Here is a 54,538-nt window from a genome sequence, read left to right as displayed (position 1 = left end):
AACTGCTGCGGTGGTGGGGTCCCGAAGGTATGCATGTTCCCGAACATGATCTGGATTTCTCACGGTTGGGGCCGTGGTATTCTGTCATGCAAAACAGCGAAGGCCAGAGATACAAGGTTTCGGGCCAAGTGACTCATATAGACCCGCCCAACTCTGTCGGGTTCACTTGGGCTTGGCACGACGATCAGGATCAACGCGGCCCGGAAAGCCATGTGACCTTCTCGGTCCAAGCCACCAATGAGGGTGCGCGGCTGGTTCTGGATCACCGTGAACTGGCCGATGCCGACGCAGTAGCCAACCACACCAAAGGCTGGACATCTTCGCTGCGCAAGCTCGAAGCGCAGTGCCAATAGATTTCATCAGGGAGGAGCGATATGCCCCAATATTTATTTGTCTACCACGGCGGCGCGGCGCCACAGAGCCAAGCCGAGATCGATGCCACCATGGCCGCATGGGGCGCTTGGTTCCAGGGCATGGGCGACGCGGTCAAAATCCCGGGTAACCCGGTCGGGCAGTCCTATACTGTCAGTTCGAACGGCGTCGAAGACAATGGCGGGGCTAACCCGGCATCCGGTTTCAGCGTGGTCATGGCCAACTCGATCGACGACGCCAATGACATGGCGAAAGGCTGCCCCATGGTTGTGAATGGATCAGGCTCGGTTGAGGTGGCCGAGATCCACGAGTTCTAGGCCGGGTTGGGAAAGCCCGGCGCGGGCCGGATGATTCCGCTTTCCAGGCCACGGCGGCTGAATTGAGTGGCATTCATGAATTTTCTCGTGGCCGGGTGATCGGCCTCGAGCACACCAAGGCTCACCAATATTGCTGCAATGGCACATTCGCTGGCGCGGGTGGTGCCATCGGTGATCTTCAGCGCCACGCCCATCCGCTTTTCCGGGATAATGGCGACAAACACAGCCTCGGCCCCGGTCTTGATAGCGGCACGCCCGTCCATGGCGCGCATCAGCTCGGTGCAGGCTCGGGTCTCACCGGCCACAAGCTCGGGGTGTTTCACCATGGCTGCGGTCAATTGCTGTGCCGCATCGCTTGCCCGGTCAGAGCGATCAGCGGCCGATGCAAACCAGGCCATCGACCGTGCCAGTCCCAGAACCGAGGTGGCGAAATTGGGGGCCGAACAGCCGTCAATCCCGTAGCCTGGGCTTGTCTCGCCTGTGGTCTCTTCGACAGCGGACAGGCAGGCCTGTTGAACCGGGTGGTCGATCTCAAGGTATTCCGGCCCGGCCCCCATATGCTGAGCGAGCGTCAGAAACCCGCAGTGTTTGCCCGAGCAATTGTTGTGGATCTGACAAGGTGTGTCATCCGCCAGGATCAGCCGGTCGCGGGCGGCCTTGTCGGCAGGCTCTTGCGGACCGCAGCGCAAATCCGTTTCGCCCAGCCCCAAATGGTCGAGCCATGATGTCACGCGGTCGGTGTGTATCGCCGCGCCGTTATGCGACGCACAGGCCAAGGCCAGGTGTTCCGAATTCAATCCATATTTCGACGCCGCCCCAGAGGTGATCAGCGGAAGTGCCTGGATCATCTTTGCCGATGACCGGGGAAAGATCACCGCATTTGGATCGCCCCAGCTTTGTACGATCTGTCCGGTGTCATCGCAGATCACGGCGTGGCCGAGATGATAGCTTTCAAGCAATGGTCCGCGCCAAAGCTCGGTCATGGGTACTGGCTGCGTCATCTGGCCTCTCATTATTTGCGCAAAAATCTGCCAACCGCCCTTTCGCCTGTGGCGAAACCTGCGTTAGTGTGTGTATGTCGGCAATCATCGGAATGCGCAATGATCATAGACGAACCGGCAGGGTTCGCAGCCGTTCACGATGGGATTGAGGTATAGGTCGAGCTAGGAGGCTGGACACATGGGATTGAAACGCGCCCGCGTCATTGCAGGCTTGTTGATGGCAGGCTTGGCGACAACGGCCAATGCACAGCAGACAGACAGCACCAACCGCGTTGCGGTAAACACGGATTGGAGCGTTTTTGTCGAAGATGACCCGACCGAATGCTGGAGCGTGGCGACCCCCGATGAAACCGTAAACACGCGCGGTGGTCGCGTCGTTTCGGTTCGTCGCAGCGATATTCTGTTGTTTGTCGTTTTCCGCCCCAGCGAAAATGTGAATGGGCAGGTGTCATTTACCGGCGGTTACCCTTTTGCCTCGGGCTCGACAGTCAACGTCAGCATTGACGGTGAGCAGTTTGAGTTCATCACTGAAGGCGAATGGGCCTGGCCGGCAACTGAAGGGCAGGAACCCAATGTGATCGCGGCGATGAAACGCGGTACCGAAGCTGTCCTGACTGCCCGGTCCGAGCGCGGCACACAGACTAAAGACACGTTTTCCCTGCTGGGGTTCACGGCTGCTTTGGAAGATGCCGAAAAGCGCTGTGCCAACTGATCGAGTATAGCCAGGGCCGCAAACGGTTGCGGTCCTAATTTCGTACTTAGTTTCCAGATATTCAGGAAACTTGATCCGTATCAAGGCGACCTATTCGAATTTCTGAACTTAGTAGTTCAGAAATGAATAGGAGCTTTGCTGATGATTGATAAAACCCTGATCGCTTTGATGTTTGCGTCTGCCTTCGTTCTGACCGCATGTGAAAAAGAAGCGGATACCTATCCGGTGTCTGGTGAGCAATGCGGCCCGGAAGATCCGGTGAAACAGCTGGATGCGGATGACTGTTTTGTCCCACCGGCCGGGATCTAACGCCACCCGTCGGGCAACCCAGTCGCAGTGGTTCGAGATCAGATCCCGCGTTAGAGTTCCAAAGTCAGGTGCCTCAGAGCGCCTGGCTTTGGGAGTCGGAGGTTTAAACATGCGCTTTTTTCTGGCCGCTTTATTTGTTCCGTTCGCGGCATCGGCTGATCCAACGCTTGAATGCTCAGACGCAAGCTCTCAGGTCGAAATAGGCGCTTGCGTCCGTGATATGGAGCTTGCTGTGAACGACGCGGTTGAGGCCGCCCTTGGGATTGCGCAATCTTCGGCTCAGGAATTGGACGAGGTTACCGGGCGAGTGGTTGCATTGCCTGCATTGGTGGCGTCACAGACCGCCTGGATCACCTATCGTGACGCGCAGTGCGAAGCGGTGGGTGCGTCGTTCGGAGGTGGGTCTGGCACCGGAATCGGGATCACTGCGTGTCGGGTAGAACTTGGCCGCACCCGTGTGGACGAATTGTTGCAGTTTGCGAACTGAGCCGCACGATTCCTTTTGATCTTTCGGCGCGGTCCTATATAGAGGCGCATCCCAAGCCAGAATCCACCGAGATACGCCAATGTCGCCCAAAGCGCCGATCACTCAAGATGTCATGACCATCCCCCGCAAACTGCCTGAGGGGAAGATCAACCTTGTTGGCTTGACCCGCGATCAACTGCGCAGGGCGCTGATCGAACATGGCACGCCCGAAAGGCAGGCCAAGATGCGCACAGGCCAGATTTGGCAGTGGATTTACCAATGGGGCGTGCGCGATTTTGCTGAGATGACCAATCTGGCGAAAGCCTACCGCGCGCAATTGGCCGAAAGCTTTGTGATCGAAATCCCCGAAGTGGTCACGCGTCAGGTGTCTGAGGATGGCACCCGCAAGTATCTCTGCCGCATTGCGGGCGGGCATGAGGTCGAGGTGGTCTATATCCCCGAAGAAGATCGCGGAACGCTTTGCATCTCGTCTCAGGTGGGTTGCGCGCTGACCTGTTCCTTCTGTCACACGGGCACGCAGAAACTGGTGCGCAACCTGACCGCAGCCGAGATCGTGGGTCAGGTGATGATGGCCCGCGACGATCTGGACGAATGGCCAACCCCTGGCGCGCCCAAGGACGAAACGCGCCTGCTGTCCAACATCGTGCTGATGGGCATGGGCGAGCCGCTTTACAACTTCGAAAACGTCCGCGACGCGATGAAAATCGCGATGGACCCCGAGGGGATTTCCCTGTCGCGCCGCCGGATCACCCTGTCGACCTCAGGCGTGGTGCCCGAGATTGCGCGCACGGCTGAAGAAATCGGCTGCCTGCTTGCGATCTCGTTTCACGCCACCACGGATGAAACCCGGGATGTGTTGGTGCCGATCAACAAGCGCTGGAATATTGAAGAGCTGTTGCAAGCACTGGCCAGCTATCCCAAAGCCTCCAATTCCGAGCGCATCACATTTGAATATGTGATGCTGGACGGGGTGAATGACAGCGACGAAGATGCGCACCGCCTGATCGATCATATCAAGCGCCACAAGATCCCGGCCAAGATCAACCTGATCCCCTTCAACGAATGGCCCGGTGCGCCGTACAAGCGCAGCTCGAACAACCGTATCCGCGCTTTCGCCAATATCATCTACCAGGCGGGATACGCCTCACCCATCCGCAAGACGCGGGGCGAGGATATCATGGCGGCCTGCGGTCAGTTGAAATCGGCCACCGAACGCGCCCGCAAGTCGCGCAAGCAGATCGAATCCGAGGCGGGATTGGGCTGACTCAGCGGCCCGAACATTGAATTCGATTGTTTTAATGTGAATCGGGTTTTTTCGCGCGGTCTGTTTTGTTAACCTTCTTACAGTCAAGAAACAGGGTGTTCACCAATGTGCACAACCCGGTGAGGCACATGGACGAGGTCATGGAAAGATCTCATTCCATACCTAACCTTGATGCGAGCAGATCTGAAAACAGGCGAACCGATTGTTCGGATGGGCCCAGACATGATTGCAGATTATTCAAAACCCTTGACCGTCGCTGGTGTGCTTGGCGCGCTGGTCATTGGAATTTCCATTGCCGATGCGCAGACTTCTGAACAAGACGCGCATTTGACACTTGAGAATCCGGCAGATTTGACCAAGGACGAGGCGAACGCGCATTACCGGTCGATGTCGCGCAGATTGTCCCGGGGTTATGCAGCCTCGCAGATGGATCTGATCCGCAATTACCAAAGCTGGCCGCTGTTCAATGACGCACCCTATATTTCGGCCACCCATGGTCAGCGCTATGTGAACAGCTATGCCAACCGTGTCGCCGAGAACTATGGCACCATGCAGGATGGCGACGTTTTGCCGGTCGGGTCGGTCCTGGCCAAGGACAGCCTGACAGTGACGGATGAAGGCAATGTTCACCCCGGCGCGCTTTTTGTGATGGAGAAACTGCCCGCAGGCACAAACCCGGATACGGCGGACTGGCGCTATATCATGGTAATGCCCGATGGGTCGCTCTTTGGGGACACGATGGGCAATCGGGCATCTGCGGTGGCCTATTGCCATGATTGCCACGAAGCGGTCGCCGAACGGGACTATACCTTTTACGTGCCCGAAGAGTACCAGGTTGGAAACTGACCTTTAGGGACGATCCGATTCCGTCGGCGTGGTCACCCGCGCCGAAAGCGCGCCGTTTCGATAACTTCAACCAATTGTTTGCGCACCGGTTCCGGTTGCGCCTCGACCGCGTTCAATACCTCGCGCAGCTCCGCGCGCAATCCATGCATTTGATCGATCAGGGACATCATCATCGATAGGGCATCGGCCTCCATGTCATATTGCTCATGCAATTCGCAGGCCAGTTCCAGCCGGGCAACATCGATGCGTTGATAGACCAACCCTTGATCAGATTGCGCGGGGATCACAATCTCGGCGGCCAGATATTCGCTGAGACGGTCAGAGGTCAGACGGGTGACGGTTTCGATCAGTTCCTTCTCGGTCAGGGTCATGAGGGCATACCTTTCCGTGGATCATAGCGATGAGTCTCGCGCCAGTTCTCCATGAACTGCTTCAGCTCGTCATCGATCTTTTCGGGCATGGCGACGGTCAGTTCAATCAACTGATCCCCGCGATCAGTCGTGCCGCGTTTCTTGACCCCTTTGCCGCGCAACCGCAGGGTTTTGCCGCTGCTGGTGCCCGCCGGGATGCTGACATTCACGCCGCCGTCAATAGTTGGGGCCTGGACCTTACCGCCAAGAATCGCTTCATCAATGGTGATCGGCAATGTGATGTGGATGTCGTCCCCTTGTCGATCAAACACAGCGTGTTTTGCGACCGATACGGTGACCAGAGCATCCCCCGCAGGGCCGTTGCCATAACCCGGAGCGCCCTTGCCGCGCAGGCGGATGGTCTGTCCGTCGGTGATCCCGGCGGGGATTTTCACTTCGATCCGGTCGCCATCTGGCAAGGTCAGCTTTTGGCTGGCGCCAAACACAGCGTCCAGAAAACTGATCTGCAGGGAATAGTTCAGGTTGTGCCCGGGCGCATGGAACTCTTGGTGGCCCTGGCCACCAAACCCGCCGCGCCCGCGCATGAACTCGGCGAAGATGTCGGACATATCGTCTGGGTCGGCCTGACGCCCGCGATAGGGATTTCCGGCGGCTTCGGCATAGTCGCGGTAATACTGTTGCTGAGCCCGTTCCTGTCCAGAGGCGTCAATCTCGCCGTTGTCATACCGTGCGCGGGTTTCAGGGTCCTTCAACAGGTCATAGGCAGCGGCAGCGGCCTTGAACTTTGCCTCGGCTTCGGCATCGCCGGGTTTGAGGTCTGGATGACAGTCTTTGGCGATACGCCGATAGGCTTTCTTGATCTCGGCAGCGCTTGCGTCTTTTGCAACGCCGAGAACGGAATAGGGATCGTCGCTCATCTCACCTCTCGTCTATGTGGGTGGGGCTGATCTTGATGAAGGTGTTTTATCATGTGATTTCAACAGGTCAAAATGGCAGAGACACCGAATTGCCTCGCAAAATGGAATTGCCCTGCTAATATCTGCATATTTCGAATTGTCTACTGACGGAGATCGCCCCATGTCGCGCAGAATAAAATCCGCATTGGCCCTTTTGGTCGGGAACGCCATCGGGTTGTTGCTCGCTTCGCTGCTGCTGGCAGGCTTTGCGATCAAGCCGATATCTTTCATCGTTGTGGTGCTTGTCTTCACCGTGGTTCAGGTCGTGGCCGAGCCGTTGATCCTGAAGCTGGGTGAAAAGAAAGCGCCCGCGCTGAAAGGCGGGATCGCTTTGATCGTGACCTTTGTCGGGCTGTTGGTGACCGATCTGATTACGGCGGGGCTGACTGTTGGTGGCGTTTCCAACCTGTTGGCCGCGACCCTGCTGGTCTGGCTGGGGGCGCTGATCGCCAGCATCGTGCTGCCGATCTATCTGTTCCCAGAACTGCGCGAAGCTAAGAAAAAGTCATAAAGCGTTCAGGCTGGCTTCGATCGCTTGCCACAGTTCTTCGACGGGCTCACACCCAACCGAAAGACGAATGAAGGCTGGATCCACATCGTCGCCCCAGCGCGCGCGGCGTTCGGCGGAACTGTGGACGCCTCCGAAGGATGTGGCCGGGCGAAGCAGGGGGCAGGCGTTGATGAACCTCTCGGCCTGGTCCTCGCTGTTCAGCGTCAGTGACAGAAGAAACCCGAACCGTTGTGTTTGTCGTTGTGCCAGCGCAAAGGACGGATCATCCGGCAGGCCGGGATAGCGGAGCTGCTTGACCGCCGGATGCGCGGCCAGCCGTTCCGCCAGAACCTGGGCCGAGCTGCACATACGGTCGAACCGAACATCCAGCGTTTCCAGTCCGCGATGCAGCAGCCATGCCTCATGCGGGCCGGGAATCGCACCCGAGACGCGCCGCCATTCCTCGACCCGCTCCATGATCTGGTCATTGCGGCTGGCGACGTGCCCCATCAACAGGTCGGAATGCCCACCCATCGCCTTGGTGTCTGACGACACGACGATGTCGATCCCCAGATCCAGAGGGCGCTGGCCCAGCGGGGTCAGCGTGGTGTTGTCTGCGATGGTCATACCGCCAGCGGCGCGGACCTGTTCGGCAACGGCACACAGATCGATCATGTCCAATCCGGGATTCGACGGACTTTCGACAAAGACCACGTCGAATCGGTCAAATCCACCATCTGCAAAAGCGGTGGTCGGCCGTTCTTCGACCACGACCCCCAAGCCAGACAGGAACCGATCCGCCAGCAGGCGGGTGACATAGTACCCGTCGGACGGGATCAGCAAGCGCGACCCGGCCCGGACGGTGGCAAACAGCGCGGCCGAAATGGCGCCCATACCAGAGGGGAATGTCAGGCACGGCGCGTCCTCGAGATGCGATAGGACATGTTCCAGATGCTCCCAGGTCGGGTTATCGACCCGGCCATAACTGGCCTGTCCTTCGGGTAACCCGGGCAGGTGATACATGCTGCTTTGGGTCAGAGGCAGCGCGACGGGCTCGCCCTTGTTCAGCGCATTGCCGCGAAGGTGCAGCATCTCTCCGGTCTTGGGGGCCATGGCTTAACGTCCCGGTATTGCGTCGCGGGGTGGAGCGGGCTCCCAATTCTCGATGATGTCGACCGCTTGTTGCGCGGTGTCGACAAAGCGGAACAGGTCCAGATCCTCGTCCGAGATCGTGCCGGCATCTGCCAGCGCGGCCCAGTTGATCACCTTCTCCCAGAACGCGCGGCCAAACAGCAGAAAGGGCACGCGTTCCATCCGGCCGGTCTGGATCAGGGTCAGGGATTCAAAAAGCTCATCCAGCGTACCAAACCCGCCTGGGAAGATGGTGATGGCACGGGCTCGCATCAGAAAATGCATCTTGCGAATGGCGAAATAATGGAAGTTGAAGCTTAGCTCGGGCGTCACATAAAGGTTTGGCGCCTGTTCATGCGGCAGCACGATATTCAACCCGATAGAAGAGCCGCCTGCATCCAGCGCGCCGCGGTTTCCGGCCTCCATCACACCGGGGCCACCCCCGGTGACGATGACGTTTTCGCGTCCGCCGGTTTCATTCGATTTCTCTGTCATCAAACGGGCGAACTCGCGCGCCTCGTCGTAATACTCAGACAGAGCCGCCAACGTTTCTGTCCGCGCCGTGTGCTTTTGCGACGGTTCGGGAATGCGCGCCCCGCCAAACATCACGATGGTCGAGCTGATTTCACGCTCGGTCATTATCATTTCGGGCTTGAGCAGTTCCAATTGCAGGCGCACCGGACGCAGCTCGTCGCGGCACAGGAACTCATCATCAGCAAAGGCAAGGCGATAGGCGGGTGAGCGCGTCTGCGGCGTGTCCGGAACCTCGCTCGCGGTCGAACGGTCGGTTTGCGCGTCGCGGAACGGGCTGTGACGGTCTTCTTTCATAGGTAGTCGATCCCTGCTTGCGTGTTCACAAAACAGCTATAGGGTTCGCGGGCAGAGTGCCAGTCACGGAAAGACAAGAATGGATTGGAAAACCGAAATATTGAAGGCGCGTGAACGAATTGCGGGCTATGCGCAGGTCACGCCGGTGATGGAGAGCCGCCTTTTGGGCGATCCTATCGAGATGAAGCTGGAGCAGATGCAGCATACGGGCAGCTTCAAAGCGCGGGGCGCTTTCAACACCTTGCTCAGTTCGGATGTGCCGCAGGCGGGCGTTGTGGCTGCGTCAGGTGGAAACCATGGGGCTGCGGCGGCCTATGCCGCGAAAACGCTTGGCTATCCGGCCAAGATTTTTGTCCCGGAACTTGCAGGCCCATCCAAGATCGCGCTGATCAAGCAAACCGGTGCCGATCTTAGCGTTGTGCCCGGGGAATACGCCAACGCGCTGACAGCGGCTCAGGCTCATGAGGCCGAAACGGGGGCCATGCAGATCCACGCCTATGATGCACCGGCAACCGTGGCCGGGCAGGGCACCTGTTTTGCCGAATGGGACGCGCAGGATCTGCAAGCTGACACGGTTCTGATCGCCGTGGGCGGCGGCGGGCTGATCGCAGGGGCTTTGGCCTGGTGGCAAGGTGCGCGCAAGGTTGTCGCGGTCGAGCCGGAAACATCCTGCGCGCTGCATACGGCCTTGCAGTCGGGTGCGCCGGTGGATGTCTCGGTCTCGGGCATCGCGGCCAATGCGCTGGGTGCAAGGCGGATCGGGTCGATCTGTTTTGAGTTGGCGCAAGGCATGACCTCTGTTTTGGTATCAGATAATGCGATTGCCGAGGCGCAAAAACTGCTATGGCAGGCACATCGCATTCTGGTGGAGCCAGCGGGGGCCGCCGCTTTGGCAGCCCTTTTGTCCGGTGCGTATCAGCCCCAGCCGGGCGAGCGTGTGGCCGTGTTGGTCTGTGGTGGCAACATCTCACCGGATCCGTTGGCTGCGTGAGCCGCGCGATCAGCCGAACTCTGCGTCGCATTGCGGCCGCTTCGCCGCATGCTTATACGCACACCCAACGTGAACAGATTCTGCAAGGAGCCCGCATATGTCGAATGCGCAACTGGAAGCCGCCATCGAAGCCGCCTGGGAGGCGCGCGACACCATCACGCCCGCAACCACGGGCGAGCAGCGCGAAGCCATCGAAGATACGCTGAATGCGCTGGACAGCGGCTCGCTGCGGGTGGCTGAAAAGCTCGGCAGCGGTGATTGGCACGTAAACCAATGGGCCAAGAAGGCGGTACTGCTGGGCTTTCGCATCAAGGATATGGAAATTCAGACGGGTGGTCCGCAGGACAGCGGCTGGTGGGACAAGGTCGACAGCAAGTTCGCCGGTTGGGGTGAAAACCAGTGGCGCGCTGCCGGGTTCCGCGCCGTGCCGAACTGCGTCGTGCGCAAGTCGGCCTATATCGCGCCGGGCGTCGTGCTGATGCCATCCTTCGTCAATCTGGGCGCCTACGTGGATGAAGGTACGATGGTCGATACCTGGGCCACTGTTGGCTCCTGCGCGCAGATCGGCAAAAACGTGCACCTGTCGGGCGGCGTTGGTATCGGCGGTGTGCTGGAGCCGATGCAAGCTGGGCCTACCATCATTGAAGACAACTGCTTTATCGGCGCTCGTTCCGAGGTGGTCGAGGGCTGCATAGTACGCGAAGGCTCGGTTCTGGGCATGGGCGTGTTCATCGGCAAATCCACAAAGATCGTGGATCGCGAAACCGGTGAAGTCATGTATGGCGAGGTTCCGCCCTATTCAGTTGTGGTTGCGGGCTCGATGCCTTCCAAGAACAACGTCAACCTGTACTGCGCGGTGATCGTGAAGCGTGTGGATGAGCAGACGCGTTCAAAAACCGGGATCAACGAACTGCTGCGCGATTGAGCCAGCTATCTGACTCAGAAAGGCCGGTGCGTTCTTGCACCGGCCTTTCTTTCTTGCATTTACAAAAACAGCAAGTACCTCACTGTTTTCTCAGGAAAGCGTTTGAATTAGCGGTCCTCGCCCGGGCGTTCTACTTCTTCTTTTTCTTCCTCGTATTCTTCCTCGGACCTTTCGCTTTCTTCTTCTTCGCTTTCTGACTCTTCCTCAGACTCAGGAGCTTCTTCTCTTACCTCTTCTGCGCGTTCCTCTTCACGCTCTTCTGAGCGTTCTTCCTCACGCTCCTCCTCGCGCTCTTCCTTTGGAGCTTCCTCACGTTCTTCTTTTGGAGCTTCCTCACGTTCTTCTTTTGGAGCTTCCTCACGTTCTTCTTTTGGAGCTTCTTCACGCTCTTCTTTCGGAGCTTCTTCGTATTCTTTTTCGACTTCTTCTTCGCGTTCTTCTTCACGCTCTTCTTCACGCTCTTCTGCGTACTCTTTTTCTACCTCTTCTTCGCGCTCTTCCTCACGCTCTTCTTCCCGAGCTTCTTCGCGTGCTTCTTCCCTGCGCTCGCTCTGCTCACGCTCTTCGCTGTCACCTTCAGCATAGGCAGCTGTTGCCGAGAAAAGTGACAAAGCACCAACGGCTGGCGTCAATGAAAGAGCGATCAGGCTTGCGGTGGTTGTCAGCAATTTAGAGAGAGTAGTCATCTTAAGGTCCCTTCAGAAAAAAGTTTTATTTAATAGTAGGATTGAGCGTAATTTTCAGTCGGTCAGATGAAGTAACTGCACCGCGCATTCGCTGTGATATGAGCTATTTGTTGCACAACAAGGTTGGCCTGATCGGCGAAAAACCGCCGTTTTCAACCTCGCGGATTCTCTGCCTCAAAATGGACAATTTCTTGGAGAGAGCCGAATTGTTTCCCGAGTCGAGTCGATTCTAAGAGGTGGCTGATCTCTTCTAGCCACTCCGACAATATCCAATTTAGGAACGCGCAAAGATCCTGACACCCAAAGAAAAGTTGACCGCCCAGATCTGCGAACGTAAGGCAAGCGGCATGGAAAAGAAAAAGAAGCCTTCGCGCCAGCAGGTGTACACTTTGTTGGTTCAGATCGGTCGCAAGGACGGTGACGGTTTGCCCGATCACGCGACGGGTGCCGCGTTGATCTGTTACGCCAGCGGTGTCGACGAGGCCGAAGCGGTACGTGAAACCGTGGCGATCCTAAAGCAAGCCGATACGGCGCCACTGGACGTTACGGGCTATGGCACTTTGGCAGAACGTGAAGCTCAGGGGCACGAGATCGAACCTGATGAGCGCGCTTTGATGCAGCGCGCGTTGGACGAGAATGCCGTTATTGTCGCGCAGATGACACCGTTCTTCGACGACCAGCCGCAAGCCTAGTTCCGGCTACCGAACCATTTTCTGTAGATGTCGTCGTAGGTGCCGTCTTCTCGCAGGGCCAATAGTGCCTGGTTGACCTCTTCGACCAGGGGCGAGCCGGTTGGGAAGGCGATCCCATAGTTTTCGCGCAGGAACACGCCGCCTGTGGTGGTGGCAATGCGTCGACCTTCATGGGTGGCATAATAGGACAGGATTGGCGCATCAAAAATCACCGCATCCAAGTCCTTGGCCTCGAAAGCTGCGATCAGTTCAGTCAAACCTTCGTAACCGGTGAACTCGATCTCGCGGCGGTTCAGAAAGCTCGCGGCTGTCGACCCATTGATGGTGCCAACTTGCTTGCCATAGAGGTCGTTGACCGAGTTCACACTCCCGCTGATAGCCTCGACCGTCATGACCGAGGTGATGCGCGCGGTAAACACGGACACGATGAACAAGGACGATACCACAAGCACGACACCCAGCATCCGCCCAAACGCCGTGCGCGGCATGCGCTCTTCAAATCCGCCATTCACAACTAGGTTGAGCGCCCACCAGAACGAAGGAAACCAGGCTTCGTTCAGCTTGCGATCAAAATAGGGCTGAGCACGCCGTTCAAAGCCCCACATGAGCATCCCGCCACCCAACAGAATGGCAAAGGCCAAGCCAATCGCGATAAAGAGTTCGACCGATAACAAAGCCTGCAGCAGTGACGGGCTGCGAGCGGCTTCGGACGGGATCATGATTTGCAGCCCGGATTCAAAGATCGGCTGGCTGAAATCCATCTGTGTTTCGCGCGTGGCTGTAATCGAAATATTTGCAATCGCCAGATCGGCAGTGCCGTTCTGAACGGTTTCCAACATATCACCGAAGCCTTCGACGCGGTTGATCTCGTAGTCCCAGCTCAACGACTCGGCCAAAGCAGCCAGCAGGTCCATCGAAAAACCAACTTGGGCCCCGTCTTCCACATAGGAAAACGGAGGTCGGGTCACTGTGGTGACCGTAAGAGTCTGGGCCTGGCTTTGCTCGGCGAGAAGCATGAACGTCAGGCTGAGCAAAGCGAAAAAGAGTCGTTTCATCGTAGGCTTATCTGTTTGGCGGCGCTGTAGCGCAATTTGGCGGGGTACGGCAAGTACATCGCCGCGTAAGTTAATGCGTTTTTTAATGTATCCACTAATGCGCGAATATGCGTCTTACACGTAAATTCCCCTGTTGGGCTTGGCATTCCGTACAATTCATTGAATCTGTGCGTGAACTCGAAGCTGATTCACGAATACGAGGCGTTTGATGACTGATCCCGTCCGGTTGACCGCAGAGCTGGTCCGTTGCCCTTCCGTCACACCTGAGGAAGGCGGTGCGCTGGTCCTGCTGGAAGAGCAACTGACGGATGCGGGTTTTGAATGCACCCGCGTCGATCGAGGCGGCATCGCAAACCTGTTTGCGCGCTGGGGTGAACAGGGTCATGTACAGACCTTTGGCTTTAACGGTCACACGGATGTGGTACCCGTGGGAGATGCGGCCGCGTGGACAAAGCCTCCGTTTGGGGCCGAGATACATGATGGTATTCTCTATGGCCGCGGTGCGACCGATATGAAATCCGGTGTGGCTGCCTTTGCTGCGGCGGCGATTGATTTCGTGCGGGATACGCCGCCAGACGGGGCTGTCATTCTGGCCATAACTGGCGATGAAGAGGCTGACGCGCTGGATGGCACCACCGCACTGCTTGATTATATGGACCAGGCCAACGAGCGCATGAGCGTTTGTCTGGTGGGCGAGCCGACCTGCCCCAACCATATGGGTGAGATGATCAAGATCGGTCGCCGGGGATCGATGACCGCCTGGTTCACGATCACGGGCGTGCAGGGGCATTCGGCCTATCCGCATCGCGCTAAGAACCCCCTGCCCGCAATGGCGCGTCTGATGGATCGCTTGGCCAGTCACGAGTTGGATCAGGGCACCGATCATTTTGATGCTTCGACCCTTGCGGTTGTCACTATTGATGCAAGCAATCCGGCGACCAATGTGATCCCGGCGCAGTGCAGCGCGACGGTCAATATTCGGTTCAACGACACCCACACGGGCGCCAGCCTCAGCGACTGGTTGCGGTCCGAGGCCGCGCGGGTGGCAGAAGAGTTCGACGTTGAGGCGGATGTCAGGATCAAAATCTCGGGTGAGAGCTTTTTGACCCCGCCCGGTGCGCTGTCGGATTTGGTGGCAAAAGCTGTCGAGGCCGAAACCGGTGTGTCGCCCGAGCTTTCGACCACCGGTGGCACCTCGGACGCGCGGTTCATCAAGTCGCACTGCCCTGTGGTCGAGTTCGGCCTGGTCGGACGCACTATGCACCAAGTGGATGAAAGCGTTGAGGTTGCTCAGATCGAACAACTCAAAGCGATCTACATGCGTATTCTGGCGGATTATTTCGCCTAATCCATGCAGCGCACTCTTGTCATCATGGTCAAGGAACCGCGCCCGGGGCGGGTCAAAACGCGGTTGGGTCGCGATATCGGCATGGTCGGAGCCTCGTGGTGGTTTCGGCACCAGACCCGGACGCTGATCCGCCGGTTGCGTGACCCTCGTTGGCAGATCGTCTTGGCCGTGTCCCCGGATCGAGAGGGGTTGATCAGTCGCGTCTGGCCCGCTGATTTACCGCGCGCCGCACAAGGGCGGGGCGATCTGGGTCAAAGGATGGGGCGTATGTTGCGCTCGATGCCAAAAGGGGCGGTTTGCCTGATTGGTGCGGATATTCCGGGCATTACCCCAAGCCATATTGCGCGGGCGTTCAAGGCATTGGGGCAGGCCCAGATGGTGTTTGGACCAGCCCCGGATGGAGGTTATTGGCTGGTTGGCGCGCAACGCTATGCCGCTTTGCCGCGCGGTGTGTTTGATAATGTCCGGTGGTCAACCGAATATGCTCTGGCAGATACATTGGCCTCGGTTCCCGGCTGCCGTGTGGCCTTGCTGGATCACTTGCGGGATGTCGACACAGTGGCCGATCTGAAAGCCTGACAGTTTTTGGTCATGACGCGGTCGCAAACGCATGATACGCCGGGGACATGAGTCGTATTCCCACGAAGCAGGAGGTCCTCGACTGGATCTCGGCGAACCCTACCCTGACCTCGAAACGCGATATCGCCAAGGCCTTTGGCATCAAGGGCGCGGATCGGATTGATCTTAAGCGTATCCTGAAAGAGCTGGAGGCCGAAGGCCATCTGGAAAAGCGCAAACGCAGCTATCGCGACCCTGATCGTCTGCCACTGGTCAGCGTGTTGCAGGTCAAGGCTCCGAACGCGGATGGCGACCTGTTCGCGCGCCCGCTGGAATGGCATGGCGAAGGGGTTGAGCCTGTTGTTCTGATCATTGCACGCGCCAGTGATCCCGCGCTGGGCGAGGGCGACCGGATTCTGGCACGGCTGACCGTGGTGCATGAGGAAGACCATAATTACGAGGCCCGGCTGATCCGTCGTATCGGGACCAACCCGCGCAAGATCGTCGGCATCTTTCGCAAAGGGGCCGAGGGCGGGCGGATTGTGCCCATCGACAAAGCCGGATCAACCGAGTGGCTGGTGCCTGAGGGCGCTGTGCTGGGTGCGAAGGATGGCGAATTGGTCGAAGCCGAACAGGCCGGACCCAAAAACCGTATGGGATTGCCCCGCGCCCGCATTGTAGAACGGTTAGGCGATCCGGCAGCCCCCAAGGCTGTGTCGCTTATTGCGATCCATCAGCACGGTATCCCCGATGATTTCCCCGACAAGGTGATTGCCGAGGCAGACGCCGCCAAGCCTGCTGGCCTGAAGGGGCGCGAAGATCTGCGCGATATGCCACTGCTGACCATCGACCCGTCAGATGCGCGCGATCACGATGACGCTTGTTACGCTCATGCCGATGACGACCCGAAAAACCTCGGCGGGCATGTGATCTGGGTCGCTATTGCTGACGTTGCCGCTTATGTCACGCCCGGCACCGCGCTGGATCGTGAGGCGCGCAAGCGTGGCAATTCCAGCTATTTTCCCGACCGGGTGGTGCCGATGCTGCCGGACCGGCTGTCTGGCGATCTGTGTTCCCTGCACGAAGGTGTCCCGCGCGCCTGTATCGCGGTGCGGATGCAGATCGATGCGGATGGCAACAAGATCGGCCACCGGTTCGTGCGCGGCCTGATGCGCTCGGTTGCGTCGTTGCATTATGCCGAGGTGCAAGAGGCAATCGACGGCTCCCCCAATGACCGTACCGGGCCGTTGCTGGAAACGGTGTTGAAGCCGCTTTATGCCGCTTATGCGGCGTTGAAAAAGGCGCGGGCAGAGCGGCAGCCCTTGGAACTGGACCTGCCGGAACGCAAGATCGTGTTGAGCGATACGGGCGAAGTGACCAGCGTGGCGTTCCGCGACCGGCTGGATGCGCATAAGCTGATAGAAGAGTTCATGATCCTCGCCAATGTCGCCGCGGCTGAGACTCTGATCGCCAAGCGCCGCCCATTGCTGTACCGCGTGCATGAAGAACCCGCGCCTGAAAAGCTGGAAAGCCTACGGGAAACGGCGCAAGCGGCAGGCTTGAATCTGGCCAAAGGGCAGGTGCTGCAAACCCGCCACCTGAACGCGCTGCTGAACGCCGCTGCCGGAACCGAAGATGCCGAGCTGATCAACCTGACCACGCTGCGGTCCATGGCGCAGGCCTATTACAACCCCGAGAATTTCGGCCATTTCGGCTTGGCGCTGCGCAATTATGCGCATTTTACCTCGCCGATCCGACGGTATGCTGACCTGATCGTGCACCGCTCGCTGATCTCGGCCCATGGCTGGGGCAAGGATGGGTTGACCGAGGACGAAATCACACGGCTGGACGAAACGGCAACCCATATCTCGGACACGGAACGCCGCTCGATGATGGCCGAGCGTGATACCACGGATCGCTATCTGGCGGCCTATCTCAGCGAGCGGGTGGGCAATGAGTTTTCGGGCCGGATCAGCGGCATCGCCCGGTTCGGGGCCTTTGTGAAGATGGACGAAACCGGAGCGGACGGACTGGTGCCTGTGCGGTCGCTGGGGCGGGAATTCTTTCACTTTGATCGTGAGGCGGGGACCTTGATGGGTGCTGATACCGGGCTGATCATCGCCATTGGTCAGCGTGTGACCGTGCGCCTGACCGAAGCCACACCCGTGACCGGCGGGCTGGAACTGGAGTTGTTGTCCATCGATGACAAGGCCCTGCCTCGCGGTCGCAGTCCTGCCGGGCGGTCTACACGTCGCAAGGCGGTCAGCACAAAGCGCAAGAAAGACAAGACCAAACGCAAGGTCGAACGCAAACGCCGTCAGAGATGATAGGTGAGCGCACGTGCAATCAACCAGCCGTGACGGGTCGGGTCGATTTGCGCGGGATCGTCGAACAACACAGCCCGGTTGCCATCGATCCGGTCATCGCCGGGAAAGGCTGTGGTGAAATCCCCCATCAACCGACTCTGGCAATGCACGAACAGGGCGAATGATGCGGATTTGTGGCTGCCCAGCCGGATCGTAGATCCTTTGGGCGCAAGATAGGCGGGCTGACCCCAACGCAGAGCCTCTTGCAGGGGTTGCGCAGCGGGTAGGGACGCGGCTGTCTCGAAAACAAGCGCGCGCAGGGCCATGGCACCCGCGCGCGTGTCTTCGGGCAGCGCTTTGAAGGCATTTGCCACTTTGGGGTCGTCAAAGGGCGTCATAGCGGTATCGCCTGCTCCATCCGGTCCACATAACTGTTCAACAGGTTATCCTGTTTGATCCGTCGCGTCAGCGGCGTGTCTGCGGGTGTGGCGCGCATTGCAGCCAGCATTGGGCCAACGCTCATGTCGGCGGCGGTCGGTGTGGCGCCCATCAGGTAAGGCGATTGCCACAGATAGGCAGAAATCGCCTCGAGATCATGTTCCAAGCGGTCTTGCCTTTCGGCCTGGGAAAACCGCCCGATCCCTTGCGCCCGTGTGCCTTTCAGAACCGATCTGCGGATCGCATTCGAAACAGGCCTGCGGATCAGAGAGGGAATCTCGGTGAAAAAGGTCTCACGCAGGATCGGCCACACCTCATCATTGCCCCAGCGATCCAGAACGATGTGGAAATACAGATGTTCTTCTGCAAGCCGTATCAACCCGCGCGATTGGGCTTTCTGCACGTCGGTGAGCCCCGCATCGAAATCCACACCTTGAGCCTCTAGCCAGTCACGGATCGAGTCGCTGTCGGGCACCAGGCGTTCAGGTGTGCGCAGCACCGGGAGTTTCTGATGCGGCATCTGGCGGGGATCCAGCATGTCAAAGCGTCGCCAATGCTGGCCTGCAAACTGCAGCATCAGCGCGGTCTTTACGCAGAACGGGCTGGCACTGTACTGGCCAAAGGCGGACGGGAAGGTAAGTAGGGTCAACATCGTCAGCTCCATCTTGAGATGTGATATGAATATGTTTGCCTGATGACAGAAAGTGTCATCAAGACTAAGGTACGTTCTGATATGTCCCGTACCGCCCGTCTCTTCCAATTGATGCAAGCCCTTCGATCTGGGCCCTCGCCGAAAACCTCGGTTCAACTCTCGCAGGATCTGGGGGTCTCGGCCCGGACCATCCACCGAGATATCGACGCGTTGCGCGGGCTGGGTGCGGTGATCGACGGAGAAGCCGGATTTGGTTTCACCCTTATCGAAGACGCGACCTTGCCGCCTTTGGGGTTCACAGATGATGAGCTTGAAGCGTTGGTGCTGGGTTTGCGTGAAGTTCAGGCGATTGGCGATCCGGGCCTGGCCGACGCAGCTGGTGCCGCTTTGCGCAAGTTGCAGGGGCGATTGCCACCAAGACAGTCGCACCGCTTGAGCCATGCAGTGTTGGCAGCGACGCGATTTTCCCGCCCCGCGAAACCGACAGTTGATGTCAGCGCCTTACGTCAAGCCACCTGGGATGAGCGCGTCATAGCATTTTCATATGCTGATGCCAAAGGCGACGAGACAGAACGCAAGGTCAATCCTCTGAGTATCGTATACATGGATCGCGCCAGCGTGTTGTTATCCTGGTGTCACCTGCGGCAGGATTTTCGTGTCTTCCGCTTGGACCGGATGCAGGCAATGTCCGTTCTGGATGAAAGCTTTCGGCCCAATCGGATACCACTGCTGCGCAAGGCTTTGGCGCGCTTGCGGGCCGAGCGCGAAGCAAGATCCTGCGAGGCGGATGTCTGAACGCTTTGTCCGATTCAACTTTTGCGCTATTCTTGAGATGAGCAGTAATCAGGAAAATCGGAATGCGAAAATGCATAAGCGGCGTTATGACCGCTGCATTATGGGCATCCATAGTGCAGGCGGATCTTCCCAATTCATCCCTTCGGCCTCAGGTGCGGATCACCGACGAGACCGCCCGATTGGCCTCGGCCGATCTGACCGCGTCGATCAGGCCGGTATTGCGACCTTCGGCTGAGGTTCGGCGGGTGTCAGTTGAAAGCAATGCCAGGTTTCAGGCCTGGGTCAGCGCCTTTCGCGGTCGCGCAAGCGCGCAGGGGATATCACAGGCTACTCTGGATGCAGCACTGGCGGGTATCACCTATGACAAAGACGTCATAGAGCGCGACCGCAATCAGGCCGAATTCTCGAAGCCGATCTGGGACTATCTGGGCTCGGCGGTGTCAGACCAACGGATCGCAAATGGCCGCGCGGCGTTGGAGCAGCACCGACGCGTTCTGAACCAGATTGAACGCCGATATGGCGTCGAGAAAGAGGTTGTGACGGCGATCTGGGGCCTTGAGACGTCGTTCGGCAGTTTCCGTGGCAACAACCAAACGATCCAGTCCCTGGCAACGCTGGCTTTCGATGCCCGGCGGGCGTCTTTCTTTGAAACGCAGTTGGTGGCTGCCCTTCAGATCTTGCAGTCCGGGGACACAACACCGGCCAACATGCGCGGCAGTTGGGCCGGTGCGATGGGGCATACGCAGTTCATGCCGACCTCGTATCTTGAGCACGCGGTTGACTTTGATCGCGACGGGCGGCGCGACATATGGTCGGATGATCCCACTGATGCGCTGGCCTCGGCTGCGTCATACCTGGCCCGGCATGGTTGGACCAAGGGCCAGCCCTGGGCCGTTGAAGTGCGCCTGCCACAGGGGTTCGACTATGCCACGGCGCGGCGGGATTTCACTTTGTTACCGTCCGATTGGGCCGCGCGGGGAGTGCTTGCCAAAACCGGCCAACCGGTGCCGGATCACGGCGAGGCCGCGATTCTGCTGCCAGCGGGCGGACGCGGGGTCGCGCTGATGATCTTTGACAATTTCGGGGTCATTGAGCGGTATAATGGCGCAGACGCCTATGTGATCGGGATCGGCCATCTATCCGACCGATTGCGCGGAGCGCCCCCGTTTCAGGGCGCTTGGCCAAAAGGGGATCGGATCCTGAGTTTCTCGGAACGCAAAGAGCTGCAGCAGCGCCTGACGGAAGCTGGTTTCGACACCAAAGGCGTCGACGGGCGAACCGGTCCGAACACCATCGATGCCGTACGGGCATATCAACTCGCGCAAGGCCTATTACCCGATGGTTACGCGTCGTTCACCCTGTTGGAACGATTGCGATAAGGGGAAGGGGGGCATTGCCGCCGTCGCCTCACCGCGCCCCGCCCCGTGGTATTTTTGGCCAGATGATGCTGTGCGGATTAAGACGCCGCCTGCATCAAACCTTGTGCGATGATCTCGGCGTGTGCTTCGTCCAGCGATTTGTGGATGCGGACGAACATTTCGTCGATATCGGCAGGTGTCAGGATCAGCGGTGGTGAGATGATCATACGGTCGCCCACATGGCGCATGATCAGGTTGTTGGCAAAGCAGCGGTCGCGGCAGATGTACCCGATAGTCCCCGGTGCGGATGCGAATTTGGCGCGGCTGGCCTTGACCGGTGTCAGCGCGATTGACGCCATCATGCCGACGATCTTTGCTTCACCCACCAGCGGGTGGTCAGCCAGCGCCTCCCATTTCTCTTTCAAATAGGGCGCTGCCACGTCGCGAACGTGCTCGACGATCTTTTCCTCTTCGAGGATACGCAGGTTCTCCAACGCGACAGCCGCAGCGACCGGGTGGCCGGAATATGTATAGCCGTGATTGAACTCGGTGCCGCCGATTACCTCAGCAATCTCGTCATTGACGATCGAGCCACCGATAGGCGCGTAGCCCGAGCTGAGGCCCTTGGCGATGGTCATGATATGGGGCTTGATGCCGACGGTTTGTGATCCGAACCAGTTGCCGGTGCGACCAAATCCGCAGATCACCTCATCCGCGATCAGCAGGATGTCATACTTATCGCAAATGCGCTGGATTTCCGGCCAATAGGTGTCGGGGGCGACGATTACACCGCCTGCGCCCTGCACAGGCTCGGCGATGAAGGCAGCAACGCGGTCTTCGCCCAGCTCCAAAATCGCCTCTTCCAACTCGCGCGCGCGGGCCAGGCCGAAGTCTTCGGGTGACATGTCGCCACCTTCGGCCCACCAGTTGGGCTGATTGATGTGATGGATGTTTGGGATCGGGATGCCGCCCTGGGCATGCATACCAACCATGCCGCCCAGTGAAGCAGAGCCCACGGACGAGCCGTGATAGGCGTTCTTGCGGCTGATGATGATATTTTTGTCGGGCTGGCCCTTTTCTGCCCAATAGGTGCGAACCAGACGGATGTTGGTGTCGTTTGCCTCGGACCCGCCCGCGGCGAAGAAAACGTGGTTCAAATCACCCGGAGCCAGCTCGGCGATTTTTGCGGCCAAAGCGATGGCGGGCACATGGGTCGTTTTGAAAAACGTGTTGTAATATGGCAGCTCGCGCATCTGGCGCGCGGCGACGTCGGCCAGCTCATCCCGACCATATCCGATATTGACGCACCACAGACCTGCCATCGCGTCTAGAATCTCTTCGCCTTCGCTGTCCGTCAGATAGACACCTTTGGCCCGTGTGATGACGCGGGCGCCTTCTTGCCCCAGCGCGCCATTGGCCGAAAACGGGTGCATGTGATGGGCCGCGTCCAAGGCCTGCAGTTCGGCGGTGGGCATGTGGTTGGTGATGGGTGTCATTGGTTTGGTTCCCGCGAAAGAGGTTTGTCGCAAGAATATGATCAAATTTTTGAGTGTCAAACAAATCGTGCTTTGGTCACGATCCGCTGAAGGTGCCGACCATCAATTCCATACCCTGCCGTATATCATCAGCCGTGGCCTTGGCTGCGGCTTCGACATCCCGGGCGCGCAGGGCCGTCAGGATTTCCTTGTGCCGGTCCGGCAGGCTTTGCGTGCCAAAACGGCCACAAACAACGCGCATGGACGGTCCAAATCGCAACCAGAGCCGACCCGCCAGGTCCGCAAGAATCGGCGCTTCCGCCGCAGCGTACAAAGACTCGTGGAACGCGTGGTTCAGGCGCAAGTAGCTGCTGACATCTCCCGCAGTGATCGCGGCATCAAGTTGCTGGTCGATTTCCTCCAGCCGGTCGATCTCGACCTTTGGGATTTGCACGGCGGCGCGGCGGGAAATCTCTGATTCTATTGATATTCTTGCAAATATGATCTGTTCGACTGCAGAATCGTCCAGTTCGGGAACGCTGACCCTTCGGTTTCCCTTGAAGATCAGTGCCCCGTCCGAGATCAGACGGCGAATGGCCTCGCGCACAGGGGTCATCCCGGCGCCGAGTGATTCGGTCAGACCTTGAATGGTAATGGCCTGACCGGGCACGATGTCACCGAACAGAATCTGCGATTTCAGTTCTTCATATACAATTGTGTGCGCGGGCAGGTTTTCGTCACGCGTTGTGCCCTCGCCTGCCTTTTTTTTGATCAAATTCAACGGGTGTGTCCCAATTCATGTTGTCCTGTCTTGCCAGGAATTCGGCCTCGTGAAAGCATAGCTTCCGTGGGCGGTAAAAGCAAAACTTGATCAAATCATACAAACTGTGACAAGTTTCCGCAAAATTAATGGGGAGAAGAAGATGAAGAAGACTACGCTGATGTTGACAGCGATCGCTGCATTGGGGACTTCGGCGGCTTTGGCCGAAGAGGTGCGCGTTTACAATTGGTCGGACTATATCGACGAAGATCTGCTGACCAAGTTCGAAGAAGAGACGGGCCTGACCCTGATCTATGATGTGTTCGACAGCAACGAAGTATTGGAAACCAAAATGCTGGCCGGTGGATCCGGCTATGATGTTGTGGTTCCCTCGGGCACATTCTTACAGCGTCAAATCTCGGCCGGTGCGTTCCAACCACTCGACAACGCACAACTGTCGAATGCAGGCAACCTTTGGGATGTGATCCAAGACCGTACGGCAGGCTATGACCCGGACAACGCGTATTCGATCAACTATATGTGGGGCACCACCGGAATCGGTGTGAACGTTGGCAAGGTTCAAGAGGTTTTGGGAGCCGATGCCCCGCTGAACAGCATGGAACTGGTGCTCAATCCTGAGAATATGGAAAAGCTGGCCTCTTGCGGGGTGCATTTCCTGGATGCTCCGTCCGAGATCATTCCTATGGTCCTGCAATATCTGGGTGAAGACCCCGACAGCCACGATACAGACGTGATCAGCAAGACCGAAGAGGTACTGACTGCGGTTCGCCCGCATATTCAGAAATTCCATAGTTCTGAGTACATCAACGCGCTGGCAAATGGTGACATCTGTGTGGCTGTTGGCTGGTCGGGGGATATCCTGCAAGCACGCGACCGCGCGGCAGAGGCTGAGAATGGTGTCGAGATTGAATACCATCCCTTCGCCGAAGGCTCGTTGATGTGGTTCGACCAGATGGCCATACCGGTCGATGCTCCGAACCCGGAAGGGGCGCATAAGTTCCTGAACTTCATTCTGGATGCCAACAATATGGCGGCGGCGTCGAACTATGTGTACTACGCCAACGGCAACAAGGCCTCGCAAGAGTTTCTGGAAGAAGACGTGATCGGCGATCCGGCGATTTACCCGGATGATGCGACGATGCAGAACCTCTATATCACCACGCCCTATCCGCAGAAGACTCAGCGTGTGGTGACCCGTCTGTGGACCAAGATCAAATCGGGTACCTGATCCGGTTTCTCTGCGCAAGGCGATCCGCTCGCCTTGCGCGTTTTTCGTTCTGATCGACAAACGGGGGCTGATTTGAGCGCAACTGTCTTTGCACCGTGGGATGACCCGCAAGCTGAACCGTTGATCCAGTTTCAGAACGTATCCAAGCGTTTTGGCGATTTCACGGCAATCGACAACCTGTCGCTGGACATTTTCGAACGAGAGTTCTTTGCCCTGCTTGGCCCATCAGGCTGCGGCAAGACCACCATGATGCGGATGCTGGCCGGGTTCGAAAAGCCGACTGATGGCCACATTCTGCTGGGCGGACGCGATATCGACCCGGTGCCACCGAACAAACGCGCTGTGAACATGATGTTCCAGTCCTACGCGTTGTTCCCGCATCTTAGCATCTGGGAAAACATTGCCTTTGGTCTGCGCCGGGACAACATGCCCAAGCACGATCTGGAAGAGCGCGTCGAAGAGATGCTGCGCCTGACCCGGCTTGAGAAATTTGCCCGCCGCAAACCGCATCAAATCTCAGGCGGTCAACGGCAGAGGGTTGCTTTGGCCCGCTCATTGGCAAAGGCGCCCAAGCTGCTTTTGTTGGACGAACCCCTTGGGGCGTTGGACAAGAAACTGCGACAGGATACGCAGTTTGAATTGATGGATATTCAGGAAAAGACCGGTACCACTTTTGTGATCGTGACCCACGATCAGGAAGAGGCCATGACCGTTGCCAGCCGTGTCGCCGTTATGGATCAGGGCCAATTGATGCAGGTGGCGACACCGGACCGGATATATGAAACCCCGGCTTCGGTTTATGTGGCTGACTTTATTGGGGACGTGAACATTATTCAGGGCCGCGCGACGGCTCAGGGCGACGAAAGCTATCAGGTCGACTGGGCCGAGGGCCAGCCGGCCTTGCTGGCCAAGTCGGCGACCGCGTTTGACACGGGCCAGACCTGTCATTTGGCCATCCGCCCGGAAAAGGTGGCGATCTCGGCCGACCGTCCAACGGATGCCGTCAACGCTGTGCAGGGTAAGGTCCATGACATCGCGTATCTGGGCAATCTGTCGACCTATCATGTGCAACTGGCCGACGGCACGATCATCAAGGCGCAGACGGCTAACACCCGCCGCATCTCGCGCCGGTCCTTTACCTGGGAAGACCCGGTCTGGCTGTCCTGGACAGCGACGGCAGCGGTCTTATTGGCCAACTGATGCGCCGGGCCCTGCTGATCGCGCTGCCCTATGTCTGGTTGCTGGTGCTGTTTCTGGTGCCGTTCCTCATCGTCCTGAAGATCTCGCTGTCAGACACTGAACTGGCCATTCCGCCCTATACGCCGACCCTGGATCTGACCCAGGGATGGGCCGGGATAAAGGATTTCTTCAGCCAGCTGGATTTTGAAAATTTCGTCTGGTTGACCGAGGACGACCTCTATTGGAAAGCCTATCTCTCCAGCGTCAAGATCGCCGTGATCTCGACCTTCTTTACGCTGTTGGTGGGTTATCCGATTGCCTATGGCATGGCGCGCGCGCCCGAGGAATGGCGCCCGACCCTGATGATGCTGGTGATCCTGCCTTTCTGGACCTCGTTCCTGATCCGCGTCTATGCGTGGATGGGCATCCTGTCGAATGAAGGTTATCTGAACCAGCTCTTACTCTGGACGGGCATAATTTCGACCCCATTGACCATTCTGAACACGCAAACGGCAGTCTATATCGGCATCGTTTACACCTATCTGCCGTTCATGATCCTGCCGATCTATTCCGCGTTGGAACGCATGGACGGATCGCTGATCGAAGCCGCCGAAGATCTGGGCTGTTCGCGTGCGCAAGCCTTTTGGCTGGTGACTGTACCCTTGTCGCGCCCCGGTATCATCGCAGGCTGTTTCCTGGTCATGATCCCGGTGATTGGTGAGTTCGTGATCCCCTCGCTACTGGGCGGCTCAGGCACGTTGATGATCGGCAAGGTTCTGTGGGAGGAGTTCTTCTCGAACCGAGACTGGCCCGTGGCCAGCGCCGTGGCGGTGGTGCTGCTGCTGATCCTGATCATCCCCATCGTTCTGTTCCAGCGCAACCAGCAAAAACAGACGGAGGCCGATCAATGAACAGGCTCAGCTGGTTCAACGCTGTCTCTCTGACGCTGGGATTTGCCTTCCTCTATATCCCGATGATCATCCTGATCATCTTCAGCTTTAACGAAAGCAAACTGGTTACGGTCTGGGCCGGGTTCTCGACGAAATGGTACGGCGAACTGGTCCAGAACGAGGCGTTTCTGGATGCGGCCTGGGTCACGATCCGCGTGGCGGTCTTTTCCTCGACGCTGGCCACCATTCTGGGCACGGCCGCGGCCTATGTTCTGGTGCGCGGTGGGCGATTCTTCGGTCGAACACTGTTTTCCGGAATGATCTATGCGCCACTGGTGATGCCCGAAGTGATCACCGGCCTGTCGTTGCTGTTGCTGTTCATCGGCATCGGGCTGGATCGCGGCATCCTGACCATTGTTCTGGCCCATACGACCTTTTCGATGTGCTTTGTCTCGGTTGTGGTCTCATCCCGTTTGGTCACGTTTGACCGGTCACTGGAAGAGGCCGCGCTGGATTTGGGGTGTTCGCCGGCACAGGCATTCCGGTTGGTGACCTTGCCGATCATTGCACCTGCGGTGATTTCGGGCTGGTTGTTGGCCTTCACCCTGTCGCTGGACGATCTGGTGATCGCGTCTTTCACTTCGGGGCCGTCAGCAACAACCTTGCCGATCAAGATATTCTCGGCTGTGCGCCTTGGGGTCAGCCCCGAGATCAATGCGCTGTCGACCTTGATGATCGCAGCAGTGACGATCGGAGTGATCACAGCTTCATTGGTCACCAAACGCGCCATGATGCGGCAAAAACAGGATGAATTGGCCGCCGCGCGCACCGAATGAAACGGATATTTCCACCTTTTGCCTATGGCCCGAAACCACGTGCCGGGTGTTGGTGGGATGAAACCATCGCTGCCCCGGACTGGCCGTGCCTAAAGGGCGATCTGAACACCGATGTTGCGATTGTCGGGGCCGGGTTTACCGGAGTATCGGCTGCGTTGCACTTGGCACAGGTTGGGGCCCGCGTCGTGGTGCTCGAGGCCGGAAGCCCGGGATGGGGGGCGTCGGGACGCAATGGCGGGTTTTGTTGTTTGGGTGGGTCCAAACTTGGCCACGCATCGATGGCACGTCGCTATGGGCCTTCGGCGGCGGATGCCTACGCAGAAGCCGAAGCTCAGGCCGTCAATCTGGTCGCGGATTTTTTGGCGAAACACCAAATCGAAGCCGACACGCATTCCAAGGGAGAAACTCAGCTGGCCCACACACCCCGCGCGATGGAGCGATTGCGGCGCTCGGCAGCGGACGGGGGGGTTTTGCACGAACGCACGGATTTACCTCACCTGGGTCTCGGGGGCAGGTTCTTTGGCGGATATACGCTTCAGACTGGCTTTGGCCTGAACCCCCGAAAATATCTGTTTGGTTTGGCAAAGGCGGCACAAGTCCAAGGCGCTGCTTTTTACCATAACAGCGCAGTACTCGACATTGGAAAGCAGCGAGGCGGCTTTGACCTGACTACGCCGCAAGGCAAATTGCGCGCTGGGCAGGTGTTGATCTGCACCAATGGGTATTCCAGCGAGGATATCCCATCATGGATGGCTGGGCGTTATATGCCGGTGCAATCGTCGATCATGGTCACCCGCCCTTTGACCGAGCAAGAGTTGCAGGATCAAGGTTGGACAAGTGATCAGATGTGCTACGACACGCGACATCTGTTGCACTATTTTCGTTTGATGCCAGATCGTCGATTTCTGTTTGGTATGCGCGGAGGTCTTCGGGCGTCTCCGAGGGCCGAAGCAGGAACGATGCGCAAACTGCGATCAGACTTCGCAACCATGTTCCCCAAATGGGCTCAGGTTGACGCGACCCATAGCTGGTCAGGCTTTGTTTGTATGTCGCGCGATCTGGTCCCTTATGTTGGGCCCGTGCCCGGCCAACCCGGGATGTTCGCAGGCTTTGCCTATCACGGAAATGGCGTGGCGATGGGGACCTATTGCGGGCGCGCTCTGGCGCGGCTGGCCTTGGGGCAACAGACGGACCTGCCCGCGCCTTTGGCTCAAGTACCCAAACGGTTTCCGCTTGGCCGATGGCGACGGGCGTTGATGCCAATCGCCTATGCGGCGCTTACCTTAGCCGACCTCTGAGTTGCGCAGTGCCTCGAGTTCCAGCTCAAACCCTTGTTGGTAGTCCGGTGCTCCGGTCTCAATTCGCCACAGACAATAGGCGGCCATACGCCACGCATACCACGGCTTTAGGGCTTTATAGCGAGCAATGATGTGCGGGTCGGCGTAGGCCGTAAGGAACCGCGCCACCTCGACTTGCGTCAAAGCTGCGCCACGATAAAGATGCTGCATCGCCGGGGACAGAAACAGAGCCAAATCTTCGGACGGGTCCCCAAGGCTGGGGCATTGCCAGTCGATCAGTGTCAATCCGGCTGGGGCGACGAGGATGTTGCCCGGAACCGGATCTCCGTGGATAAGCACAGGGAGGGGCGTCGGGGCGATTTCGCCTTTTGGTTCTTGTCGCGCAATGTGTGTGGACTGCTCAGACCGACACAAACGAAGGATCGCGCGCGTTTGAGCTGCCAGCGCTGCGCTGCCATTGCGGCCCTTGGGGGCGGCGACCTTTGGTGACAAGTTATGCAGCTTTTGCAGAAGCTCGGCTACAGGTTCCGGATCTTGCTCCCATGGTGTGCCTGCGGCGTGATCATAGTAGACCCAATTGTCATTTTCGAACCGCCCTGTGGCGCGCAACTCGGGCACGAAACCCGAAGTGCTCAACGCCTGAAGGCAGGCTGCTTCAAGCTGCGCATCATTGCGAAACATCGGGTTCTGGAAATCCGTTTTGTAAAGTTTCAAAACGGTGTCTGACCCTTTGCCCAGGACCTTCCAAACCTGATTGGTGCGCCCGCCATAGAACATTTCAAAGCGGACGCCCTCGTCAACCAATCCACGCGCACGCAGTTGGGGTACGAGGCCCGGGGGCGGAGCAAGAGGGTCGGTCAGGGCGGCCACCAACAGCTAGGGTCGACTTTTGTTTTGCCACGTTCTGACCTGCCATTCGCTTTAGATCAAGCGCTTGCGCGCACGCCCGAGATTGAATCGGCCGCAATCGTTGCGCCGCTGTCCAAGGTAAGCACGACCGACCCACCCTCGACCTGCGCCTCGACTACGCGGCTATATGAGGCCACCGGGCTGGTTGAGATGATCTCACCGTTCTCATAGCTTTCCAACGTTGCGGAGTAGGACCCCGCCGAAAAGGGCGCGCCGCTGGAATCAACTCCGGCCCATTGGAATTCGTTTTGGTCTGGCGCAATGGCCGCCGTGTCGACCACTTCGCCAGATGCGTCGCGGATTACCAGTTTGACCTGATCTGCACTTGCATCGGCGGCTGCGGTCAGGGTGATGGGTTCATCGGTGAACTGGAACGCAGCTGTCGAGCGGACATCAACTCCGACCCAGTTCCCAAGCTCTTCCAGATTGATGCTGCCCAAAGCCAAGGCCAGTTCTGACAGAAGATCATTGGTCTGCACCTGCTGTTCAACCATCGAGAACTGCGCCAATTGCGAAGCGTATTCCGACGAATCCAACGGTTCAAGCGGGTCCTGATTTCGGGCTTGTGTGGTTAGCATAAGCAGGAAGGTTTCGAAATCCGAGGTCAGCGCCGAGCTGTGCGCATTGTTGGCCGGCGACTGCCCGGTGTTGGATTGCGTCGTCGCGCTTGTCTCAGAGATCATCGGTCAAAGCCTCATATCAAGGCCCCGATCGGGGCCGGTTTTAGGGGGAGGCGCAGTCGTTTCGGCCTCGTCAAGTTGAAGAGCCTCGCTGGTTGCGGCGTCCTGAGCAGTGCTGTCACCGCCCTTTCCGGTGTTATTCGACATGCCAAGATCAAAACTCAGATCGCTGTAGCCCAGCTTTTGAAATTCCGAGGACAGGACAGCCAAATGTCGGCGCATCAGGTCCAGTGCTTCGGGTCTTTCGGCTGCGATTGTCAGTTGAAACCCGTCCTCGCGCCCGTTCAGTATGATCGAGACGCGGCCCAGTTCTTCGGGGTTGAGCGCAATCTCGATCGCCCCGGAGCCAGGCTTGGCCGAAATCGCCGCAGCCATTTGCCCTGCGATAGCCCGCGCGGTATCAGCGCGGGCCGTGTTCATCATCTGAGACGCAGAGAGATCGCGCGCAACTTGGGTGTTCAAGGTCTCTTTGGCCGAGGCGGCCCATTCTCCCTCAGAACTTTGCATCGGGTCCGCGCGGAGTTCAAACATCTCGACTGATCGCGCCATAGTGGGCGCCACAGGTTTTTGAACTTGCGGCATTTCAGGCTTGATCGGCTCAATCGGTTGCGAAATTCTTCGGATAAGCTCGACGGGTGGGGCCTCAACCGGCTTGGTTGTCTTCGCGGTTGGTCTTGCCATGTGGTTATTGGCCAACGCAGTCTGAGCGTTGCTCAGCCCGAACGCAAATTCGAAGATCTGCGGGTTTTGCGGTTTGTTGGGGGTCGTTTCGAATTCGGATCGATCGACTGGTCGAGTTTGGGGTGAATCAGCGGGTGTTGCTGCGTTTTCTGACCGTAAAGCAATGGCGGTTTGAGCGACCGCAGGCTTGTCTGAACTTTCTGTTTCCAGTCCCGTCAGATCATTATGTTCATGTGGCTCACCAAAAGGTTCTGTTGGCCCGGTTGCGATGGCTGCAATCTGGATCTGCGGTTCATCGGTATCTGTTGCAGCAGGTTCGAGAGCCGCAAGATCGTCGGATGGTTCCTCTTCTGTTTCGGGCGAAATTGGCGTGATCGTTTGCGCGACATCCCGTTCTTCGATCAAACCGACTTTTTCCAACACATCCGAAAAGGCCGGATGCGTAAGCGCATCGTCAGTCTGATGCTTAGGGCCCCCAGAATTGGAGGCTGCGGAAAGCGTAGTCAGCATGGCTGTCAGAGGGTTGGGCATTTTGCTCCGGCTCCGTTGGTCTGACGGGGAAGATGACCGCAGGAAGTTACGTTTATTTTAACCGCTTTCCTCTTTGATCAAGAAAGTTCGAAGCAATTTTCGGAGAACCCGATGAAAATTCCGATGACCATTCAGGCTCACCAGCATTCGGCAACGCAGTCCCCTCTTCAGCAGGCCGTGGTCGAGCTTGAGGCCACGTTCCTGGCCGAAATGTTGAAATCCGCTGGGCTTGGAACAGCCCCTGAAAGCTTTGGTGGTGGCGCGGGCGAGGACCAGTTTGCCTCGCTATTGGTCCAGCATCAGGCGCGGCAGCTTGCGCAATCTGGCGGCATTGGTCTGTCGGAGGTTCTGTTTGAAGCAATGAAAGAGAAACACGATGTCGAATGATCTTATCAAAGCCTTGGAGGAGGTGTTGGACCTTGAACGCTCGGCTCTTGTTCAGGGTGACCTGGACCGCCTGGGGAATATGGTGCCTGAAAGAGAGAAACTGATCGGGGCTATTAATGAGTTGCAAGTGCTCGATAGTGACGAGTTGATCCGGGTGCAAAAGAAAGTGGCGCGCAATCAGGCTCTGTTGAACAGTGCAGCAGACGGGATTCGCGCAGTGGCAAACCGAATGTCAGAATTGCGCCGCGTGCGTCAGGAATTCAGCGCCTATGATGCCACCGGCCAGCGCAGCGATTTTGCGCTGCGCCAGAAGGCAAAGCTGGAAAAGCGCGCTTAGTGACTGAGTTGAATAAAATCCGAGATTTGAGGCGGGTGCATCTTAGCACTCCGTTAGGGGATCAAGGGCAATGGTGTCGCTGCACCTGAAGACAAGGTGGCGCGCATGCCAATCGGCTCGACGCAGAGGTCAGAACGACAGAATGCCTGCCGCTGAGGTGGGGTTAGCATCGGCGCGAAACGCGCCTGAACTTAAAAAGGATAACAAATATGTCCAGCATTCTGACGAACAACGGCGCAATGGTTGCGCTGCAAACGCTGAAGTCGGTCAACAAGAACCTGGCTGATACCCAAAGCGCTATCTCGACCGGTAAGGAAGTTGCCACAGCCAAGGACAATTCAGCCGTCTGGGCGATTTCCAAGGTTATGGAATCGGATGTCAAAGGCTTCAGCGCCATCAAAGACAGCCTGGCACTGGGTGAATCGACCGTTGCGGTTGCACGAAACGCATCCGAAACCGTGACCGACCTGCTGACCCAGATGAAGGAAAAGATCGTAGCGGCGCAGGAAGACAACGTTGATCGCAGCAAGATCAATGCCGACGTGACCGCGTTGCGCGATCAGATTGCATCGGTTGTCGGTGCGGCGCAATTCAACGGCCTTAACCTGGTTGATGGCAGCGCCGGCACTGTTTCGGTTCTGTCTTCGCTGGATCGTGACGCGGCCGGTGGCGTGAATGCGTCGTCGATCTCGGTTGCCAGCCAGGATCTGTCCATCGGTGGCTGTACCGCCAAGGGCGTTCTTGCGGGGTCCGACAACGCGACAACCGACAACGATGTTGCCGGGTTCACATTGAACCGCGCTACAGACACCGGTGACATTGTTATCGACAGCTCGACCGACAATTTCGAGGTCGGTGACAGCGTTTCGATCCGCGTGGGTGATCAGGAGGTGTCCTATACAATCCAGGCAAGCGATCTGGATCCGTCGGGTACTTATGATGAAAACTACACCGACGCTTTGGTTGCTGTGGGGCTGAAAAACCAGATTGATGCGCTGGGCATCACCGGTCTGGCGGCTGACTACGACTCGTCTGGTGCGCCCAATACTATTGCGTTCGCGACGGGTACTGCGGCTGCTGGCGCTGACGCAGATCAGGATATTTCGATCACAGCGCAGTTCACCAATGCGGGCTCTGGTGGCCTCGGTGCGCTCAGCTCGATCGACGTGTCAACTGGTACCGGTGCAACGGCTGCGCTTGGTACAATTGAATCCCTGATCGACGCCTCGATTGATGCAGCAGCGGCCTTTGGTTCGGTGCAGGGTCGGATTGAGACGCAGCAGGAATTTGTGTCCAAACTGACCGACTCGTTCAAATCGGGTATCGGGTCGCTGGTTGATGCCGACATGGAAGAGACCTCTGCTCGTCTGCAGGCCCTGCAGGTTCAGCAGCAGTTGGCGACTCAGTCGCTGTCGATTGCCAACCAGGCGCCACAGTCCATCCTGTCACTGTTCCGCTAAGTTTGGAACTGAACCGGGGCGCGCCCGTCGCGCCCCGGATTTGAACACCCCCAGATGGACGATTGGAAGGATTTCAAGTGACTCTGCACGCCTATGCTCAGACAGCCTATGCGCAAGCTGCGGCTCCGACCCGCACCCCTCGTGATACGGAATACGAGGCGATTTCGAAAATTACGCATCGGTTGAAGGCTGCGACTGCGCTCAGACAAAAGAACTACGCTGCCTTTGTTCAGGCTGTGCATGAAAACAGACGGCTTTGGACTGTGCTGGCAAGCGGGGTCATGGACACGGGCAATGCGCTGCCAAATGATCTTCGCGCACGCATTTTTTTTCTGGCCGAATTCACCGAGCAGCACAGCAGTCAAATCCTGAGGAACGCGGCCTCGGTCGAGCCACTGCTCGATATCAACATGGCGGTTCTGCGTGGCTTGCGTCAAAGAGGAGCAACGGGATGAGTGGACTGGTTTTGAAATTGGCCCCGAAAGAACGGGTTTTGATCAACGGGGTCGTCATCGAAAATGGCGATCGTCGCAGCCGGTTTTCGATCATGACCCCGCAGGCCAATGTGCTGCGTCTCAGGGATGCCATCCATCCCGAAGAGGTCAACACCCCTGTGCGCCGTGTCTGCTATGCGGCTCAACTGGTTCTGTCGGGCGACACAGATCCCAAAGATGCGCGCCAGCAGTTGTTGCGACGGGTTGAGGAGCTGAGCCAGGTGTTCACGGATGCCGACAGTCGTCGTGTCCTTAGCGAAGCGACCGAGGCACTGGTGGCCGAGCACTACTATAAATGCCTCAAGTCTCTGCGGTCTCTTCTGCCGAGAGAAGAGCGTTTGATGGCCTATCACCAATGACCTTTCAACCGGTCATACCCACGGGCGGGATTGTCGGTTGGCGCTTTCTGCAACGGACCTATGATGCGCAGTACGATTGCTTTTCGGCATCTGCAGTGAACCAGCGGGATACGAAGTATTTTCTGGAGAATATTAGCAAGGTTCAATCGGCAGAAGATCTGGTGTCAGATCGACGGCTGTTGCAGGTCGCTCTGGGCGCTTTTGGTCTGCAAGACGATCTCAACAACCGGTTTTTCATCCAAAAGATTCTTTCTGATGGCACCAGCGCAGATGATGCGCTTGCCAATCGGCTGGCCGATAGCCGTTATCGCGATTTTGCCGATGCGTTTGGCTTTGGGCCTGGTGACATGCTCAAGACCGGGCTGATCACCAATATGGAAAAGATTGCACAAGACAATCTAACCACGCGCTTTGAAGTTGCCGTCGGGCAATCGAATGACACAATGCGGGTTGCGCTTTATGCGCAGCACACTTTGGCCGACCTCGCTTCAGAGCCCGGCAGCGACGATCAGAAATGGTTTTCAGTCATGGGCTTGCCAGCTATCAGATCGATGATGGAAACCGCGCTGGGGCTGCCATCCTCATTTGCTCAGCTGGACTTGGATAAACAGCTTGAGGTGTTCCGCGACCGCTTGTCTCGCACAACCGGGTCCAGCGAGATATCTCAGTTCACCGACCCTGAAGCTATTTCTGACTTGACGGATACCTATCTTGCGCGCGCCCAAATTGCAGAGGTACAGGCCAGCATTTCACCGGCGCAAACTGCGCTGATCCTGTTGGGCGCTGGCTGAGCAAAGGGCATTATGGCCTCGGGCCGCTTGAGAAGCCGAACGAGGTATAGCTATAGGTGTGCACGGCGCAAAAGTGGACAAGGTCAATGCCCTAACTGTTCTTCAACAGCCGTGCGCAAGGCGAACGAGGCGATCGGCTGGGACACATTGTGCAGAGTGACATCACCAAGCGGTATGGCATCCTGACACGCCGGAGCGATATCTCCAGACACGACAATCGAGTGCCCGACCGATTTGCTGTATTCACCAAGTCGTGCCGCGACATTGGCTGCGTGGCCGATCACGGTGAAATCCAACCGCTCTCGCGAACCAATATTGCCAAAAGTGACCTGACCGAAGGCGATCCCGATCGAACAGTCCAGTGGTTGGCCCGGCGCGGTCTGGCGCAGCTCTGCCAAACGTTCCACGATTTCACGGGCCGAGCGCTGAGCGTTACCGCGCGCTGCCTCCGGATTGTCGCCAGCAGGGAACACTGCCAGAACAGCATCGCCGATGAACTTCAGAACCTCGCCATCGTTTTCGTCAATAATATCCGACACGGTTTCGAAGAACGTATTCAGCAGGTTGATATAGACATCGCGGCCCAGCGACTCTTCCAGGCTGGTCGAGTTGCGCAGGTCGCAAAACATGATCGCGGCATCAATATCGTCGCCATCCCCGCGACGAATCTCTCCACCCATCACCCGCGCTCCGGTGCGTTTGCCGACATAGGTTTCCAACAGGACCTGTGCGTTTTCGCGCTGCATGAAAACCTCATAGTATCGCGCGATCACGGTGGAACATTCAAATACAAGGCCAAGATTGGCGGTTGTAAATCCGTCAGGATGATCACTGGTCAGCGTTAGGACATTGATACGACCATCCGAAAACGGCAGCGGCATCGCAACGTAATCTGTCGCGCCTTTGGCGCGCAGATCCTCGACAATCGGGAAGCTGTTGTCAGGGCTGTCACTGATCCGTTGACGAATGCCCCCCAACCCTTCTGAGACATGGCGCAGAGGACTGTTGATAAAGGCCGGGTGATCATAGATTTCATAGGTCGGTACGTTTGTCGAAATCTCGCCCGTGCTCTTTTCCCAGATATAGTGTTTGCCAGCAATCAAGGGATGGAGCGACCAGGCCAGAATACTGAGCCGCTGGATAGCAATGCCGTGTTCCGACATCTTTTCAGCCAGTGCCTTTGTGAATGTCTCGGGCGTTTTGAATTCGGATGCGCCACGCATCAGCCAGTCGATCAGCGGACCGCTGATATTGCTGTCATCTGGGTCGCGCAGCGTGTTTTCGCCAAGATCGATCCGGGTGACGGCGTCTGGCATAAATCCCACGTGGCCCTGAATGTCTTTGCTTTCCGGCAAAGCATCATCATAGACCCAAATCGAATTGGTCAGATGTTCGTTGGACACGCTGATGTCGTGATATTTTGCCGTCCCCTTGAACGGGCAAAATGTTTGCAAATCGGTCTCGGGGCCGAGTTCGATACACAGGTCTTCGCGTGGGATGTAAATCGCGGGCGGTAGCCGCGTTTCATACATCACCTTCGCATTATGGCTTTCGGCCAACAAAATCTGACCACGGTAAACCGCGACGCGTCCCTTCAGGGCTTCGATCGAGATGCCATATCCGCTGGTCTTTGGTGTGGCGTGGACGTTCATAGCTGACCTCCCGTGCCCGAGCGGTATAAGAATGGGGCCTGCGGACCGCTTTTCCAAGAGGGAGATTTGCCGAAACTCACAGCGTCTGCCAGATCAAACCATCTGGATGACGTCTTTTTCGATCGAAAGCATATAGCCCTTTTTCGCGATATTCTTGACCAGCAACTCGCTGACCATCTGGTTGCCTAACGCATCACGCAACCGTTTGATCCGAGTGGCCCCGGCGGCCTCATCGCAATCGGCAGCGTCCTTGCCGGAAATCACCGCTTCGATTTGAACACCCGAAAGCACTTCGTCATCCAGTCGCGACTCGGCCAAAACCGACAGGGTTTCCATCGCGGCAGGTGTGAGTTTGAAATCCATGTTGTTGAGGTAAACGGTGTTTTCCTCACGACTGATCAACAAGGATGTCACCTGAATCCCCGTCCGCTCGATCTGGGCCATTCGGCGATTCAGCAAGACGAGCATGACGAGAAAAACCAGGGCCGCAACCAGCATGGCTGTTGCAAAGACCAAGAGAACAAAGATCACCATCCGATAGCTGGTCAGTGTATCGGCAAAGGCGGTGCCTGATTGCGCCAGAATCTCAAGCAGGCGAATTTCGGATTGTGAGGTCAGATCGGTTTCGACAAACAGCCGTTCGACCTTGGCGTTAAAGGCATTGGCGTCGGGCAAGGTCAGAAACAGAAAAACCGCGGCAGTTGCAAGAATAGCGACAATCGCGGCGATACCAAAGCCAACCAAGCGCGTGCCAGACCGCCGCGCGTCAGAAACGGAGATAGAATGATCCGGCATTGGCCTTCCTTTGATCCAACCCTTCGGGCCCGAAAACGGACATGACATTCAGCAAGGTCCAACCATTCGACTTCAGCCGCTTGGCAACTTCGGATTTGGCCTGACCTTTTTTGCAGGCCGAAACCTGCATGACGCCATAGTGCAGCTTTAGAGGATTATCCTTTTTGGCTTTGTAATCAGCATAGCAATCGGCTGCCGAGGCAGCGGAGCCAATCGATATCAGGGCCAGGACAGCGAGAGAAGAGAGGATCTGTTTCATGGGCTGCATCCTGCGCACGGCTTGGCAGATATTCAATATCATAACGGGATTCGGGGCGCTGATATCGGATAACAAAACCGCGTTATTGCCTGTCTGACAGGGGCGGTCGCAGGGTCGGGACATCAGATTTGCGGTCTGCTCCCTGACCGCTTCAAACGACCCGAAAGGACAAGGATCATGCATCGCAAATTCATCGCCTTTGTTGTTGCCTCGGCTATGACCATAACCGGCATTTCCGCATCGCAGGCCCAGGCTGCCGACGGCAAGGATATCCTGGGTGGATTGGCCGCGATTGCGCTGCTGGGCGTGGCGATCAACCATTTCTCGAAACAGGAACCATCCCGACCGAGCTATAACGTGACTCGCCAGCCCGCACCGGTTTACAAGCCCAAGGTTCATAAACCACATGGCCACAAGCCTCATGCGAAACCGCATCACGTGCGCCCGCTGCCCAAATCCGTTGCAAAGTACAACCTGCCGCAGCGTTGCTTGCGAACCTTCAAGGGCGCCGGTCATCACCGCCCCTTGTTGGGCGAGCGCTGCCTGGGAAAACACTACAAACACGCAAGTAGCCTGCCCTACCAGTGCAAGGTCGGGTTTTGGAATGGCAAGCGCGTCAATCGCGGCTATGAACCCGCTTGCCTGCGCCAATACGGGTATCGTGTGGTGTACTGATTTTCGACCTTCGAGCAGGCGCAGCGCCACAGAACGCGCCGCGTTGGAAGAGGGCATCCCCTGGGGGCCCTCTTCTTTTTTGGGTTGCTTCATAGGCCGAAACGCGGTTTGCCAAAGGCATGACGTTGCCGAGTTTTGATCTTGAGACCGCCCTGCGTGATCGCGGGCACCTGAGAATTGCCGGTGTGGATGAGGTCGGGCGCGGGCCTTTGGCCGGGCCAGTGGTTGCGGCGGCGGTGATCCTGAACCCTGATGATATTCCCGAAGGGCTCAACGATTCCAAAAAGCTGACAGCCAAGCGTCGACAGGCTTTGGACAAGGCGCTGCGCGAATGGGCGGAAATTGCCATAGGCGAAGCTTCGGTTGCCGAGATTGATGAACACAACATCCTGCGCGCGTCTCATATCGCGATGATCCGCGCCGTCGAAGCGCTGAACCCGGCCCCGGATTATTTGCTGATCGACGGCAACATGATCCCACGCGGTTTGAAAATCCCGTCGCGAGCGGTGGTGAAAGGCGATGCGCAGTCACTTTCGATTGCGGCGGCATCCATAATTGCCAAGAACTGGCGCGATCAGGTGATGGTGGATTTAGCGCAACAGCATCCCGGCTATGGCTGGGACGCCAACGCGGGATATCCGACAAAACAACACCGCGAAGCGCTGCAAAATCTTGGTGTGACCCCACATCATAGACGTTCGTTCAAGCCGGTGCACAATATCTTGTATCAAGAGTAAATCGTAAGTCACTGATTCAAAAAAGAATTTGACGGCGAATCATCTTTGAATCATCCTTGTCTCAACCAAATGAGCGCAAAAGCGCCGTGGAACCGAGGCAGTGATATGACCAAAATCAAGACAAAGGGCGCAGCTGCGCTCCCTTTAAACACGATCCTTTCCGGCGACTGCATCGAGGCGATGAACAGTCTGCCCGAGGCGTCGGTTGACCTGATTTTTGCAGATCCGCCCTATAATTTGCAGCTGAAAGGCCAGCTACACCGCCCGGACAATTCTCAGGTGGATGCGGTGGATGATCACTGGGATCAGTTCAGCAGCTTTGGTGTCTATGATCAGTTCACCCGCGCCTGGCTGAAGGCGGCGCATCGTCTGCTCAAGCCGAATGGCGCCATCTGGGTGATTGGGTCCTATCACAACATTTTCCGCGTGGGCTCCGCCCTACAAGACGCAGGCTATTGGATCCTGAACGATGTCGTATGGCGCAAGTCGAACCCGATGCCGAATTTTCGTGGCAAGCGGTTTACGAACGCGCATGAGACGATGATCTGGGCCAGCAAACGCGAAGGCGCGAAATACACCTTCAACTATGAGGCACTGAAAGCGTTGAATGAGGGTGTTCAAATGCGCAGCGACTGGGTGCTGCCGATTTGCACCGGGCACGAGCGGCTCAAGGATGAAAACGGTGACAAGGCGCATCCGACGCAGAAGCCGGAATCACTGCTGCACCGGGTGCTGATCGGCTCGACCAATCCGGGGGACGTGGTGCTGGATCCGTTCTTTGGGACCGGAACAACCGGGGCCGTGGCCAAGATGCTGGGGCGCGAGTTTATCGGGATCGAACGCGAGGAAAGCTATCGCAAAGTGGCCGAAAAGCGTATCGCCAAGGTCCGCAAGTTCGACCGCGAGGCACTGGAGGTCAGCACCAGCAAACGGGCGGAACCGCGCGTGCCCTTCGGCCAACTGGTCGAACGCGGCATGTTGCGACCGGGCGAAGAACTGTATTCCATGAACCAGCGCCACAAGGCAAAGGTTCGCGCCGATGGCACGCTTGTGGGTGACAACGTCAAAGGCTCGATCCACCAGGTCGGCGCGCATCTGGAGAATGCGCCGTCCTGCAACGGTTGGACCTATTGGTGCTTCAAACGCGACGGCAAAACTGTGCCCATCGACGTGCTGCGCCAGCAGATCCGAGCCGAGATGCACAACTGAGTTCAACGATACCGCCCGTGCCTGTGGCCTGACACAAGGCACGACCAACTGCCCCGCCGATTTCGGCGGGGTCTTTTGTTTTCCCCCCAACGGTGATTGCATAGGGCAAGTGCAAAGCTCCTCGAAAGGAGATCCGAGTCGTGACCGATTCAGCCGCCAGCCCAAGCCGGGCCAGAAGGTTCTTTGTTTCGCAACCGGACGAATATGACCTGGACAACAAATACACCGAGGCCGCGTTAGAGCGCCACAAGCGCGAAGGGCTGGAACTTGCCGTGCGGGCGCGGTGGGTCGCCATGGGGTTAACGGGGATACTGCTGATCTTTCTGAACCCCCAATGGGAGGTTCTTTGGTATCACTTTATCCTTTTGCTGATCTGCGCCAATGGCTGGCTGATCCAAAGAGCCGGGCGCGTGGGGCAATCTCGGATCGAGCTTTTGCTGATCTTTGTCGATCTGCTGATCATGACGTTGGGTATGATCGTACCAAACCCATTCAGCGATGATGTGCGGCCCTTGGCCACGCAATACAGGTTCGACAATTTTCAGTATTTCTTCATCATCCTGGCGGCCGGAACGCTGGCCTATTCCTGGCGCACGGTTGTGGCCATCGGTTCGTGGACGGCCATGATGTGGACCGTTGGGTGGGTCATCGCCTGGTGGGTGTCGACCCCTTTCCCGGAACTGGGCGCCCGTATTCACACGGCGCTTGAGGGATATCCCGATCTGCAGGTCATGTTAGACCCCAACAGCTTTATGGTGCCGCAGCGGGTTCAACAGGTCATTGTATTCATCATGGTGGCCGTGACGCTGGGCTTGTCGATGCGCCGTTTGAACCGGCTCTTGCTGAGCAATGCCGGGTTGGAACGGGAACGAGCCAACCTTTCACGATATTTTTCGCCGAACGTCGTGGAGGAACTGAGCCAGAATGACGATCCGTTGAAACAGGTCCGCAAAGAGAATGTGGCGGTGTTGTTCATCGATATCGTCGGGTTTACCAAATACGCGGCGGGGCGTGATCCGTATGACGTGATCGAGGTTTTGCGCGGGTTTCATGCCCGTATGGAACGCGAAGTCTTTCGGCACCATGGGACGCTGGACAAATACCTGGGTGACGGGCTGATGGCGACTTTTGGCACCCCCGTGACAACGCCTTTGGACGCGCGGAACGCATTGTCCTGCGCCCGCGCGATGGCGGATGTCGTCGATCAATGGAACCTGGATCGGCGCCGGGCCGGAGAGCCCGAGATTCACATCGGCATCGGAGTGCATTACGGCGCGGTCGTTCTGGGTGACATCGGCGCAAACCGATTGGAATTCGCCGTGATTGGTGACGCGGTCAATGTGGCGGCAAAGCTCGAGGCCCTGACCCGAGAGGTACATGCTCGTATCGTCATCAGCGACGCGGTACGTCTGCAGGTTATGCAGGAAGATCCTAAGGCCGAGCCCTTGATGGCGGGATTTGCGCCGCTCAAAGCGCAGGCTGTTCGTGGGATTGCCACACCGATGGATGTCTGGGTGGCTGGGGCAGAGGGGCTCCCGCCCGGAGCGCCTTCATCATAGATGCAGGCCCTCCCGTTGGGCCGGGCAGCGCGCTTGCGCGCGCTGTGGTCAGGCGTGGGGCTGCGGGTTTTCGCTTTTGTTGTAGGGCTGCCAATCGGTGATTTCGGGATAATACTGCTTGCGCCAAGCCCGAACCCTTGGGTTCATGATCCGACGCCAGAGTGGTGGTATCATCGCGGCAATGGTCATGACCGGATAGCCATGGGGCAATTGTGGTGCAGCGTCCTGTGAATGGTGTTGCAACAGGGGAAAACGACGGTTGGGCTTGTAGTGGTGATCCGAATGGCGTTGCAGGTTGATCAGCAACCAATTGGACGCTTTTTGTGAAGCGTTCCACGAGTGGCGCGGACGAACATGTTCGTATTTCCCCTCGCCCAAATATTTGCGGGTCAGGCCGTAATGTTCGACATAGTTCACCAGCTCAAGCTGCCAGATCGCGGTTCCGGCCTGGATGAGGAACAAGGCGAGGCCACTCCAACCTCCGATCAGCAGGGCCAGTAGCAGCATTCCCGCTTGCAGGGCCCAATAGCGCCAGAAAGGGTTTGCGGGGTCAGTCCAAGGCCGGTCGTTGCGCCCAAGCTTGTCGCGCTCGGCCTGAAACGCGGACAGCAGGCTTTGTTTCAGAACCCTGGGGTAAAACCGGTGAAACCCTTCGTTATATCGGGCGGTTACCGGATCGCGTGGCGTGCCGACATAGCGGTGATGGACCAGCAGATGCTCGGACCGGAAATGGGAATAGAGCACCATTGCAAGCAGGATATCCCCCAACCAACGCTCAAGCCGGTCTCTCTGATGCATCAGTTCGTGGCTGTAGTTGATACCGATCGTACCTGAGATGACACCCATCCCAAAGAACAGCCCGATCTTTTCAAGAACCGACAGATCCGAGCGGGTGGCATACCAAATCAGCCCGTAGAGGGTGAGAAGCTGTACTGGCACCCAGAGCTTGGTCAGCAAGATATATCGCGGCAGCACACTATCGGGCGTTTTGGGGTCTGCGTTTTCAAGATTGAGGCCAGTCAAGCGGTCGAGCACCGCAAAGGCCCACCATGTGGACAGAGGCACTAGCGCGACCCACCATCCGCCAGCCAAGGCCGTTGCCCAGATCAGGGGGATCAGCAGGTAAGAGACCCAGAAGGGCAGGGCAGATTTCCATTGGGAGAGGGTGCTGGTAGTTGTCATCGGCGTACTCGGATCAAGTTATCCCAGCTAGCCATCTCTTTCGCCCGGGCACAACGGGTTAATTATGGGGGTCAGCGGTCGCGCCACAGGGCATGGGCCTTGCGCATGACTGTCGGCAGGTCGCTCGGACGGAAGGCATGCTTTTCGATCACCAGCAACGCGTCGCTTTGAAAACTGTGCGGAAGATCCGCGCTCCAAACCTGCAGGATCAGGTGGAAATGGGTGAAGGTGTGTCGAACCTCACCTGACAAACGCTGCCAGTTGGCGGTGAAAGGCGGGGCTTCGGCAGGGGCTTCTGACCAGTCAGAACCCGGCCAGCCCAGCATCCCACCCAAAAGCCCCTTGTCAGGGCGGCGTTCCATAAGCAAAGCACCGTCCGCGCGGCGCGCGATATAGATATGGCCACACCGTGTGGGTTTGGGCTGTTTCGGGGTCTTTTTCGGCAGTTCCGATTGTGTACCGGCGATGCGCGCCCGGCAGGGTTCACGCAGAACGCAGATCCCGCAGGCCGGGGATTTGTGGGTGCAAATCGTGGCCCCCAGATCCATCACAGCTTGTGCGTAATCCCCCGGGCGCGCGTTGGGTGTCAGGGCCTCGGCTTTGGCTTTGAGGATCGGTTTCGAGCCCGGCAGAGGGCCGTGGATATCGTATAGCCGCGCCATTACGCGTTCGACATTGCCGTCCAGAACCGTCTCGGGGCGGTCAAAGGCAATCGCTGCAATCGCCGCAGCGGTATAGGGGCCGACACCGGGCAATTTCAGCAGTTCGTCATATGTGTTGGGGAATTGCCCCCCGCGTTCATCGGCAACCACGCGCGCGCATTTCAACAGGTTCCGCGCTCGCGCGTAATATCCCAGCCCGGCCCATTCGGCCATCACGTGATCATCGGGGGCTGCGGCCAAAGCGGTGACGTCCGGCCAGCGTTGGGTAAACCGTTGGAAATAGTCCCGCACTGCGGCCACGGTGGTTTGTTGCAGCATGACCTCGGACAGCCAGACGCGGTAAGGGTCGGGCTGCACACCTGCGGCGCGCTCACCAGGCCCAATGCGCCAGGGCATCTCGCGCGCGTGGCGGTCGTACCACAGCAACAGAGCGTTGCTCACGTCAAATTCAGTGCTGTCACGCAAGATTTATCCATCTCCCTGTCGGGTTTTACTGGCACCCGGGTCTTTGCCCATTACAATAGGTGTGCAGGAGATGGAAACCAGATGCAGCGCAGACGTTCTTCGACCCGCGGGTTCAAACGCACCGCGACTTTGCTGAACGACCAGATTAGGCGGGCCGGTGAAAGCCGGGGCTTCGCCGTGTCGCGCCTGTTGACGCATTGGGCCGAGATCGTGGGCCAGGATATCGCCGCCGTCGCGCAACCCGTGAAAGTGGGTTATGGCAAAGGCGGTTTTGGCGCTACGCTGACGGTGTTGACCACCGGACCACAAGCCGCGATGCTGGATATGCAGCGCGAGCAATTGCGCGACAAGGTCAACGCTGTTTACGGGTTCAACGCCATCAGCCGGGTGCGCATCACCCAGACCGCTCCGACCGGATTTGCCGAGGGGCAGGCCAGTTTCGATCACAAGCCGAAACCGGCGAAACCCAAACTATCCCCCGAGATCGCCGCCGAGGCGGACAAAGTGTCACGCGATATTCACGATGGCGATCTGCGTGCGGCCCTTGAACGATTGGGTCGCAACGTTTTATCCAAACAAAAACGCTGAGAAAGGGCTGAGAATGAGCCGTATTGCATTGGGAATTTGTGCGGCTGCTGCCGTGGCCGCAGGTGGCTATTGGCTGTCGTCGTCAAGCTCGTCGCCAACCGCCTATCCGCTGATCAGCAGCGCTCAGGCACAGGAAACCGAACTGGATACATCGACTATTGTCGAAATGGTACAAGGTGCCGAGGATGCGCCAGTCGAGATCATCGAATACGCATCCTATACCTGCCCGCACTGCGCCAATTTCCACAAAGGTGCGTATAAGCAGCTGAAGGAAGATTTCATCGACACCGGCAAGGTCAAGTTCATCTATCGCGAGGTGTATTTCGACCGCTATGGCCTGTGGGCTTCGATGGTGGCGCGCTGCGGCGGGCCCGAAAAGTTCTTTGGCATCACCGACCTGATCTATGAAGGGCAAGCGGAATGGACCAGCGCAGGGGGGCCGACCGAGGTTGTGGACGAGCTGCGCAAGATCGGTCGTTTGGCTGGCATCGACAGCGATCAGCTTGAGGCGTGCCTCCAGGACGGCACCCAGGCACAGACTCTGGTGGCCTGGTATCAGGAAAACGCCGAACGCGATGATGTGCGCGCCACGCCGTCCTTTGTTGTGAACGGCCAGAAGGTCAGCAACCAGTCTTATGACGAATTCAAAGCGCTGATCGAAGCCGAACTGGGTAGCTAACCCTTGCGCCCGGGTGGCCGTTCAGGTCTGCCCGGGCGTCACTTGGGCGAAGGGGCGACGTTCAAGACCATCTCTTTTACCCGATCGTGCTCTGCCACTTGCAATCGCACGGGCAAGGTGATGACCTTGGCCCGAAAGGCCCGGGGTAGGCGCACCGCATCCTTTTCCGTTGTCACCATTTGTGCCCCCAGCAAGCGGGCTTCATTTTCCAGCCGTGTCATTAACGCGGGTGTCAGAGGCTGGTGGTCTTCCAGGGCCTCGGCGCGCAGCAGCTCGGCCCCTTGTTGCCGCAATGTGCGAAAGAACTTTTCCGGGTGGCCGATTCCGGCAAAGGCCAAAACCTGCGTTGTGGACCAATCCATCCCGGTTTGCAGAGCGGTGACCTCGCCTTTGGCCTTTGGGATGGCGATCGCGCTCCCCCAGCTTTGTGCAAACTGGTCTTGTGCGTCGGAATCGCCCAAAGACAGCACCAAGTCGGCGCGTTTCAGACCGACACTAACCGGCTCTCGCAAAGGGCCTGCGGGGATGCATCGCCCGTTCCCGAAGCCATTGGCCGCATCGACGACGATGATCGAAAAATCCTTGGCGACCGTTGGGTTCTGAAACCCGTCATCCAACACGATGACCGTCGCGCCCGCCTCAACGGCGGCTTTGGCGCCCGCTGCGCGATCCTTGGCGACCCAGACTTCGGCGAAGGCGGCCAGCAACAGAGGTTCGTCTCCGACCTCAGCCGCGCTGTGTTGGTTGGGATCGACCTTCACAGGCCCGTCCAATGCTCCACCATGCCCGCGCGTGACCACATGGGGGTGGTGCCAACTGTCGCGCAACACCTCCAACAGCCAGATCACGGTTGGGGTTTTTCCGGTTCCGCCCGCGTTCAGGTTGCCGACACATATCACGGGAATACCGGGCCTATAGGCCTGTCGAGACGCGACCCGGCGCGCTGTGGCGGCGGCATAAAGGCTGCCCAATGGCGACAACAGCCGCGCGCGCAGTCCGGGATTGTCAGCCGGCATGTTCCAAAAGTCAGGTGCGCGCACGGTTGGCTCTTCCCTTGTCCAGATAGTGCTGGACCAACTCTATCAGATCATCTGTCTGCGGCGCACCTTCGGTCACCAATTCCCACCCCGCCAGTGCCATATCTGCCGTGCGATCCGGCGCCAGAAGGTCAACAACCGTGTCGCCCAGCTCTGTTGCTGTACGCACCGTCACCGCCGCACCCGCCGAATCCAGCCGGTGATAGCTGTCGCTGTGGTGGATGACATAAGGACCATGGATCACCGAGGACCCCAATGCTGTCGACAGCAAAGGGTTCTGCCCGGTCGCGCCGCGCTCCAGAGATGTTCCCATAAAAGTCACGGGGGCCACCCGGTGCCACAGGCCCAGATCCTCGTCCGATGCCGTCAGAATGACTTGCGTATTGTCTTCAATTTGTTGTCCTTCGTCCCAGTTGGAACAGCGCAAATCCATAGCCTCAAGCCGCCGGTTCAAAGGGTCGGCTTCTGCAGTGTCGGCAACATGCAAAACCAGGGCAAGCCTTGGCAACAGCCGCATGGCCTGCCGATGCGCGCTTAGCACGGAAATGAACTCGGTGTCCTGAACCCAAGCAGCCAGCCAGACGGGGCGACCGCCCAAAGCATGGTTGGTTTCGATCAACTCATCTTCTGGCCAAGGTTGGGGATCAGGGCTAATGCGCAGCGGTGAGGATACAGAAACCTTCGACGAAGCAATCCCATACCTTCGAATTTGGCGGGCCGTGTTTTCGCTGCAAGTCTCAATCCTGTCAAAGCAATCCAGCGTAAAGCGCGTGATATCCGGCAGCCAGCGCCCCGAGCGCGACATGACAAGATCGACGACGCCTTCGAGCAAGATCATCGGAATGGCTTTTTCTTCCGCGCGGTTGATCAGATTTGGCATCAAGCCACCGCCGATCCAGATGCAAAGATCTGGCTGCCAATGGTCCAGAAAAGCGCGCGCCGGTCTTGGTTGATCAGGCGGTAGCGGTACAACTGGCCACAGGCTGTTGGACCAATCCGAAATGTTTGCGTCAGACGGGGCGGTCAGTAAAAGCGAAACATCCGGTCGTGCAGCCAGAAGCCTGCTGGCGAAGTCTTCGATCACCGGCAATTTCTCGGGGCTGTTCAGATGCAGCCAAAGTAGCTCACCCTCAGGTCGCGGTGGCAGGTCGCGACCCATTGTCTGCGGCACACCCCAGGACAGAATCCGGTACGCCGCAAGGCTGAGAGAGCGGGGTTTGCTCATTCAGGCAACCCGGCGCTGGTTTGATCGAGTTGCCCAAGCAACACTTCATGCAGATGCGCGCCGGCGGCCAATACGCCGTTCAGGCGAGGATGCGCATTGTTGAACCGCAGCGCAGTGCCTTTACGGTCAGTGCAATAGCCACCCGCCTCACGCAGGATCAGATCCCCCGCGGCGATGTCCCATTCCCAGCTGGGTCGCAATGTCAGCATGCCGTCAAACCGGCCCTGCGCAACAAGCGCCATCCGATAAGCCAGTGAAGGGCGATAGACTCGCTTGAATTCCGGTACATTCCCGGCTTGCCAGTGGTGGGGTGCAAGGTTTGGCTTGGCTGCAAGCACCTCTGCTTCGGTCAAACCCCCAGGCTCCGAAACTTGTATCGGAGTTCCGTTCAGCGTGGCGCCCTGCCCAGCGGCGGCGGCGTAAAGAAGATCACGCATCGGCAGATAAATCACAGCAGCGGTCACAATGCCATTTTCGGAAATGGCGAGCGAATGGGCCCAGGTTTTTGACCCTTCGGCAAAGCTGCGGGTGCCGTCAATCGGATCGATGATAAAAACCGCGTCTTTGCCCAGTCGGTCGTCCGTGTCTTCGGTCTCTTCGCTAAGCCAGCCATAGCCGGGTCGCGCGGATTGCAGCTTGCGCTCCAGCATTTCGTTGACCGCCAGATCCGCCTCGGTCACTGGCCCTGCACCGTCGGGCTTGTCCCAGCGCTGCGCTTGTGGGCCCGAATACCGCGTCGCGATTTGCCCCGCTTCCTGTGCGGCGTCGATCAGCAGTGACAGGTCAGTTGCCGGCAAGTGTCATCCCTTCGATCAGGATCGACGGAACCACCCGCGACAGATAGGTCCGCGCGTCATTGGCCGGGATGATGCGCATCAGCATATCGCGCAGGTTGCCCGCAATTGTACATTCGTTGACGGGATAGGTGATCTCACCGTTTTCAACCCAGAACCCAGATGCCCCGCGCGAGTAATCTCCGGTATTGGGGTTGATCGTCGAACCGATCATCGACGTCACCAAAAGCCCCGTACCCATGTCGCGGATCAGGTCTGCGCGGCTTTGGTCGCCTTGTGTGAGGGCGAGGTTCCAATTGCTGGGAGACGGTGGGCCAGAAACACCCCTTGCTGCATTCCCGGTTGACGTCATTTCGAGCTTTCGGGCGCTTGACAGGTCGAGCGTCCACCCGGTCAGCACACCGTTTTCCACAATGGCGCGGCGTTGGGTCGGCAGCCCCTCGGCATCAAAGGGCCGCGAACCTGATATGCGCGGGCGGTGGGGGTCTTCGATCAGCGACAGTGTTTCAGGCAGCACGTGTTCGCCCAGACTGTCCTTCAGCCACGACGCGCCTCGCGCAATTGCGGCACCATTGCTGGCCCCCAGCAAGTGGCCGATCAGCGACGAGGAAATGCGTTCGTCAAACAAGACAGGAAAGCTCCCGGTCTCGGGCTGCCGTGCGCCCACCAGCGAAACGGCTCGTTCCCCAGCAGACCGCCCGATCTCGGACGGATCGCGCAAATCGGCCTGAAAACTGCGGCTGTCTCCGTCATAGTCGCGTTCCATCCCGGTGCCTTCACCAGAAATGGCAACGCAGGATGTGGACCTGCTGGTCCGCGCATAACCGCCCGAGAAGCCGTTGGTCGCAGACAGGTGAACCCGGTGCATGCCGTAGCCCGCCGCTGCGTCCGAGACCTGACTGACACCTTCCACTGCCATGGCCGCAGCCTCGGCTTGTAGCGCATCCTGCATCAGCGCTTCGGCTGTGGGCTCTGGTGATGGATCACAAAGCTCTAGCGCGTTCAGATCCCAATCTTGAATCAGCTGGTCTGCAGCCGCCAGCCCGGTAAACGGATCCTCCGGCGCTTCCTTGGCCATGGCCACGGCCCGCTCGGCCATTGCGGCCAGAGTTTCGGGGCGGCTGTCCGAACTGGACACGATCGCCTGCTGTTTGCCCAGAAACACCCGCAGACCCAGATCCGTGCCCTCGGCCCGTTCGGCGTGCTCCAAAGCCCCTTCGCGAACTTCGACGGAAACCGAGGTGCCGTCGATCACGATGGCGTCTGCCGCCTCGGCCCCGGCCTTGCGCGCGGCGTCCAACAACTGATGGCTGATGTCTTCGGGTGTTCGGGTCATGCGGCCTCCGGTCTGATTCAATTGGACCTAGCCTTGCGCGGGCAAGCCCGCAAGGGTCGAAGCCAATTTACCGGGCGTTTTGCCGGGCTATCCACAGGGTTTGACAAACAGTTGAGATATAGCCGCGCCGGTGCTTAGCCGCTGTTGAAGTTGAAACGATCAGATGTTTCGCGATTACCCGCGACACGATGGATTCTGCGGGACCGTTTGAACCCGGCGGATATCCAAGAAAGTTGGTCTGGAGATTCATATCCGCAAGATCGCACTGCAGGGTTCTGTTCGCTGCGTCGTCTTGGGCGACGTTAGGAAAAGATTGGGGAAGGCAGGCACTCCGCCTTCCCCGAGAAATTACTTCAGACGCTGGCCATTCGCGAGGATCTGGCCATCCTCGGTGAATTCAATCTTTGAATTCAACGTGTCGGGCTCTTCGCCCGGTACGGCCATTAGACCCATCATCATACGCGCCCCAAGCGCGTCATTCTCGGTGATCAAACCCATACCGATCAACTTGTCGATCAGTGCGTTGGCGCCCACCAATTGCAGATTGGCGACACCCGCAGGCGTCGGCATCCCGCCAAAGGCCTGGGTGTTGGTGTTGTCAAAGGTGAAATCGCCATCGCCGGTCAGTTTGGCGCCGACGAGTGACACAAGCAGTTCGTTGATTTTCAGCGAATGCAGTTCACCTGGCGTTACGTCGCCGGTTGCGAAGGTTTCGACCGCTTCCTCGTCCATGAAATCAACCAGAACCTTCCCGGTTCCGCTGGTGTCAACGACAATGGTCGCGGGATCGCGTGGTAAGGATCCTGCCGGGTCAAACAGGCTCCACAGGACATCCGACATGGTGAAATCGGTGAGGTTCATGCCGAAGCTGAACGATTGAACTTCGTCCGAGGCCATCAGCGGGAAGTCGAATTTGAATCCCGCCTTTTCCATCGCAACTTCAATCGGGAATGGCAGATCAGCTGTGGTCACTGCGACTTTGGCGCTGTTCTGTTCAACATCGTAGGCAAGATGTCCCGCGTCGATGCTGCCGGCAAGGCGACCACCCTCGGAACTACTGCTCAGAGAAAAGCTTTCGCCTTCGGCAGTGCCTTGGATTTCCGCACTGCCTGACCCATAGGTGAAAGAGCCTTCGCCCGAGAAACCAGCGTCATAGAAGGCCTGAACATCGGTCGCGTCCACATTGGTTGGAATGGTCGATTTACCTTCCATCACCAATTGTCCCATTTGGCCGCGGATCTGTCCGGCGTCATCGCTTTCAGGATCGTCGAACACAAATGCGTAGGTGGCGTCACTTGCTGTGAAGCTTTGATCAACATCGCGTTTTTCGCCAACCAGCATGCGGGTCTTGCCCGTCACGTTATTGATAGAAATATTCGCGCCCATAGCGTCTTGCGGAATGGTTTCGTCGCCAACCGTGATTGAAGTCAAATCCAGGGTCAGGTTATCCGCGATATAATCATAGACGATATCTTCGGGTGTTCCGGAAACGTCCATCGACAAACCGGAATTGGTATACTGAATTTCAGCAGAAAACTCTTCACCTTCTCCGGCGCCGCTCAGAACGATCGGAAAGCTTTCGGGGAAGGTCAGGCTGACTGTACCGTCGCCATTTTCCGTCATGGTCATTTCGGGCATGGTGATTTCGATCTGCCCATCGGTGTCTGGCAAATCCAAGGCCATGACCATGTTCGAAATTGTCGTGACATTGCCCGACGTGGCCTCGTCGCCGGTGACAGTGTACCCGACGCTGGCCATGTATGATTGCCAATCGGCCCAAACATCCTTGGCGGTGACGTCAGCAAATGCGCCTTGTGCAACCACAGCATAGGCCAGTACCGCGCCGCAACTGCGGTGGAGGAAAACAGACATAGGAGAACCCTTCTCAATCAAATTTGACGGCATCGTCGTGCCTGCCGATAGCGCCGTCAAGGGGCAAGGGGTGGACCTATTCCCCTTTTGCACGTTACGACTTGGCGAAGAATTTGGATCCAAGGGATTAGCATATGTCGATGCAGGGAAAAACTGTACTGATTACGGGCGCCAGCCGCGGTATCGGAGCTGAAGCAGGGCGCGTATTTGCCGCAGCAGGGGCCAATGTGGTTCTGGTTGCGCGCAGCGGCGATCAAATTAACGCCTTGGCGGCAGCGCTGGGCGAGAATGCAATGGCGCTCAGCTGCGACGTGAGCGATTTTGCGCAGGTCGAACAGGCGGTCGCTGATTGCGTTGACCGGTTCGGCGGGCTGGATGTTCTGGTCGGCAATGCCGGGGTCATTGATCCGATTTTTCATATGTCCAATGCGGATGTGGCGGCTTGGAGCGCGGCGATTGACATCAACCTGAAAGGCGTCTTCTACGGAATGCGCGCGGCATTGCCCGTCATGCGCGCGGCTGGGGGTGGGACGGTGCTGACCGTGTCCTCGGGTGCGGCCTCGAACCCTGTTGAGGCCTGGAGCCATTATTGCGCGTCCAAAGCCGGGGCCAAGATGCTGACCGAGTGCCTGCATCTGGAAGCGGCGCATCATGGTATCCGCGCGATGGGTCTTTCCCCTGGTACGGTCGCGACCGATATGCAGCGGGTGATCAAGGCCAGCGGCATCAATCCCGTAAGCCAACTGGATTGGGATGACCATATCCCGGCTGACTGGCCCGCCCGCGCGCTGCTTTGGATGTGCACGGAGGATGCGGATGAGTTTCTTGGCACCGAGATTTCATTGCGCAACGAAGACATTCGGGCGCGGGTCGGTCTTAAGTGATCGAACTGACCAAGGAAGACGGGCTTTGGATTGTCACGCTGAACAACTCCGATAAGGCCAATGCGCTGACCGGCGCGATGCTGTCCGATCTATTGCAAATTGCCCAAGATGCGACAGAGGCGCGGGCCTTGATCCTGACAGGCAAAGGCAGGGTATTCAGCGCCGGGGCTGATCTGGATGAGGCACGCGCAGGGCTTGCCACATCAGACCTGTGGGAAAAGCTGTCGGGCGCGATTGCTGCATTGCCTTGCCTGACGGTCGCTGCCCTGAACGGCACGCTGGCCGGAGGTGCCAACGGCATGGTCTTGGCCTGCGATCTGCGCATCGCTGTACCCGAGGCCAAGGTGTTCTACCCGGTGATGAAGCTGGGCTTTTTGCCTCAGCCCTCGGATCCAAAGCGTATGGCCGCCTTGATTGGCCCGGCGCGGACCAAGCTGATCCTGATGGCCGGACAAAAGATCACTGCAGCCGAGGCCTACGAGTTTGGCTTGATTGATCGCGTCGTCGAGCCTGACGCTTTGATGCCAACGGCGCGCGCTCTAGTGGCCGACAGTCTGGCGGCCAAACCTGAGATCGCGGCAGGGATCGCCGAGCATTGCCGATGAGGATGTCGGCCCTAAAGCTGCGCGTGGCCGATCCGGAAGTATTGGCCAGGTTCTACCGCGATCTGCTGGGCATGCGGATCCAAGCCGACGGTGAGGCCCGGCGCGTCGGCTATGCCGGTGTGGACGCTGATCTGCTGCTGCTACCGGGTGGTGGAGGCTTCACGGCGGATCGGGGTCAACGGTATTGGAAGATCGGAATTACCTTGCCGAATGTCGATCTGGCGGCCCGGCACTTGAACGACTTAGGCGTTCCGGTCAGCACCCCACGCCAGTTTCAGGACATCGGCTATATGTGCCACCTGAGTGATCCCGCAGGGTTCGAGATCGAACTTTTGCAACAGGATTTCGAAGGCAATCGGCCTGAAGGTGCCGGCGATCCTGATGCCCCATTCGCAGACGCCACGATTGGCCAGATCACCCTGCGCACCGGTGATATTGCGGCAGAGGACGCGATATGCCGTCGTTTGGGAATGCGCCTGCTGTCAGTGCAGGATGTGGCGGATTATGGCTTTGATCTGCATTTCTATGCCTTCACCGACGAAACTCCACCCGATGCCGATCTGTGGGCCGTGGAGAACCGCGAATGGTTGTGGAAGCGTCTTTATACAACCTTGGAATTTCAGCATATTACCGATGCGCAATTTGCGCCGGTGCCTGACTATCAAGGCATTGAAATCGAGGGCCGCGACACACCGATCTTTCGGAACTAATCACCGCCCCCGCCGCTTGCCCGGCACTTTCGACTGAAACCCGGGCGGGCGTTTGCGCACCCAGTTCAGAAATTTCTCAAGCCGGGGGTGGCCGCGCAGGCTTTCAACCGTGTAGTAACTGCGGGCCAGCTCGGCCTCAGTCAGGGTTGCGTGCACTTCCTTGTGGCAAATCTTGTGCAGCAGAACCGTTGGCCCGCCCTTGCCTCCTTTGAGTTTTGGGATCAGATGGTGCAGGCTGCCACCGCCCTCGGGGATCGGGCGGTCGCAAAGCGGGCAGGTCGGTGTACCATCGGTCATCGCAAGAAACTCGCGTGGAAACAGGGCGAAGGCAAGAGGGCAGCAATGGCGCAGGCAGTGGTGATCGGGGCAGGACCCGCCGGGTTGATGGCCGCCACGCAGCTGGCCGCTG

Annotated in this window: 62 protein-coding genes (2 of these 62 cut by a window edge); 37 read left to right on the top strand and 25 right to left on the bottom strand. The window is 58.1% G+C overall.

The genetic code is table 11. The features are described from left to right. Together GOX45_RS12760 and GOX45_RS12755 are read left to right on the top strand one after the other, a co-directional pair. Positions 1-353, top strand: the 3' portion of a protein-coding gene (locus GOX45_RS12760) for an SRPBCC domain-containing protein (RefSeq protein WP_171101477.1). Its footprint begins 76 nt before the window's first position; the window shows 353 of its 429 coding nt (coding positions 77-429); its start codon lies beyond the left edge, outside the window; the stop codon is at positions 351-353. Between the two features lie 21 nt (positions 354-374). Further along, positions 375-689, top strand: coding sequence for a YciI family protein (locus GOX45_RS12755; RefSeq protein WP_171101474.1), 315 nt, complete (start codon positions 375-377; stop codon positions 687-689). On the opposite strand, the gene GOX45_RS12750 is transcribed toward GOX45_RS12755, so the two are convergent. Continuing rightward, complete coding sequence (locus tag GOX45_RS12750) at positions 686-1,690, bottom strand: asparaginase (RefSeq protein WP_171101472.1); 1,005 nt, start codon at positions 1,688-1,690, stop codon at positions 686-688. The genes GOX45_RS12755 and GOX45_RS12750 overlap by 4 nt on opposite strands. Positions 1,691-1,868: 178 nt before the next feature. Here GOX45_RS12750 and GOX45_RS12745 point away from each other — a divergent pair, with 178 nt between their 5' ends. The 5 genes from GOX45_RS12745 (at position 1,869) to GOX45_RS12725 (ending at position 5,308) form a co-directional block, all read left to right on the top strand. Continuing rightward, positions 1,869-2,402, top strand: a complete 534-nt coding sequence (locus GOX45_RS12745; RefSeq protein ID WP_171101471.1) for an invasion associated locus B family protein — start codon at positions 1,869-1,871, stop codon at positions 2,400-2,402. Positions 2,403-2,543: 141 nt separating this feature from the next. Then, positions 2,544-2,711: a hypothetical protein gene (locus tag GOX45_RS12740; RefSeq protein ID WP_171101469.1), complete on the top strand. Its 168-nt coding sequence runs from the start codon at positions 2,544-2,546 to the stop codon at positions 2,709-2,711. A 109-nt stretch (positions 2,712-2,820) separates the two neighbouring features. Continuing rightward, on the top strand, positions 2,821-3,198 hold the full coding sequence (locus GOX45_RS12735) for a lysozyme inhibitor LprI family protein (RefSeq protein WP_171101468.1): 378 nt from the start codon (positions 2,821-2,823) through the stop codon (positions 3,196-3,198). A gap of 79 nt (positions 3,199-3,277) precedes the next feature. Next, a complete protein-coding gene (rlmN, locus tag GOX45_RS12730) occupies positions 3,278-4,462 on the top strand; it encodes a 23S rRNA (adenine(2503)-C(2))-methyltransferase RlmN (RefSeq protein WP_171101466.1) in 1,185 nt (394 codons plus the stop codon). A 171-nt stretch (positions 4,463-4,633) separates the two neighbouring features. Beyond that, positions 4,634-5,308, top strand: coding sequence for a cytochrome P460 family protein (locus tag GOX45_RS12725; protein ID WP_254446015.1), 675 nt, complete (start codon positions 4,634-4,636; stop codon positions 5,306-5,308). A gap of 32 nt (positions 5,309-5,340) precedes the next feature. Here the strand turns inward: GOX45_RS12725 and GOX45_RS12720 are convergent, their stop codons facing one another. Beyond that, on the bottom strand, positions 5,341-5,679 hold the full coding sequence (locus tag GOX45_RS12720; protein ID WP_171101464.1) for a hypothetical protein: 339 nt from the start codon (positions 5,677-5,679) through the stop codon (positions 5,341-5,343). Then, positions 5,676-6,596, bottom strand: coding sequence for a DnaJ C-terminal domain-containing protein (locus GOX45_RS12715; RefSeq protein ID WP_171101462.1), 921 nt, complete (start codon positions 6,594-6,596; stop codon positions 5,676-5,678). Before GOX45_RS12715 ends, GOX45_RS12720 begins: the two co-directional genes overlap by 4 nt. A 160-nt stretch (positions 6,597-6,756) precedes the next feature. On the opposite strand from GOX45_RS12715, the gene GOX45_RS12710 reads away from it, so the two are divergent. Next, positions 6,757-7,146: a hypothetical protein gene (locus tag GOX45_RS12710; RefSeq protein ID WP_171101459.1), complete on the top strand. Its 390-nt coding sequence runs from the start codon at positions 6,757-6,759 to the stop codon at positions 7,144-7,146. On the opposite strand, the gene GOX45_RS12705 is transcribed toward GOX45_RS12710, so the two are convergent. After that, on the bottom strand, positions 7,141-8,238 hold the full coding sequence (locus GOX45_RS12705) for a cystathionine gamma-lyase (RefSeq protein WP_171101457.1): 1,098 nt from the start codon (positions 8,236-8,238) through the stop codon (positions 7,141-7,143). The two genes, GOX45_RS12710 and GOX45_RS12705, sit on opposite strands and share 6 nt — an antisense overlap. Positions 8,239-8,241: 3 nt before the next feature. Then, positions 8,242-9,084 carry a TIGR00730 family Rossman fold protein gene (locus GOX45_RS12700; RefSeq protein WP_171101455.1) on the bottom strand — a complete coding sequence of 281 codons (843 nt, stop codon included), beginning with the start codon at positions 9,082-9,084 and terminating at the stop codon, positions 8,242-8,244. Positions 9,085-9,163: 79 nt separating this feature from the next. Here GOX45_RS12700 and GOX45_RS12695 point away from each other — a divergent pair, with 79 nt between their 5' ends. Both GOX45_RS12695 and dapD read left to right on the top strand, forming a co-directional pair. Further along, entirely contained in the window at positions 9,164-10,075 is a 912-nt protein-coding gene (locus tag GOX45_RS12695) for a threonine/serine dehydratase (protein ID WP_171101453.1), read from the top strand. A gap of 97 nt (positions 10,076-10,172) precedes the next feature. Next, the gene (dapD, locus tag GOX45_RS12690) at positions 10,173-11,000 is read left to right on the top strand and encodes a 2,3,4,5-tetrahydropyridine-2,6-dicarboxylate N-succinyltransferase (RefSeq protein ID WP_171101451.1); all 828 of its coding nucleotides are present in this window, start codon (positions 10,173-10,175) and stop codon (positions 10,998-11,000) included. A 107-nt stretch (positions 11,001-11,107) separates the two neighbouring features. Here the strand turns inward: dapD and GOX45_RS12685 are convergent, their stop codons facing one another. Then, positions 11,108-11,686, bottom strand: coding sequence for a hypothetical protein (locus GOX45_RS12685; RefSeq protein ID WP_171101449.1), 579 nt, complete (start codon positions 11,684-11,686; stop codon positions 11,108-11,110). A 347-nt stretch (positions 11,687-12,033) separates the two neighbouring features. Here GOX45_RS12685 and GOX45_RS12680 point away from each other — a divergent pair, with 347 nt between their 5' ends. Continuing rightward, positions 12,034-12,378, top strand: coding sequence for a hypothetical protein (locus GOX45_RS12680; protein ID WP_171101448.1), 345 nt, complete (start codon positions 12,034-12,036; stop codon positions 12,376-12,378). Here GOX45_RS12680 and GOX45_RS12675 read toward each other — a convergent pair. Next, positions 12,375-13,433 carry a transporter substrate-binding domain-containing protein gene (locus GOX45_RS12675; protein WP_171101446.1) on the bottom strand — a complete coding sequence of 353 codons (1,059 nt, stop codon included), beginning with the start codon at positions 13,431-13,433 and terminating at the stop codon, positions 12,375-12,377. The genes GOX45_RS12680 and GOX45_RS12675 overlap by 4 nt on opposite strands. A gap of 208 nt (positions 13,434-13,641) precedes the next feature. On the opposite strand from GOX45_RS12675, the gene dapE reads away from it, so the two are divergent. The 3 genes from dapE to rnr are packed head-to-tail and all read left to right on the top strand — an operon-like array spanning position 13,642 to position 17,666. Further along, positions 13,642-14,781 (top strand): succinyl-diaminopimelate desuccinylase, encoded by a 1,140-nt coding sequence (gene dapE / locus GOX45_RS12670; RefSeq protein ID WP_171101443.1) that lies wholly within the window; start codon positions 13,642-13,644, stop codon positions 14,779-14,781. A 3-nt stretch (positions 14,782-14,784) separates the two neighbouring features. Continuing rightward, positions 14,785-15,360 carry a TIGR04282 family arsenosugar biosynthesis glycosyltransferase gene (locus tag GOX45_RS12665; RefSeq protein WP_171101441.1) on the top strand — a complete coding sequence of 192 codons (576 nt, stop codon included), beginning with the start codon at positions 14,785-14,787 and terminating at the stop codon, positions 15,358-15,360. Positions 15,361-15,407: 47 nt separating this feature from the next. Beyond that, a complete protein-coding gene (rnr, locus tag GOX45_RS12660) occupies positions 15,408-17,666 on the top strand; it encodes a ribonuclease R (protein WP_171101438.1) in 2,259 nt (752 codons plus the stop codon). Here rnr and GOX45_RS12655 read toward each other — a convergent pair. Beyond that, entirely contained in the window at positions 17,657-18,043 is a 387-nt protein-coding gene (locus tag GOX45_RS12655) for a DUF1801 domain-containing protein (RefSeq protein ID WP_171101436.1), read from the bottom strand. The two genes, rnr and GOX45_RS12655, sit on opposite strands and share 10 nt — an antisense overlap. After that, positions 18,040-18,735: a glutathione S-transferase family protein gene (locus GOX45_RS12650; protein ID WP_254446014.1), complete on the bottom strand. Its 696-nt coding sequence runs from the start codon at positions 18,733-18,735 to the stop codon at positions 18,040-18,042. The genes GOX45_RS12655 and GOX45_RS12650 overlap by 4 nt, the downstream gene beginning before the upstream one ends. A gap of 81 nt (positions 18,736-18,816) precedes the next feature. Here GOX45_RS12650 and GOX45_RS12645 point away from each other — a divergent pair, with 81 nt between their 5' ends. Both GOX45_RS12645 and GOX45_RS12640 read left to right on the top strand, forming a co-directional pair. After that, positions 18,817-19,530, top strand: a complete 714-nt coding sequence (locus tag GOX45_RS12645) for a YafY family protein (RefSeq protein ID WP_171101702.1) — start codon at positions 18,817-18,819, stop codon at positions 19,528-19,530. Between the two features lie 86 nt (positions 19,531-19,616). Continuing rightward, a complete protein-coding gene (locus tag GOX45_RS12640) occupies positions 19,617-20,909 on the top strand; it encodes a lytic murein transglycosylase (protein ID WP_254446013.1) in 1,293 nt (430 codons plus the stop codon). 77 nt (positions 20,910-20,986) lie between these two features. Here GOX45_RS12640 and GOX45_RS12635 read toward each other — a convergent pair whose 3' ends face one another. Both GOX45_RS12635 and GOX45_RS12630 read right to left on the bottom strand, forming a co-directional pair. Beyond that, the gene (locus GOX45_RS12635; protein WP_171101431.1) at positions 20,987-22,384 is read right to left on the bottom strand and encodes an aspartate aminotransferase family protein; all 1,398 of its coding nucleotides are present in this window, start codon (positions 22,382-22,384) and stop codon (positions 20,987-20,989) included. 76 nt (positions 22,385-22,460) lie between these two features. Then, positions 22,461-23,144: a GntR family transcriptional regulator gene (locus GOX45_RS12630; protein ID WP_171101429.1), complete on the bottom strand. Its 684-nt coding sequence runs from the start codon at positions 23,142-23,144 to the stop codon at positions 22,461-22,463. Positions 23,145-23,286: 142 nt separating this feature from the next. Here GOX45_RS12630 and GOX45_RS12625 point away from each other — a divergent pair, with 142 nt between their 5' ends. From GOX45_RS12625 to GOX45_RS12605, 5 genes are all read left to right on the top strand, one after another. Continuing rightward, positions 23,287-24,372, top strand: coding sequence for a polyamine ABC transporter substrate-binding protein (locus GOX45_RS12625; RefSeq protein WP_171101427.1), 1,086 nt, complete (start codon positions 23,287-23,289; stop codon positions 24,370-24,372). A 72-nt stretch (positions 24,373-24,444) separates the two neighbouring features. Continuing rightward, on the top strand, positions 24,445-25,572 hold the full coding sequence (locus GOX45_RS12620; protein WP_171101426.1) for an ABC transporter ATP-binding protein: 1,128 nt from the start codon (positions 24,445-24,447) through the stop codon (positions 25,570-25,572). Beyond that, positions 25,572-26,462: an ABC transporter permease subunit gene (locus GOX45_RS12615; RefSeq protein WP_171101424.1), complete on the top strand. Its 891-nt coding sequence runs from the start codon at positions 25,572-25,574 to the stop codon at positions 26,460-26,462. The genes GOX45_RS12620 and GOX45_RS12615 overlap by 1 nt, the downstream gene beginning before the upstream one ends. After that, on the top strand, positions 26,459-27,277 hold the full coding sequence (locus GOX45_RS12610; protein ID WP_171101422.1) for an ABC transporter permease: 819 nt from the start codon (positions 26,459-26,461) through the stop codon (positions 27,275-27,277). The genes GOX45_RS12615 and GOX45_RS12610 overlap by 4 nt, the downstream gene beginning before the upstream one ends. Further along, a complete protein-coding gene (locus GOX45_RS12605; protein WP_171101420.1) occupies positions 27,274-28,575 on the top strand; it encodes an FAD-binding oxidoreductase in 1,302 nt (433 codons plus the stop codon). Before GOX45_RS12610 ends, GOX45_RS12605 begins: the two co-directional genes overlap by 4 nt. Here the strand turns inward: GOX45_RS12605 and GOX45_RS12600 are convergent. From GOX45_RS12600 to GOX45_RS12590, 3 genes are read right to left on the bottom strand one after another with little or no spacing between them, the layout of a single operon-like run. Further along, on the bottom strand, positions 28,561-29,445 hold the full coding sequence (locus GOX45_RS12600) for a phosphotransferase (RefSeq protein ID WP_371808978.1): 885 nt from the start codon (positions 29,443-29,445) through the stop codon (positions 28,561-28,563). The genes GOX45_RS12605 and GOX45_RS12600 overlap by 15 nt on opposite strands. 56 nt (positions 29,446-29,501) lie before the next feature. Next, the gene (locus tag GOX45_RS12595; RefSeq protein ID WP_171101417.1) at positions 29,502-30,167 is read right to left on the bottom strand and encodes a flagellar hook capping FlgD N-terminal domain-containing protein; all 666 of its coding nucleotides are present in this window, start codon (positions 30,165-30,167) and stop codon (positions 29,502-29,504) included. Positions 30,168-30,170: 3 nt separating this feature from the next. Continuing rightward, complete coding sequence (locus GOX45_RS12590) at positions 30,171-31,376, bottom strand: flagellar hook-length control protein FliK (protein ID WP_171101416.1); 1,206 nt, start codon at positions 31,374-31,376, stop codon at positions 30,171-30,173. A 111-nt stretch (positions 31,377-31,487) separates the two neighbouring features. On the opposite strand from GOX45_RS12590, the gene GOX45_RS12585 reads away from it, so the two are divergent. The 6 genes from GOX45_RS12585 (at position 31,488) to GOX45_RS12560 (ending at position 35,204) form a co-directional block, all read left to right on the top strand. Then, the gene (locus GOX45_RS12585; RefSeq protein ID WP_171101414.1) at positions 31,488-31,763 is read left to right on the top strand and encodes a rod-binding protein; all 276 of its coding nucleotides are present in this window, start codon (positions 31,488-31,490) and stop codon (positions 31,761-31,763) included. Next, a complete protein-coding gene (locus tag GOX45_RS12580; protein ID WP_171101412.1) occupies positions 31,753-32,100 on the top strand; it encodes a flagellar biosynthesis protein FlgN in 348 nt (115 codons plus the stop codon). The genes GOX45_RS12585 and GOX45_RS12580 overlap by 11 nt, the downstream gene beginning before the upstream one ends. Before the next feature lie 209 nt (positions 32,101-32,309). After that, positions 32,310-33,560 carry a flagellin gene (locus GOX45_RS12575; RefSeq protein ID WP_171101410.1) on the top strand — a complete coding sequence of 417 codons (1,251 nt, stop codon included), beginning with the start codon at positions 32,310-32,312 and terminating at the stop codon, positions 33,558-33,560. 62 nt (positions 33,561-33,622) lie between these two features. Further along, positions 33,623-34,015: a flagellar biosynthesis regulator FlaF gene (gene flaF / locus GOX45_RS12570; RefSeq protein WP_254446012.1), complete on the top strand. Its 393-nt coding sequence runs from the start codon at positions 33,623-33,625 to the stop codon at positions 34,013-34,015. After that, complete coding sequence (gene flbT, locus GOX45_RS12565; protein WP_171101408.1) at positions 34,012-34,413, top strand: flagellar biosynthesis repressor FlbT; 402 nt, start codon at positions 34,012-34,014, stop codon at positions 34,411-34,413. The genes flaF and flbT overlap by 4 nt, the downstream gene beginning before the upstream one ends. Then, positions 34,410-35,204, top strand: coding sequence for a DUF1217 domain-containing protein (locus GOX45_RS12560; RefSeq protein WP_171101406.1), 795 nt, complete (start codon positions 34,410-34,412; stop codon positions 35,202-35,204). Before flbT ends, GOX45_RS12560 begins: the two co-directional genes overlap by 4 nt. A gap of 83 nt (positions 35,205-35,287) precedes the next feature. Here GOX45_RS12560 and GOX45_RS12555 read toward each other — a convergent pair whose 3' ends face one another. The 3 genes from GOX45_RS12555 to GOX45_RS12545 all read right to left on the bottom strand — a co-directional run bounded on the left by GOX45_RS12555 (position 35,288) and on the right by GOX45_RS12545 (position 37,910). Then, on the bottom strand, positions 35,288-36,856 hold the full coding sequence (locus GOX45_RS12555) for a DUF427 domain-containing protein (RefSeq protein WP_171101404.1): 1,569 nt from the start codon (positions 36,854-36,856) through the stop codon (positions 35,288-35,290). A 93-nt stretch (positions 36,857-36,949) separates the two neighbouring features. Then, positions 36,950-37,651, bottom strand: a complete 702-nt coding sequence (locus GOX45_RS12550) for a helix-turn-helix domain-containing protein (protein WP_171101402.1) — start codon at positions 37,649-37,651, stop codon at positions 36,950-36,952. Then, the gene (locus tag GOX45_RS12545) at positions 37,623-37,910 is read right to left on the bottom strand and encodes a hypothetical protein (protein ID WP_171101400.1); all 288 of its coding nucleotides are present in this window, start codon (positions 37,908-37,910) and stop codon (positions 37,623-37,625) included. The genes GOX45_RS12550 and GOX45_RS12545 overlap by 29 nt, the downstream gene beginning before the upstream one ends. A gap of 177 nt (positions 37,911-38,087) precedes the next feature. Here GOX45_RS12545 and GOX45_RS12540 point away from each other — a divergent pair, with 177 nt between their 5' ends. The 4 genes from GOX45_RS12540 (at position 38,088) to GOX45_RS12525 (ending at position 42,090) form a co-directional block, all read left to right on the top strand. Further along, a complete protein-coding gene (locus tag GOX45_RS12540; protein ID WP_171101398.1) occupies positions 38,088-38,585 on the top strand; it encodes a hypothetical protein in 498 nt (165 codons plus the stop codon). A 119-nt stretch (positions 38,586-38,704) separates the two neighbouring features. Next, entirely contained in the window at positions 38,705-39,322 is a 618-nt protein-coding gene (locus GOX45_RS12535; RefSeq protein ID WP_171101395.1) for a ribonuclease HII, read from the top strand. A gap of 105 nt (positions 39,323-39,427) precedes the next feature. Beyond that, positions 39,428-40,531: a site-specific DNA-methyltransferase gene (locus GOX45_RS12530; protein ID WP_171101393.1), complete on the top strand. Its 1,104-nt coding sequence runs from the start codon at positions 39,428-39,430 to the stop codon at positions 40,529-40,531. A 140-nt stretch (positions 40,532-40,671) separates the two neighbouring features. Then, positions 40,672-42,090, top strand: a complete 1,419-nt coding sequence (locus GOX45_RS12525) for an adenylate/guanylate cyclase domain-containing protein (protein ID WP_171101391.1) — start codon at positions 40,672-40,674, stop codon at positions 42,088-42,090. Between the two features lie 48 nt (positions 42,091-42,138). Here the strand turns inward: GOX45_RS12525 and GOX45_RS12520 are convergent, their stop codons facing one another. Beyond that, the gene (locus GOX45_RS12520; protein ID WP_171101389.1) at positions 42,139-43,272 is read right to left on the bottom strand and encodes an alkane 1-monooxygenase; all 1,134 of its coding nucleotides are present in this window, start codon (positions 43,270-43,272) and stop codon (positions 42,139-42,141) included. A 71-nt stretch (positions 43,273-43,343) separates the two neighbouring features. Further along, positions 43,344-44,399 (bottom strand): A/G-specific adenine glycosylase, encoded by a 1,056-nt coding sequence (mutY, locus tag GOX45_RS12515; RefSeq protein WP_171101387.1) that lies wholly within the window; start codon positions 44,397-44,399, stop codon positions 43,344-43,346. Positions 44,400-44,480: 81 nt separating this feature from the next. On the opposite strand from mutY, the gene GOX45_RS12510 reads away from it, so the two are divergent. Further along, positions 44,481-44,987 carry a DUF721 domain-containing protein gene (locus tag GOX45_RS12510; protein ID WP_171101386.1) on the top strand — a complete coding sequence of 169 codons (507 nt, stop codon included), beginning with the start codon at positions 44,481-44,483 and terminating at the stop codon, positions 44,985-44,987. A gap of 13 nt (positions 44,988-45,000) precedes the next feature. Next, complete coding sequence (locus GOX45_RS12505; protein WP_171101384.1) at positions 45,001-45,666, top strand: DsbA family protein; 666 nt, start codon at positions 45,001-45,003, stop codon at positions 45,664-45,666. 38 nt (positions 45,667-45,704) lie between these two features. Here GOX45_RS12505 and lpxK read toward each other — a convergent pair whose 3' ends face one another. The 5 genes from lpxK to GOX45_RS12480 form a co-directional block, all read right to left on the bottom strand. Continuing rightward, entirely contained in the window at positions 45,705-46,706 is a 1,002-nt protein-coding gene (gene lpxK / locus GOX45_RS12500; protein ID WP_171101381.1) for a tetraacyldisaccharide 4'-kinase, read from the bottom strand. After that, positions 46,693-47,928: a 3-deoxy-D-manno-octulosonic acid transferase gene (locus GOX45_RS12495; RefSeq protein WP_171101379.1), complete on the bottom strand. Its 1,236-nt coding sequence runs from the start codon at positions 47,926-47,928 to the stop codon at positions 46,693-46,695. Before GOX45_RS12495 ends, lpxK begins: the two co-directional genes overlap by 14 nt. Then, positions 47,925-48,725, bottom strand: a complete 801-nt coding sequence (locus GOX45_RS12490; protein WP_171101377.1) for a 3'(2'),5'-bisphosphate nucleotidase CysQ — start codon at positions 48,723-48,725, stop codon at positions 47,925-47,927. Before GOX45_RS12490 ends, GOX45_RS12495 begins: the two co-directional genes overlap by 4 nt. Beyond that, a complete protein-coding gene (locus GOX45_RS12485; RefSeq protein WP_171101375.1) occupies positions 48,712-50,058 on the bottom strand; it encodes a TldD/PmbA family protein in 1,347 nt (448 codons plus the stop codon). The genes GOX45_RS12490 and GOX45_RS12485 overlap by 14 nt, the downstream gene beginning before the upstream one ends. A 348-nt stretch (positions 50,059-50,406) precedes the next feature. After that, complete coding sequence (locus GOX45_RS12480) at positions 50,407-51,930, bottom strand: DUF2125 domain-containing protein (protein ID WP_171101373.1); 1,524 nt, start codon at positions 51,928-51,930, stop codon at positions 50,407-50,409. Between the two features lie 134 nt (positions 51,931-52,064). Here GOX45_RS12480 and GOX45_RS12475 point away from each other — a divergent pair, with 134 nt between their 5' ends. Genes GOX45_RS12475 through GOX45_RS12465 form a run of 3 tightly spaced genes read left to right on the top strand, consistent with a single transcriptional unit; the run spans position 52,065 to position 54,129 of the window. Beyond that, a complete protein-coding gene (locus GOX45_RS12475; RefSeq protein WP_171101371.1) occupies positions 52,065-52,814 on the top strand; it encodes an SDR family oxidoreductase in 750 nt (249 codons plus the stop codon). Further along, positions 52,811-53,419 carry an enoyl-CoA hydratase/isomerase family protein gene (locus GOX45_RS12470; protein WP_171101369.1) on the top strand — a complete coding sequence of 203 codons (609 nt, stop codon included), beginning with the start codon at positions 52,811-52,813 and terminating at the stop codon, positions 53,417-53,419. The genes GOX45_RS12475 and GOX45_RS12470 overlap by 4 nt, the downstream gene beginning before the upstream one ends. Before the next feature lie 2 nt (positions 53,420-53,421). Further along, entirely contained in the window at positions 53,422-54,129 is a 708-nt protein-coding gene (locus tag GOX45_RS12465) for a VOC family protein (protein ID WP_371808977.1), read from the top strand. On the opposite strand, the gene GOX45_RS12460 is transcribed toward GOX45_RS12465, so the two are convergent. Next, positions 54,130-54,426 (bottom strand): HNH endonuclease, encoded by a 297-nt coding sequence (locus tag GOX45_RS12460; RefSeq protein WP_171101365.1) that lies wholly within the window; start codon positions 54,424-54,426, stop codon positions 54,130-54,132. Positions 54,427-54,471: 45 nt separating this feature from the next. Here GOX45_RS12460 and GOX45_RS12455 point away from each other — a divergent pair, with 45 nt between their 5' ends. Next, positions 54,472-54,538 carry the 5' end (the start) of a TIGR03862 family flavoprotein gene (locus tag GOX45_RS12455; protein ID WP_171101363.1) on the top strand. It continues 1,121 nt past the right edge of the window, so the window shows 67 of its 1,188 coding nt (coding positions 1-67); its start codon is at positions 54,472-54,474; the stop codon falls past the right edge of the window.

It is taken from the genome of Ruegeria sp. HKCCD7255 (genome assembly GCF_013031565.1).
GTDB lineage: Bacteria > Pseudomonadota > Alphaproteobacteria > Rhodobacterales > Rhodobacteraceae > Ruegeria.
The sequence above is the reverse complement of the archived record's forward strand: the minus strand, read 5'-3'. Positions and strand labels throughout refer to the sequence as shown.

Excerpts from the sequence above, each read along its gene's own strand:
- GOX45_RS12755 (WP_171101474.1), top strand. The coding sequence starts at position 375 with ATGCCCCAATATTTATTTGTCTACCACGGCGGCGCGGCGCCACAGAGC.
- GOX45_RS12750 (WP_171101472.1), bottom strand. The coding sequence starts at position 1,690 with ATGACGCAGCCAGTACCCATGACCGAGCTTTGGCGCGGACCATTGCTT.
- GOX45_RS12745 (WP_171101471.1), top strand. The coding sequence starts at position 1,869 with ATGGGATTGAAACGCGCCCGCGTCATTGCAGGCTTGTTGATGGCAGGC.
- GOX45_RS12740 (WP_171101469.1), top strand. The coding sequence starts at position 2,544 with ATGATTGATAAAACCCTGATCGCTTTGATGTTTGCGTCTGCCTTCGTT.
- GOX45_RS12735 (WP_171101468.1), top strand. The coding sequence starts at position 2,821 with ATGCGCTTTTTTCTGGCCGCTTTATTTGTTCCGTTCGCGGCATCGGCT.
- rlmN (WP_171101466.1), top strand. The coding sequence starts at position 3,278 with ATGTCGCCCAAAGCGCCGATCACTCAAGATGTCATGACCATCCCCCGC.
- GOX45_RS12725 (WP_254446015.1), top strand. The coding sequence starts at position 4,634 with ATGCGAGCAGATCTGAAAACAGGCGAACCGATTGTTCGGATGGGCCCA.
- GOX45_RS12720 (WP_171101464.1), bottom strand. The coding sequence starts at position 5,679 with ATGACCCTGACCGAGAAGGAACTGATCGAAACCGTCACCCGTCTGACC.
- GOX45_RS12715 (WP_171101462.1), bottom strand. The coding sequence starts at position 6,596 with ATGAGCGACGATCCCTATTCCGTTCTCGGCGTTGCAAAAGACGCAAGC.
- GOX45_RS12710 (WP_171101459.1), top strand. The coding sequence starts at position 6,757 with ATGTCGCGCAGAATAAAATCCGCATTGGCCCTTTTGGTCGGGAACGCC.
- GOX45_RS12705 (WP_171101457.1), bottom strand. The coding sequence starts at position 8,238 with ATGGCCCCCAAGACCGGAGAGATGCTGCACCTTCGCGGCAATGCGCTG.
- GOX45_RS12700 (WP_171101455.1), bottom strand. The coding sequence starts at position 9,084 with ATGAAAGAAGACCGTCACAGCCCGTTCCGCGACGCGCAAACCGACCGT.
- GOX45_RS12695 (WP_171101453.1), top strand. The coding sequence starts at position 9,164 with ATGGATTGGAAAACCGAAATATTGAAGGCGCGTGAACGAATTGCGGGC.
- dapD (WP_171101451.1), top strand. The coding sequence starts at position 10,173 with ATGTCGAATGCGCAACTGGAAGCCGCCATCGAAGCCGCCTGGGAGGCG.
- GOX45_RS12685 (WP_171101449.1), bottom strand. The coding sequence starts at position 11,686 with ATGACTACTCTCTCTAAATTGCTGACAACCACCGCAAGCCTGATCGCT.
- GOX45_RS12680 (WP_171101448.1), top strand. The coding sequence starts at position 12,034 with ATGGAAAAGAAAAAGAAGCCTTCGCGCCAGCAGGTGTACACTTTGTTG.
- GOX45_RS12675 (WP_171101446.1), bottom strand. The coding sequence starts at position 13,433 with ATGAAACGACTCTTTTTCGCTTTGCTCAGCCTGACGTTCATGCTTCTC.
- dapE (WP_171101443.1), top strand. The coding sequence starts at position 13,642 with ATGACTGATCCCGTCCGGTTGACCGCAGAGCTGGTCCGTTGCCCTTCC.
- GOX45_RS12665 (WP_171101441.1), top strand. The coding sequence starts at position 14,785 with ATGCAGCGCACTCTTGTCATCATGGTCAAGGAACCGCGCCCGGGGCGG.
- rnr (WP_171101438.1), top strand. The coding sequence starts at position 15,408 with ATGAGTCGTATTCCCACGAAGCAGGAGGTCCTCGACTGGATCTCGGCG.
- GOX45_RS12655 (WP_171101436.1), bottom strand. The coding sequence starts at position 18,043 with ATGACGCCCTTTGACGACCCCAAAGTGGCAAATGCCTTCAAAGCGCTG.
- GOX45_RS12650 (WP_254446014.1), bottom strand. The coding sequence starts at position 18,735 with ATGTTGACCCTACTTACCTTCCCGTCCGCCTTTGGCCAGTACAGTGCC.
- GOX45_RS12645 (WP_171101702.1), top strand. The coding sequence starts at position 18,817 with ATGTCCCGTACCGCCCGTCTCTTCCAATTGATGCAAGCCCTTCGATCT.
- GOX45_RS12640 (WP_254446013.1), top strand. The coding sequence starts at position 19,617 with ATGACCGCTGCATTATGGGCATCCATAGTGCAGGCGGATCTTCCCAAT.
- GOX45_RS12635 (WP_171101431.1), bottom strand. The coding sequence starts at position 22,384 with ATGACACCCATCACCAACCACATGCCCACCGCCGAACTGCAGGCCTTG.
- GOX45_RS12625 (WP_171101427.1), top strand. The coding sequence starts at position 23,287 with ATGAAGAAGACTACGCTGATGTTGACAGCGATCGCTGCATTGGGGACT.
- GOX45_RS12615 (WP_171101424.1), top strand. The coding sequence starts at position 25,572 with ATGCGCCGGGCCCTGCTGATCGCGCTGCCCTATGTCTGGTTGCTGGTG.
- GOX45_RS12610 (WP_171101422.1), top strand. The coding sequence starts at position 26,459 with ATGAACAGGCTCAGCTGGTTCAACGCTGTCTCTCTGACGCTGGGATTT.
- GOX45_RS12605 (WP_171101420.1), top strand. The coding sequence starts at position 27,274 with ATGAAACGGATATTTCCACCTTTTGCCTATGGCCCGAAACCACGTGCC.
- GOX45_RS12595 (WP_171101417.1), bottom strand. The coding sequence starts at position 30,167 with ATGATCTCTGAGACAAGCGCGACGACGCAATCCAACACCGGGCAGTCG.
- GOX45_RS12590 (WP_171101416.1), bottom strand. The coding sequence starts at position 31,376 with ATGCCCAACCCTCTGACAGCCATGCTGACTACGCTTTCCGCAGCCTCC.
- GOX45_RS12585 (WP_171101414.1), top strand. The coding sequence starts at position 31,488 with ATGAAAATTCCGATGACCATTCAGGCTCACCAGCATTCGGCAACGCAG.
- GOX45_RS12580 (WP_171101412.1), top strand. The coding sequence starts at position 31,753 with ATGTCGAATGATCTTATCAAAGCCTTGGAGGAGGTGTTGGACCTTGAA.
- GOX45_RS12575 (WP_171101410.1), top strand. The coding sequence starts at position 32,310 with ATGTCCAGCATTCTGACGAACAACGGCGCAATGGTTGCGCTGCAAACG.
- flbT (WP_171101408.1), top strand. The coding sequence starts at position 34,012 with ATGAGTGGACTGGTTTTGAAATTGGCCCCGAAAGAACGGGTTTTGATC.
- GOX45_RS12560 (WP_171101406.1), top strand. The coding sequence starts at position 34,410 with ATGACCTTTCAACCGGTCATACCCACGGGCGGGATTGTCGGTTGGCGC.
- GOX45_RS12555 (WP_171101404.1), bottom strand. The coding sequence starts at position 36,856 with ATGAACGTCCACGCCACACCAAAGACCAGCGGATATGGCATCTCGATC.
- GOX45_RS12550 (WP_171101402.1), bottom strand. The coding sequence starts at position 37,651 with ATGCCGGATCATTCTATCTCCGTTTCTGACGCGCGGCGGTCTGGCACG.
- GOX45_RS12545 (WP_171101400.1), bottom strand. The coding sequence starts at position 37,910 with ATGAAACAGATCCTCTCTTCTCTCGCTGTCCTGGCCCTGATATCGATT.
- GOX45_RS12540 (WP_171101398.1), top strand. The coding sequence starts at position 38,088 with ATGCATCGCAAATTCATCGCCTTTGTTGTTGCCTCGGCTATGACCATA.
- GOX45_RS12535 (WP_171101395.1), top strand. The coding sequence starts at position 38,705 with ATGACGTTGCCGAGTTTTGATCTTGAGACCGCCCTGCGTGATCGCGGG.
- GOX45_RS12530 (WP_171101393.1), top strand. The coding sequence starts at position 39,428 with ATGACCAAAATCAAGACAAAGGGCGCAGCTGCGCTCCCTTTAAACACG.
- GOX45_RS12520 (WP_171101389.1), bottom strand. The coding sequence starts at position 43,272 with ATGACAACTACCAGCACCCTCTCCCAATGGAAATCTGCCCTGCCCTTC.
- GOX45_RS12510 (WP_171101386.1), top strand. The coding sequence starts at position 44,481 with ATGCAGCGCAGACGTTCTTCGACCCGCGGGTTCAAACGCACCGCGACT.
- GOX45_RS12505 (WP_171101384.1), top strand. The coding sequence starts at position 45,001 with ATGAGCCGTATTGCATTGGGAATTTGTGCGGCTGCTGCCGTGGCCGCA.
- GOX45_RS12495 (WP_171101379.1), bottom strand. The coding sequence starts at position 47,928 with ATGAGCAAACCCCGCTCTCTCAGCCTTGCGGCGTACCGGATTCTGTCC.
- GOX45_RS12485 (WP_171101375.1), bottom strand. The coding sequence starts at position 50,058 with ATGACCCGAACACCCGAAGACATCAGCCATCAGTTGTTGGACGCCGCG.
- GOX45_RS12480 (WP_171101373.1), bottom strand. The coding sequence starts at position 51,930 with ATGTCTGTTTTCCTCCACCGCAGTTGCGGCGCGGTACTGGCCTATGCT.
- GOX45_RS12475 (WP_171101371.1), top strand. The coding sequence starts at position 52,065 with ATGTCGATGCAGGGAAAAACTGTACTGATTACGGGCGCCAGCCGCGGT.
- GOX45_RS12465 (WP_371808977.1), top strand. The coding sequence starts at position 53,422 with ATGTCGGCCCTAAAGCTGCGCGTGGCCGATCCGGAAGTATTGGCCAGG.
- GOX45_RS12460 (WP_171101365.1), bottom strand. The coding sequence starts at position 54,426 with ATGACCGATGGTACACCGACCTGCCCGCTTTGCGACCGCCCGATCCCC.